Source organism: Jannaschia marina (assembly GCF_013404595.1).
Lineage (GTDB): Bacteria > Pseudomonadota > Alphaproteobacteria > Rhodobacterales > Rhodobacteraceae > Jannaschia > Jannaschia marina.
This window is the reverse complement of sequence record NZ_JABVAX010000006.1, coordinates 108,200-162,182: the sequence shown is the minus strand read 5'-3', so window position 1 is coordinate 162,182 and position 53,983 is coordinate 108,200. Positions and strand designations below refer to the sequence as shown.

The window sequence follows — 53,983 nt, the reverse complement described above, 5'->3', positions numbered from 1 at the left end:
CTATCGCGACATCGGCCCGCTCGCCGCGAAACCGGCACAGGCGGTCGGCGCGGCGGTCGTCGACGGCCACGCGCCCGAGGGTACGCCCAAGTCGCTCCTCAGCCACCCGCAGGCGCTTCTGACGGCCTTCTTCCACCGCGACACGCGCGACACGCTCCTCGATGCGGGCAAGCTGACGATCACGCTGATGTTCATCATCGCCAACGCGCTGATCCTCAAGCACGTCCTCACCGACGAGCAGATCCCCCAGTCGATCGCGAATGCGATGCTCTCGGCGGGTCTCGGGCCGATCACCTTCCTGATCGTGGTGAACGTGATCCTGCTGATCGGTGGGCAGTTCATGGAGCCCTCGGGCCTTCTGGTGATCGTCGCGCCGCTGGTCTTCCCGATCGCGATCGAACTCGGGATCGACCCGATCCACCTCGGGATCATCATGGTCGTGAACATGGAGATCGGTATGATCACGCCGCCTGTGGGTCTCAACCTCTTCGTGACCTCGGGCGTGGCCGGAATGTCGATGATGGCGGTCGTCCGCGCGGCCCTGCCGTTCCTCGCGGTGCTCTTCGTCTTCCTCATCATGGTGACCTACATCCCGGCGATCTCGCTCTGGTTGCCGACATCGGTGATGGGGCCGGAACTGGTCATCAAATAGAGAAAGGGCGGGCCTTTGGGCCCGCCCTTGGTCTTTCGTTCCTTGCGTTCAGGAGGCGGCCAGCGCCGCGACGATGGGCACGAAATCCGCTGCCTTGAGCGAGGCCCCGCCCACGAGGCCGCCGTCGACGTTCTCCAGCGCGAAGATCTCCGCAGCGTTGCCGGCCTTCACCGAGCCGCCGTAGAGGAGCGACATCTCCGGTCCGAGGCGCGCGCGCAGCGCGTCGTGGACCTCGGCGACCTGCGCCGGCGTGGCGACCTTGCCCGTGCCGATGGCCCAGACCGGCTCGTAAGCGATGACGGTGTTCGCGGCCGTCGCCCCGTCGGGCAGGGAGCCATCGAGCTGCGTGTTCAGGACGGCGAGCGTCTCTCCGGCCTCGCGTTCGGCCAGCGTCTCGCCGATGCAGAGGATCGCGACGAGCCCCGCGCGCCACGCGGCCTCGGTCTGGGCGCGCACGTCGGCATCGGTCTCGCCATGGTCGGTGCGGCGCTCGGAATGACCGGTGATGACGTAGGCCGCCCCGGCGTCCACCAGCATCTCGGCCGAGATGTCGCCGGTGTGCGCGCCCGCGGCGGTGGGGTGGCACGACTGGCCTCCGATACGAAGCGGCGTGCCCTGCGCGGCGGAGGCGAGGGGTGCGATGAGCGTGGCGGGAGGGCAGAGGACGGTCTCGACGTCATCCGCCGCGGCGGCGATTCCGGCGGCTTCGGACAAGGCCTCGAGCGTGCCGTTCATCTTCCAGTTTCCGGCGGCGATCTTCCTGGGCATGACTGTCCTCCTTCTGGTCGGGAAGGGGATAGCTTGCCTAGCCGGGCGTGCCCAGCGTTTCGTCGAACTTGATCGATTCACCGCAACCGCAGGCGTCGACGACGTTCGGGTTGCGGAACCGGAACCCCGACTCGAGGAGCGAGGTCTCGTAGTCGATCTCGGTGCCGAAGAGGAACATCTGCGCCATCGGTGCGATCAACACGCGCGCGCCGCCCTCGACCTCGACTACCTCATCGTTGGCCTCGGCCTCGGCCACGTAGTCCATCGTGTACTCCATGCCCGCGCAGCCACCCTTCTTGACGCCGATGCGCAGCCCGGCGGCCTCCTGTTTCTCCATGAGGCGCGCGATCTGCTTCGCGGCGGCGGGGGTCACGGTGACGGGCGGCTGTCCGGGGATGGCAAACATGATGCGCTCCTTTGTCTAAAGACCTAATGCCGCCCGGTCCATTGCTCAAGGGGCGGGCGGTGTGGAGAGGAACGTCGCCAGCGCGTCCAGCGCGGCGCGGATGCCCGGCTCGTGCCGCGCCTCGTGGTGCGCGACGAGCCATTCCTCGCGCGTGAGTTCGGCGATCGGGTCCGACAGGCGGCGCAGCGTAGGTCGGCGGAGGCCTATGAAGTCCGGCAAGACGATCCGCCCCATCCCGGCCTCGGCGAGGGCGAGGCGCAGCGCGGGTTCGTTCGCCGTGGTGACGATGGCGGCCCCGTGGGTGCGCGCGACCCATTGCTCCGAGGGCAGGGGGGCCGTTTCGAACGAGCCGCCGATCCAGGCCTCGATGTCCTCCGAGACGGCGTAGACGGAATGCGTCGTCTCTCCCGTCCGTCGCCCGGCGAGCCAGGGTTGTTCGGGGCGGGCATTGCGGATGCCGATGTCGATCTCGCGGCGGGCGAGGTCCATCATCCGGTGGCATTGGACGAATTCGGGGATCCAGTCCGCTTCGGGCGACCAGAAGGCCGAGAGGTTCTGCGCGAGCCGCATCGCCGTCCAGACCCCGGCCGAGATGCGGACGCGCACGCGGGTTGAGCCGCTCGCGCGCCAGCGGCCGATGTCGATGGCCGTTGCCTCCATCCGCTTGACTTGATCCATGAGGGCGCGGCCCTCGGCGGTGACGGCATATCCCGCGTTCCCGTGCAGGAAGAGCCGCTTGCCGATCTGCCGCTCGAAGGCCGTCATCCGGCGCGAAAGCGTGGCGCTGGAGGTGCCCGTCTCCTCGGCGGCACCGGCGAGCGTGCCGTGGCGCGCGACGGCGGCGAAGAGGGCGAGGTCGTTCCAGGGGATCGGGTCTTGCATGGGCGAAAGGCTAGTTGCGGACCCGACGGGCTGCAATCGCGGCGGCTGGTCGGCATCTTTGGATCAAACCAGCGAAAGGAGAGCGACATGGCAGATCTGTCCGAACAACCAATTGTGGCACTTACGAATTACGAGCGGGAGCAACGCTACTTTGCACGGATGCACGCCGAGTTGCAGCGGCGCAATCGCGCGAAATGGCGGCTTCGGCTCGCCCTGCTCATCGCCGGCCGTCGCTGAACGGCGAAGGGGCGCGGGGAAGACCGCGCCCCTCGTCTTGTCGACTGGCTCGGAGGATCAGAGGCCCATGCAGTTGGCGTAGTAGGTCACCGTCGCCGGCCAGTCCGAGAAGACGCCCACGACACCCACATCCTGCGCCAGCACATCGAGCAACTCGAAGGTCACCCCGTCGTTGTCGGTCACGTTCTCGATCGACTGATAGTACCAGCCGCCGCCCTCGTTCAGCGGACCCGAGCGTTCCAACGTCCAGGCCACGAGGTTGAGGCCCGCGGCCTTGGCCTCCTCGGTATAGACCGAGGGCACGATCTCGCCGTCCTCGACGGTGACCATCATCCAGAGCGGCGGGGCCAGGTAGTTGACGCCCATGTCGGCGAGTTCCTGCATCGTCGGCTTGAAGGTGGAGGCATCCATCGGGTCGATCAGGCCCTCGTCCTCGTCCTCCGCTTCGTAGCGGTCATCGAGGTAGACCGCCTGCGCGCCGAACTCTGGCTCGTTCTCGATCCAGTAGAGCACGTCCGACAGGTTGAACGATTGCGCCCAGACGTCCGACGCGGGGATTCCGGCGGCCTTGTACTCGTCGATGAGTTTCTGGGCGTAATCCTCCTGGCTGAAGCCCTCGTGCGGCATCTCGACCGAGGGAGCTTTCAGCTCGGGCGTGAATTTCGCGCCGAGGTCGCGGAAGAGCTCGATCGATTCCGCATGGGTCATCGTTGTCGCGCCCGCGCCATAGAGCGTCGTGCGGTAGTCCGCGACGCCGCCCTGGTAGTCTTCGGCCGTGGTGGCGGAGGCGTCGGAGGCGTCCATCTTCGGCAGGAGCGTCCGGAACTCCGCGAGCGTGATCTCGGAGGTGCGGCACTCCGCGCTCGCGTCCGCGTCGCCTTCGGCCGGTGTGAAGGGGGTGACGCAGGTGTCGGCGAGGTCCGAGACGAGGATGTTGGTCGTCGTATGCAGGTCGTTCTGCGCATGGCGGCAGACGAGCTCGTGATCCTTGGTGAAGGTCACGTCGCATTCGAGGATGCCGGCCCCCATGTGGGCGGCGGCGACGTTCGATTCGACCGTGTGCTCGGGAAACATGAGCGGCGCGCCGCGGTGGCCGATGGAAAAGTCGGTACGGCTCGGCGTCTGGGCAAGGCAGGATTGCAGCTTCGTCTTCAGCTCGCCGTCCTCCATCTGGCTGATGAGCCAGGCGGGGCGGGGCCCGTAGCTGAGGCCCGCCTCGGCGTCGGCGTGGCCGTCGGCCAGAACGGGGGTCGCGATCAGCAGCGCGGCGGCTGCGAGGGGAAGGCGGTGCGCCATCGAACATCTCTCCTGGAAGTCGTCGTGCGCGGGGATGTCACAGCCCGGGATGACAGATCGGTGACTGCGGCATGAACCCTGTGTGACGGCCGACCTCCCTGAGCCGCGCAAGGGGATTGCCTGCCACGACCAAGCAGGGGGCAAGGTCGTGGCAGGCGGCCGGAACGTATGGAACGCTCCGCCCCCATGCCGATAGGTGGTCGCCATGAGGGCGAAGGTGCCGCGATGGGACTACCTTCACAGTTGTTTTGCGTCAGCGGGGACGGTCGAACAATGCGACGTTGGGTAAAGGCACCTTTGCGGCGCGCAATGTCCGCGCCTACATGAACCCGAGTTCGAGGCGCGCTTCGTCGGACATCATCTCCATGCCCCAGGGCGGCTCGAACACGAGATCGACGTCCACGTCCTTCACCCCGGGCTGCGCGAGGACCGCGTCGGCGACCCAGCCGGGCATCTCGCCCGCCACGGGACAGCCGGGTGCCGTAAGCGTCATGATGACCTTCACCGAATTCTCGGCGTCGATGTCGATGGTGTAGATGAGCCCAAGGTCGAAGATGTTGACCGGGATCTCGGGGTCGAAGACCGAGCGGCAGGCGTCCACCACGGACTCGTGCAGCGGATGATCCGTGGTCGAGGGCGCGATGAGCGGCGTCCCTTCCATCGGCGGCTCGGCGTGGGTGGGGTGGTCGGCGGACATGCGATCCCTCTCGAATTACTCGAGCGAAAAGATAAGGATCGTCCGGCAAAGCGTAAAGGGGGGCACTTACGTCGCCGTCGCCAGGCGTCGATCCCCCTCGTTCGGGGGGTAGCCCGGCCCACACCGGTGCCTAGGCTGGCGATGTTTTCGAGTACCTAAGTCATTAGTGCCCTTCGACAGCGGGCGCGAGGTGCCGATTTCGATCGACGCTTCAGTGGAGGGCGCGAGTGAGTGACGCGCCCTCCGTGAAGAGGCTCCGGTTCAGAAGCGGTAGTTGAGGTTCAGGCCCACGGTGGTGGCCGTCACATCGGTGTCGTCGTCCACGTCGTCGAGGTCGCCGAAATCGTGATAGAGGGCCTCGGCTCCGATGGTGACGCTCTCGGTCAGGAAGCGTTCGTAGCCGATGCCGGCGTAGACGCCGTCGGTGTCACCCGCGGTATTCGTGCCGGCGCGGGCATAGCCGAGCGTGCCGTAGTAGAGCGAGGGGCCGGTGGTGATACCGTAGCGGCCGCCGAGACGGAGGACCTCTTCGAGCTCGATGTCGGAATCCTCGAGCTCGATCTCGCCGAAATCGTACTGCAGCACCCCGCCGAACACCTGCGAGCCGCGCTGCAGGTCGTAGCCCGCGCGAAGGCCGTAGAGCGCGCCGTTGTCGTCCAGTTCGGCACCCCCGTCGGTCTCGATGTCGGCGTAGCTCGCCTGACCGCCGATATAGGGCCCGGACCACTCGTAGAGCGGAGCCTGCTCGACCACCACCGGGGCGGGGACCGGCTCGATCGGCGCGGGTTCCGTGTTGCCGGCCAGCGCCGGCGTCGCGGCGAGGGGGAGGAGGGCGGCGAAAATCAATCTGCTCATGTTCAGTCTCCTGTTCTTGGGGAGGGCGGCACGCCTTCGACGCGTCGCATTCTCTCACCTAGGAGCCGAACGGGCCTGCGTCAGATCGCGTTCCTGTGACGCCCCCGGACAGGCCCGAAGCCGCCGATACCGCGATTCCGACGGCGCGGAATCGCCGCTGGATTGAAACATTGCAACAGCCGCCGTGTGCTCCGGAAACGAAAACGGGGCGCGCCGCGATGGCGCGCCCCGTCCATATCGTTTCCGGGTCTGTTCAGAAGCGGAAGTTCAGATTCACACCCACTGTCGCGGCTTCGGTATCGACGTCCGAAGCGTCATCGAAGTCCTCGAAATCGTGGTAGATCGTCTCGACGCCGAAGGTGACGCTTTCGGTGATGAAGGTCTCACTGCCGAAACCGATGAAATAGCCGTCGGTGTCGCCCAGGATGTTCGTGTCTGCGGTGGTATATCCGCCGAGACCGTAGAGGAGCGTGCGTCCCAAGTCGTAGCCGACGCGGCCACCGACGCGGAGGATGTTGTCGATCTCGACGCCAGAGGGGTCGAGTTCGATCTCACCGATATCGTACTGGAGAAGACCGCCGACGACGGTGCGCCCGAGGTCGAGGTCGTAGCCGGCGCGGAGGCCGACGAGAACGCCGTCGCCGTCGACCCCGAGAAGGCCGTCGGTCTGGGCGCGGGCATAGTTGATCTGGCCGCCGATGTAGGGGCCGGACCATTCATAGGTCGGCGCGACGATTACGGGCGCGACCGGGGTCGGCTCCGGCTCTACGGGCGTGATGTTGCCGGCAAGGGCGGGTGTGGCCGCGGTTGCGAGGATCAGTGCGAAGAGGGACGTGCGGTTCATGTTTCGACTCCTGCGCCGGTTCAACTCCGGCGCTTTGTGGACGGTTGTTTGAACATAACATGCATACGGTATTCCTGTTCCGTTGCGCCTCAAGATGGCTCATGGCAATGCTGCGTTCTTGCAACACCGCAACCACAGGCGGAAAGCCGCTCATCTGGTTCTGGGTGCGGGAGAGGAGTGGCAGGATCCATGACACGGAATGTGACCTTCACATGCAACGCGAGCGACGGGCGTGCACGCACAGGCGTGCTGAGCACGCCCCGTGGCGACATCCGAACGCCTGCCTTCATGCCGGTCGGAACGGCGGCGACGGTGAAGGGCATGATGCCGGACTCGGTGCGTGCGACGGGTGCCGACGTCCTTCTGGGCAATACCTATCATCTGATGCTGCGGCCGACGGCGGAACGGATCGACCGTCTCGGCGGACTGCACGGTTTCATGAACTGGGATGGCCCGATCCTGACCGACTCCGGGGGCTTCCAGGTGATGAGCCTCGGCGCGCTGCGCAAGCTCGACGAGGATGGCGTCACGTTCAAGTCGCATGTCGACGGGTCGAGGCATCGCCTGACGCCCGAGCGGTCGATGGAGATCCAGCGGCTTCTGGGCTCGGACATCGTCATGTGTTTCGACGAATGCCCCGCGCTGCCGGCCGACCGCGCGCGCATCGCGACGTCGATGGAGCTGTCGATGCGGTGGGCCGCGCGATCGAAGGCCGCTTTCGGGGATCGGCCCGGCCACGCGCTTTTCGGGATCCAGCAGGGCGGGCTCGAGGAAGACCTGCGCGCGCAATCGGCCGAGTCCCTGCGCGAGATCGGCTTCGACGGCTATGCGGTCGGCGGGCTCGCCGTGGGCGAGGGGCAGGAGGCGATGTTCGCCTGTCTCGACTACGCGCCCGCGCAGCTGCCCGAGGACAAGCCGCGCTATCTCATGGGCGTCGGCAAGCCCGACGACATCGTCGGTGCGGTGGCGCGGGGGATCGACATGATGGATTGCGTCCTGCCGTCGCGCTCGGGCCGCACGGGACAGGGCTGGACGCGTCGGGGGCAGGTCAACCTGCGCAACGCCCGGCACGCCGAGGATCCGCGACCGCTCGACGAGGACTGCACCTGCCCGGCCTGCCGCAACTATTCGCGCGCCTATCTCCACCACGTCATCCGCTCGAAGGAAATGATCGGGGGGATGCTCCTGACCTGGCACAACCTGCATTACTATCAGGATCTCATGGCCGGGATGCGCGAGGCGATCGCGGGCGGCACGTTCGCGGCGTTCGAGGCGGCCTTCCATGCGACGCGCGCGGAGGGGGATATCGAGCCGGTCTGAACGTCGTGCGAGCCGCGCGGCAGCGGCATGTCGCCCTGATCGACCCGGACGCGGCTCTCGACACGAAGCGGACATCTTTTTGCTCGATCGGTTCCGCTCCGCACACGACGGGGATGGATTGACCCGGGGATGCGCCCGCGTGCCCTTGCACCTCAATCTCCGAAGCCTCAAACTCCGCGGCAAGACGGGCTCGGCCCGCGCATTGAATACAGGCCCGTCCGACCCCAGATCGGGTGTCGATGACGGAAGGTCTCCACCGCTGCCGCTTTCGGGGCCGGGGGCCTTTGCGAAAGGACAGAGTATGACGACATCCATCCATCCGGTGCTGCCGCTGCGCGACATCGTGGTTTTCCCGCACATGATCGTTCCGCTTTTCGTCGGTCGGGAGAAATCCGTCCGTGCCCTCGAGGAGGTGATGCAGGACGACAAGCAGATCCTGCTGTCGAGCCAGATCGACCCCTCGGTCGACGAACCGGAGAGCGACGGCATCTACCGCGTGGGCGTGCTGGCCAACGTGCTCCAGCTCCTGAAGCTGCCCGACGGCACCGTGAAGGTGCTGGTCGAGGGCCGTTCGCGCGTGAAGATCGACCGCTTTCTGACCAACGACAGCTTCTTCGAGGCCGAAGCAACGCTCCTGACCGAGAGCCGCGGGGACGAAGAGACGATCAACGCGCTCCTGAAGTCGGTGGCCGATGAGTTCGAGCGGTATGCGAAGGTCAAGAAGAACATCCCCGAGGAGGCGCTCGGGGCCGTCCAGGAGGCGCAGGATCCGGCGAAGCTCGTCGATCTCGTCTCGGGGCATCTGGGTATCGAAGTCGAGCAGAAGCAGGAGCTTCTGGAACTGCTCACCGTGTCCGAGCGGCTCGAGAAGGTCTTCGGCATGATGCAGGGCGAGATGTCCGTCCTGCAGGTCGAAAAGCGCATCAAGTCCCGCGTGAAGTCCCAGATGGAGCGGACGCAGCGCGAGTACTACCTCAACGAGCAGATGAAGGCGATCCAGAAGGAGCTGGGCGATGGGGAGGACGGCCAGAACGAGGTCGCCGAACTGGAAGCGCGCATAGCCGACACGAAGCTTTCGAACGAGGCGCGCGAGAAGGCCGACGCCGAGATCAAGAAGCTCAAGAACATGTCGCCGATGTCGGCCGAGGCCACCGTCGTGCGCAACTACCTCGACTGGATGCTGTCGATCCCCTGGGGCACGAAATCCCGGGTCAAGAAAGACATCGTCAAGGCGCAGGCCGTTCTCGACCGTGATCACTACGGTCTCGAGAAGGTGAAGGAACGCATCGTCGAATACCTCGCTGTGCAGGCGCGGTCGGCCAAGCTGAAAGGCCCGATCCTCTGCCTCGTCGGTCCTCCGGGCGTGGGCAAGACCAGCTTGGGCAAATCGGTCGCCAAGGCCACGGGACGCGAGTTCATCCGCATCTCGCTCGGCGGCGTGCGCGACGAGAGCGAGATCCGCGGCCACCGCCGGACCTACATCGGCTCCATGCCGGGCAAGATCATCCAGGCGCTGAAGAAGGCCAAGACGACGAACCCGCTCATCCTGCTCGACGAGATCGACAAGATGGGTCAGGACTTCCGCGGTGACCCGGCCTCGGCCATGCTCGAAGTACTCGACCCGGAGCAGAACGGCACCTTCGTCGACCATTACCTCGAGGTGGAATACGACCTCTCGAACGTGATGTTCCTGACGACGTCGAACTCCTACAACATGCCGGGCCCGCTTCTGGACCGGATGGAGATCATCCCGCTCGCCGGCTACACCGAAGAGGAAAAGGTCGAGATCGCGAAGCGGCACCTCCTGCCCAAGCAGATCAAGAATCATGGCCTGCGCAAGGGCGAGTTCGAGGTGACCGACGATGCGCTGACCGCGATGGTTCGCGTCTACACCCGGGAGGCGGGCGTTCGGAACCTCGAGCGCGAGATCGCGAAACTGGCGCGGAAGGCTGTGACCAAGATCGTCGGCAAGAAGGAGGACGCGATCACCGTGAGCGCGGACAACCTCGACGACTTCCTGGGCGTCAAGAAATTCCGCTTCGGCCTCGCCGAGGAAGCTGACCAGGTCGGCGTCGTCACGGGCCTCGCCTATACCTCCGTCGGCGGCGACCTTCTGCATATCGAGGCGCTCAAGCTGCCGGGCAAAGGTCGGATGAAGACCACCGGCAAGCTGGGCGACGTGATGAAGGAGTCGATCGATGCGGCCTCCAGTTACGTGCGCTCCATCGCGCCCGAGATCGGGGTGAAGCCGCCGAAATTCGACACGATGGACATCCACGTCCACGTGCCCGACGGCGCGACACCGAAGGACGGGCCGAGCGCGGGCCTCGCGATGGTGACCTCCATCGTCTCCTCGCTGACCCAGATCCCGGTGCGGCGCGACATCGCCATGACCGGCGAGGTGAGCCTGCGCGGCAATGCCATGCCCATCGGCGGCCTGAAGGAGAAGCTCCTCGCGGCCCTGCGTGGCGGCATCAAAACGGTGCTGATCCCGCAGGAGAACGAGAAGGATCTGGCCGAACTGCCCGACAGTGTGAAGGACGGGCTGGAGATTGTCCCGGTCAAGCACGTGTCCGAAGTGTTGAAACTCGCGCTCGTCGATACGCCGGAGCCCATCGAATGGGACGAGGCCGCGGAAGAGGCGGCCGCGATCAGCGCGCGGGCGACCCGGGAAGAGAGCGGCGCGGTCGCGCACTGACCCGCGCAGGCCGAAGCTCGGAAAAGTGGAGAAGGGCCCCGCGGGGCCCTTTTTCGTGGCCGGTGCCGCGCGAGATCCGCTCAGCGCGTGACGGTGTTGAGCACGAAGGCCAGGAACAGGAGCGGAACCAGGATGCTGTCGCCGGCGGAGGAACTGGTGTCCTCGACGATGACGACGGGGTCCGCGGGCGCGGGGGCTGGGTTGCCGGCGAAGGCGGGAAGGGCGGTGATCGCAAGGGCGATCGCAGTGAACGCAGCTTTGAGCATTTTGGTAACCTCGACAGATACGACTGAGAGCGCACGGCCGATTCGGACGTACGCGATCCTCCGATTGCAGCAAATCTTAACGTTTTCGCGCAAGTGCATCCCGTGCGTGTGCGCTTTTGCAAGGATACCGCCTTGCTTGTGCCGCGCTGCGGTTTTGCCCGTCGATGAATGCCTCGGTCGGGGCCGCCGAGCGATCGTCCGGCCGACATCCGCAGCCGCGCCTTCTGCCCTTGAACCCGGTTTCGGCATTGTCTAAAGACCGCTCACGGCAAGGGTGATTAGCTCAGTGGTAGAGCGCTTCGTTCACATCGAAGATGTCAGGGGTTCAAATCCCTTATCACCCACCACCGTCCCCCGTTCGGCACCCGTGACATGAGGCCCCCGGTCTACGTCCTTCGTCATGGCGAGACGGTCTGGAACCGGGCACGCCGGCTTCAGGGCGCACTCGATTCGCCACTGACCGCGCGCGGACAGGTGCAGGCGGCGCGACAGGGGGCGATCCTGCGCCGGGCCGAAGTGACCGCACCCGTTCTCTGCAGTCCGCAGCCCCGGGCCCGGCGAACTGCGGCCCTGGCCGGTCTCTCCCCCGTGCTGCGTGACGAGCTGCGCGAGATCACCATGGGCGATTGGGACGGACGCGAGATCGACGCGATCGCGCCACCCGGAGGGATGCTCTGGAAGTTCGAAGGGCCGGGCGGCGAGTCCCGGCAAGACGCGGAGGTCCGGGTCGCGCGGCTGATCGACGCGCTCGACGGCCCGGCGGTGCTGGTGACCCACGGGGTCGTCTCGCTTCTGATCCGCGCGCATCTGCTCGGGCTGACCCTGCAGGACATCGACGGGCTCGAGGACCCGCAAGGCGTCGTTCACCGGGTCGAGAAGGGGCGAGAAACCCTGTTGCGCTGACTTGATGCGCCGGACGCGCTTCGCTATTGCAGCCGTCGCGGGTGGTTAGCTCAGTTGGTAGAGCGTCTCGTTTACACCGAGGATGTCGGGGGTTCGAGCCCCTCACCACCCACCAGTTACTGCAAATCATTTTGCATAGTTGCAAAGGATCGCGCGGTCTGCGATCTTCACACTGTATGTGTGCGGGGTGCGGACATGCCGACAACCAATCTTTCAAATCTTGCCGATGCCTGCCAGGAAACGGCGGATACACGTGTCCTCTGGCAGCTGACTCGCGCCTATCTCTTCGAGCGCGATGTTCGGCGATTCAGCTATCATGTGGTCGACGTGATCCACGGGCCGGCGACCGTCTTCGTGCGCGCCGAGGGGTTCCCCGAGGACTGGGTGCGCCACTACATCGAAGCGTCCCTCTTCGAGGTCGATCCGATCCCGGCGCTGAGCGCGCGGCGGGTGCAACCCTTCTTCTGGAAGGATGTCGGTCTTCTCAAGGATCTGACGGTGCAGGAGAAATCATACATGGCCGAGCTTGAGACCGCGGATTTCGGTGATGGGCTGGCAATGCAGGTCTACGGGCCGAACATGCGCAACGCCTACGTCGGGCTTGGCTTCGACGGCCGCCGCCCCGACCTCTCGGACGCGCAGATCTTCGAGCTCAAGTCGGCGGTGCAGCTTGCGCATCTGCGCTTCTGCGAGATCACCGCACACGAGACCGCCGCAGACCGCGATCTTTCGCCGCGGGAGGAGGAGATCCTCGGCTGGATCGCGCGCGGCAAGTCGAACGGCGTGATCGCGGACATCCTCGGCGTGTCCCGGCACACGGTCGATACCAATGTGCGGCGCATCTTCGACAAGCTTTCGGTCGCGGACCGGACGAGTGCCGTGCTTCGGGGGCTCGGCTACGGCATGATCCGCATGACGCGGCACGGCAGGGCCGAACCGACCTGAGCGCGATGCCGACGGGCGACGGGCCGGCGCGCGGGGGGCGCTTCCCTCAGCTGCGAAGCGCCGGGAGGCCGATCCCCGTCGCCTCGAACCCGCCGTCGACAGAGAGCCGCTGACCGGTGACGAAGCTGGCCTTCTCTGAGCAGAGCCAGACGATCGCCTCGGCGATCTCCGTTTCGGTGCCATAGCGGTTGAGCGGGATCGCGTCGTGGTAGGCGGCGATGATTTCTTCGCTGTGCACGGCCATGGCAAGCTTTGTCCGCACGGGCCCGGGACAGACGCAATTGGCGCGGATGCCGTATTCACCCAGTTCGACCGCCTGCTGCTGGGTCAGGTGGGCGACACCCGCCTTCGAGGTGCCGTAGGCGACCCGCAGGGTCGAGGCGCGCAGGGCCGAGATCGACGCGATGTTGACGATCGCCCCCCGGGTCTCCTTCAGTGCGGGCACGAAGGCCTGCGACATGAGGAACACGCCGTCGAGGTTCGTCCGCATGACCGCACGCCAGCGGTCGAAATCCGTCTCCTCGATCGGGCCGAAATCGGCGAGCCCCGCGTTGTTGACGAGCGCATCGACCCGCCGGAAGCCGGCATCGACCTCCGCCGCGAGGGCTGCCACCGCCTCCGGGTTGCCCACGTCGCAGGGAAGCGCGGCGACGCCGTCGAGGTCTGCTGCCACGCGCGTCAGCTCCTCCGCATCGTTGTCGACCATGGCGACATGCCAGCCGTCCGCCAGGAAGAGCCGCGTCGTCGCCAGCCCGATGCCCCGCGCCGCGCCCGTCACGATCGCCGTCTTCGCCATGTCTGCCGCTCCGTTCCGATGGTCCGCTCCGAAGGCACGCTAGGGGAGGGATCACGGCTGCGAAACCTATGCGTTTGCGCGCAGAGGTCGTTCCCTGATGTGTAATTTGTGCGTTTCGCGGACATGCTATCTCTTCCGTAAGCAGAGATGGAGAGCGACATGAGCTGGAACCCGATCCTCGATACGCACGTGCCCATCGGCGATGCCGTGGATTCGATCGAAACCGTGATCGTGCCCCGGGCGCGCGACCTCGGCGGGTTCGAGGTGCGCCGCGCGCTGCCCGCGCCCAAGCGGCAGATGGTCGGCCCCTTCATCTTCTTCGATCAGATGGGCCCGGCCGAGTTCCTGACCGGGCAGGGGATCGACGTGCGGCCGCATCCGCACATCGGGCTCGCCACCGTCACCTACCTGATGGAGGGGCGCATCCATCACCGCGACAGCCTCGGCACCGATCAGTGGATCGAACCGGGGGCCGTCAACTGGATGGTTGCGGGCAACGGCATCACCCATTCCGAGCGGATGGACGGCGACTATCGGCAGACCGACAAGTCGCTCTTCGGCATCCAGACCTGGGTCGCCCTCCCGGAGGATCAGGAAGAGCGCACGGCCGATTTCATCCACGCGCCGAAGGCCGATCTTCCGCTTCTCGAGGCGGAGGGAAAGCAGGTGCGCCTCATCCTCGGCGACGCCTGGGGCGAGGCCGCGCCCGTCGAGACGGCAAGCCGTATGTTCTATGTCGACGCCCGCCTCGAACCCGGTGCCAAGATCCCGCTGCCGGACGATCACGAGGATCGGGGCGTCTATGTCCTCGCGGGCGAGGTTTCCGTCGGCGGGCAGCGGTTTGAAGCGGGGCGGATGATGGTCTTCCGCCCGGGTGACCGGCTGTCGCTCGAAGCGGGTGCTGAGGGCGCGCGCGTCCTTCTCCTCGGGGGCGACACGCTTGGCGGGCCGCGGCACATCTGGTGGAACTTCGTCGCCTCCTCGAAGGAGAAGATCGAGGCCGCGAAGGAAGCCTGGCGCGCCGGCGACTGGGCGCATGGCCGCTTCAAGCTGCCGCCGGGCGATGACGCGGAGCATATTCCGCTGCCGGGCTGACGGCGGCGCTCCGCCTGTCATCGAACCGTGGCATGGCCGTCACATCCCTGTGCGCCGCATGTCACGAAGCCTGCCCAGGCTGGCTGCGTTCTCTTCAGTCGGAGCCTTCGCCATGACCTATTCGATGACCCGCCGCGCCGCCCTTCGGGGGGCCGTCGCCACCACCTCCTTGCTCGCCATGCCGGGCCTCGTCCGCGCCGCCGGCCGGCCCGCGATCACCCACGGCGTCCAGTCCGGCGACGTCGCCCACGACGGGGCCGTGGTCTGGTCGCGTGCCGACCGCGAGTCACGGATGATGCTCGAATGGGCCACCACCGAGGATTTCCGCGACGCGCGCCGTGTGCAGCCTCTCGACCTCGGAACGCCGACCGACCTTTCGGGGAAGATGGTGCTGACCGGCCTGCCGTCGGACCAGGACATCTTCTATCGCGTCACCATGCTCGATCTGACCGACCTCAATGCCGACTCAGAGCCCGTGGCGGGCCATTTTCGGACCGCACCACGCAGCGCCCGAGACATTCGCTTCGTCTGGTCCGGCGACACCGCGGGGCAGGGATGGGGCATCGACCGAGACCGCGGCGGGATGCGGACCTATGCGACGATGCAGCGCCATGCGCCCGATTTCATGATCCACTCCGGCGATACCGTCTATGCCGACGGACCGCTCGAGCCGGAAGTGACGCTGACCGACGGCACGCTCTGGAAGAACGTCATGACCGAGGAGAAGGTCAAGGTCGCCGAAACGCTGGCCGAGTTCCGCGGGCAGTTCCTCTACAACATGCTCGACGACAACGTCCGGGCCTTCAACGCCGAGGTGCCGATCCTGGCGCAATGGGACGACCACGAGGTCACGAACAACTGGTACCCGGGCGAGAGCCTCGCTGCCGACGACCGATATGCCGTGAAGTCGGTCGACCTGCTGGCCGCTCGGGCCGCGCGGGCCTTCCACGAGATGACGCCGACGCGACAATCGCTCGTCGAGCCGAACCGGGTCTACCGCAAGGTCGCCTACGGCCCGCTTCTCGACGTCTTCTTTCTCGACCTGCGCAGCTATCGCGGCCCGAACACGGCCAATACCGAGGACGACGGTGCCCCGTTCCTCGGCGACGAACAGATCGCGTGGCTGAAGCGCGAGCTGACGAATTCGCAGGCCCTCTGGAAGGTCATCGCCTCCGACATGCCGATCGGCATGATGGTGCGCGACGGCGAGGCGGCGATGGAGAACGGGGCGAACGGCGACGGCCCCGCGCTCGGGCGCGAGCAGGACATCGCCCAGGTGCTCTCCTTCATCAAGCATGGCCGAATCGCCAACACCGTCTGGTTGACGGCCGACGTCCACTATACGGCCGCGCATCACTACTCCCCCGACCGGGCCACCTTTCAGGATTTCGAGCCTTTCTGGGAGTTCGTCTCCGGCCCGCTGCACGCCGGGACGTTCGGGCCCTCGGACTACGACAACACCTTCGGGCCAAAGGTCGAATTCGCCAAGCATCCGAGCGAGGCGCAGGGCCTGAACCTGCCGCCTTCCATGGGGCTCCAGTTCTTCGGTCTCGTCGACATCGCTGCCGACACGGGCGTCATGACGGTCCGCCTGATGGACGTGGGCGACAGCGAGCTCTGGTCCGTGGAGCTGGAGCCGACGCGCGCGTGAGGCGGTCCCGCAATCCCGGCCGCGGCCGTCCGCGGCCGGGGTTGCTCCCCGTCGATCGGGCTAGTCCGCCCCATCTTCGATCCGGCACCAGAAAATGCGCAAAGGCTGCTTGACGGGGGCAGGGCCGCGCCATAAACCGCCCCCACGTCGGGCGACCGGCGGGCAAGCGCTGCGGTTGTAGCTCAGTTGGTTAGAGTACCGGCCTGTCACGCCGGGGGTCGCGGGTTCGAGCCCCGTCAACCGCGCCACGCCCGCCCCGGACCCCCGACAGATGCGCGGTTGTAGCTCAGTTGGTTAGAGTACCGGCCTGTCACGCCGGGGGTCGCGGGTTCGAGCCCCGTCAACCGCGCCACTTTTTTTCCGGATCGAGTAGACGTGTCTCTCAGTCGCGACCGCGCGATGTGAACCGGGGCAGGAGTGCGCTGAAGTCGCGGCCCTGACCGTCCTCTTCCTCGACGAACTGCGTGTATTGCCGCAGTGCCTCGGTTCCGAGTGGCGTCGGGCTGTCGACGGCCTCTGCGGCCTGAAGTGCAAGACCGAGGTCCTTCTGCATCAGCTCCGCCGCGAAGCCGGGCTGGTAGTCGTTGTCCGAGGGGGCTTCCGGTCCGACGCCGGGCGCGGGGCAATAGGTGGTGAGCGACCAGGACTGTCCCGAAGACGTCGAGGCGACATCGTACATCGCCTGCCGGTCGAGGCCCAGCTTGTCGGCCAGCGCGAAGGCTTCGCAGGTCACGGCCATGGTCGCGCCGAGGATCATGTTGTTGCAGATCTTCGCCGCCTGGCCGTTGCCCGAAGGGCCACAGTGGACGGTTCGCCCACCCATGATTTCAAGTAGCTCCATGGCGATCTTCAGGTCATCGTCGGTGCCGCCGACCATGAAGGTGAGCGTGCCCGCCGCCGCGCCGCCGATCCCGCCCGACACCGGCGCGTCGAGCGCGCCGCAGCCGCGCGAGGCCGCCATCTCCGCCACTGCGCGGGCGCTGTCGACGTCGACCGTGGAGCAATCGAGCAGCACGCTCCCTGCCTCCATCACCGGCACGACCTCCTGCGCAACGCCCCGCAGGATCTGGCCGTTCGGCAGCATCGTGATCACGACTTGCGCGCCCGCGGCGGCCTCTGCGGCGCTCCCGGCCAGGGTCACGCCTTCGGGCGCGGGGGCGGCCATATCGTAGCCGGTGACGTCGTGGCCCGCGGCGGCGAGGTTCGCGGCCATGGGGGACCCCATGTTGCCAAGTCCGATGAATGCTATCTTCATTTCTGGGCCTCCAGGGAAAGCGGGTAGGGGCGCAGCATGGCAGACACATCTGCCAGCGGCACGGCGTCGGGGCCGGGATGCGCCCAGTTCGGGTCGCGGTCCTTGTCGATGATCTGGGCGCGGATGCCCTCGATGAAATCACCCTGCTCGCTGGCGCGGGCGGTGAAGCGGTACTCCAGTCCGAGCGCCTGTTCTATCGTCGGGTCGTCGCCGAGCCGGTGCAGGATCTCGACCGTGCAGGCCATCGAGAGCGGCGCGTTGCGGGCAAAGGCGGCGCGGGCTTGTTCCGCCACAGCGCCCTCGGCCCCCTGCAGCGCGCGATGGATGTCCGCCAGCGTCTCCCCGGCGAAGAGCCGGTCTATCTCGGGTTGCTGCGCGGCGAGCGGGGCTTCGGGCGCGGGCATGGCCGCGGCATCGACCGCACCGACGTCGCCAGTGTCGCACAGCGTGGCCTTCAGCTCTGCCCAACCGCCGGGCAAATAGTAGTCGGCGAAGCCCGCGTGGATCGCATCGCCCGGACCCATCCGCGCGCCTGTGGTGCCGAGGTACTCCCCAAGTCGACCCGGCGCACGCGCCAGCAGGAGCGAGCCGCCCACGTCGGGAATGAGGCCGATGCCGCATTCGGGCATGGCGATCCGACTCGTGTCGTCGGTGATCCGGTGGCTCGCGTGACAACCGATGCCGACGCCGCCGCCCATCGTGAAGCCGTGGAGGAAGGTGACGACGGGTTTCGGGAAGTGGAAGAGAAGGGCGTTCATCCGGTACTCGTCGGCCCAGAAGCGCCGCCCGTACTCCCAGCGTTGCTCGATGCCAGCCTCGTGCATTGCCGCGATGTCACCCCCGGCGCAGAACGCGCGGCCCGGCGCGCCGTCGATCAGAACCAGATGAACGTCGTCGTCCAAGGCCCAATCCCGCAATGCTTTTTCGATTTCGAGACACATCTCCCAACCGAGCGCGTTCAAGACTTCCGGTCGGTTCAGCGTGATACGCCCGGCGCGGCCCTCGGTCCGGATCAGGATGTCGGTCATTCTCTTCCTCTGGCCTCGAATACGCCGGGGAGCGCGAGGGGCTGGCCCCTCGCTCCCTCATGCCCGCAGCAGGTCGCGGGCGACGATCATGCGCATGATTTCGTTCGTGCCTTCCAGGATCTGATGGACCCGCAGGTCCCGCACCAGCTTCTCGATCCCGTAGTCGGCGAGGTAGCCGTAGCCGCCGTGGAGCTGCAGACATTGATCGACGATCCGGCTGCCGGTCTCGGTCACCATCTTCTTGGCCATGGCGCAGAACTTGGTGGCGTCCGGCGCGCCGTGGTCCAGCTTCCAGGCCGCCTGCCGCAGGAAGGTGCGCGCGGCCTGCAGCTCGATCTCCATGTCGGCGAGGCGGAACTGGAGCGCCTGGAACTCGGCGATCGGCTGTCCGAAGGCGCGGCGTTCGCGCATGTAGTCGAGCGTCGAGTCGAGCGCCTGCTGCGCGGCCCCGAGGGAGCAGGCGGCGATGTTCAGGCGCCCGCCGTCGAGACCCATCATCGCATAGCGAAACCCTTGGCCCTCTTCGCCCAGAAGGTCGTCCGCATCGACGGGGCAGTCGTCGAGCTGCACCTGTCGCGTCGGTTGCGACCGCCAGCCCATCTTGTCCTCGAGGCCGCCGAAGCTGAGGCCCTCGGCTCCGTCCTCGACGATCAGGGCACTGACACCCTTCGGCCCGGCGTCCCCGGTGCGGGCCATGACGATGTAGGCGTCGGAGTAGCCCCCACCCGAAATGAAGGCCTTGGTCCCCGAAAGCCGCCAGCCTTCGTTCGTGCGCTCGGCCCGCGTCTTGAGCGCGGCGGCGTCGGAGCCGCTGCCGGGCTCGGTCAAGCAGTAGGAGAAGACCTTCTCCATGGTCACCGCCTCGGGCAGGTGCCGCGCCTTGAGCGCGTCGGAGCCGAAGCTGTCGATCATCTTGGCGCACATGTTGTGGATCGACAGGAAGGCCGCGACCGAAGGACAGGCCATCGAGAGCGCCTCGAATACGAGCGTCGCGTCGAGCCGGCTGAGGTTCGCGCCACCCTGGTCCTCCGACACGTAGAGCGCGCCGAAGCCGAGTTCGGCAAGCTTGGGCCAGAGATCCTTCGGGATCGTGCCTTGCAGCTCCCATTCGCGGGCGTTTGGCGCGATCTCGGCCATGCCGACGTCGCGGGCCGTGTCGAAGATGGCTTCCGACTCCTCGGATAGTGCGAAGTCCATATCCGGCCCTCCCCGCCGTTAATCGAACGCGCGTTCAATTGTTGCAGGCGCATCCCTTGGTGGCAAGGTCAAAGACCGATCGCCTGCGTCAGAGGCCCTCGGTGAACGCCTCGGCCAGATGGAGGGCGACGGCACGCAGGGCCTCGGTCTCGTCGGCACCGGCGGTCCGGGCTGCGGCGTGAACGCGTCGTTGCCGATCGGCCGAGGTGCCGTCCGCCGCCAGATCCCGTGCGCGGGCAATCTCCGGGGCCGAGCCAAGGGCCGCGGCATCAGGCGCGAGGCGCGTGCAGAGCGTGTCGACCGCCTCGGCAAGGGGCACGATCCGCTTCTGCGCGAGGTCGATAAGCCCGGCCGTTCCACCGTGGCGCTGCGCGCGCCAGCGGTTCTCGGCCAGCAGAAACAGATCCGCATCGGGCAGGGCCGTGCCCCGGTCCCGCCAGAGCGCGCGCATCAGCGCCTGCGTCAGCGCGGCCAGTGTCAGCGTATCCTCGAGCCGAGGGCAGACGTCGCAGATGCGGGTTTCGAGGGTCGGAAAGCTGTGGGACGGGCGCAGATCCCACCAGATCTTGGTGGCATCCTCGATGACCTCGAGATCGACGAGTAGCGCCACGCGGCGCTCCCATTCCTCCCAGCTTTCGAGGCGCGGCGGCAGGCCGGTGCGCGGCATGTTGTCGAAGACACCGAGCCTGTAGGACGCGAGCCCCGTGTCCTGCCCCGACCAGAAGGGAGAGGAGGTCGAGAGTGCCAGCAGGATCGGCAGATACGGCGCGGCCCGGTTCATCAGGTCGATGCGCGTCTCGCGGTCGGGCAGACCGACGTGGACGTGCATCCCGCAGATCAGCATCCGGTGCGCCACGTCGCGCAGATCGCGAGCAAGATCGCGGTAGCGCGCCTTGTCGGTCGTCGCCTGATCGCGCCAGTCCGAGAACGGGTGGCAAGAGGCGGCGATCGGGCGCAGGCCATGTTCGCCGGCGAGGTCGGCGATGGTGCGCCGCAAGTGCGCGAGGTCGGAGCGCGCGGCGGTAATATCGTCGCAAACCCCGGTGCCGACCTCGATCTGGCAGTCGAGGAACTCGGGGCTCACCTGATCGCCGAGCGCGTCGCGGCAGGCCCGCATGAGCGCCTCGGGCACGCGGGCCAGGGCTCCCGTCGTCGCATCGGTGAGAAGATATTCCTCCTCGATGCCGATCGTGAAGTCGGGTTCGTCCTGCGCTGTCATCGTGTCCCCGCAACCGCTCTCCGTCCGGAAACGGTAGCGGAGCGGCGACCCGGTTCAAGCCGGGCCGGCCCGGCGCGCGGATCAGATGAGGCGGACCTGCGTGCCGATCGGGGTGATGTTGTAGAGCTCTTCGATCTTCTCGTTGTAGAGCCCGATGCAACCCGAAGAGGAGCGCCGCCCGATCTTGCGCGTGTCATGCGTGCCGTGGATCAGGTAGGCGGGCCAGCTGAGATACATTGCGTGAGTGCCGAGCGGATTGCCGGGCTCGCCCGAATCCATGAACTCCGGCAGGCTCGGATCGCGGGCGCGCATGCTGGCTGTCGGCGTCCAGGTCGGGCCGACGCGCTTGCGCACGATTTCGGTGTAGCCGCGGCGTGTCAGCTCCTCGGTCATCGGAACGGAGGTCGGGTAGAGGCGATAGTCCGTCCCGGTCGAGTTCCAATAGTGCAGGGCACGCGAGGTCGTGTCGCAGATGATCGTCGCCACGCCGAGGGTCTCGAAATGGTCGCGCCAGTCGATGCGCGCGAAGCTCGAGGTATTGCGGCGGGTCTCGCTCGGACCGGTCACGCCGCCGAACTGTTCGGCGGTGTACTCCTGCGCCCGAAGCACGGTCGGTGTGGCGAGGGCGGCGGCACCCCCGAGAATGAGGCTGCGGCGGGTCTGATCGCGCATGGCTCGTCTCCGTCTGAAAATCTGCACGAGCAATTAGCAACCCGGGCGGGTCCGGAAAAGGGTCCGGGCCATCACATTCCCGCAAGTGCGACATGGCGTCCGCGAGAACCCGCCGATGCGGAGGTTTGGCTTTTTTCCGCGCAGAGGTCGTGTAATGGCCCCGGTCGCGCCAGATTTTGCTGTCATGCCGCAGCAAATTCCCCTCTCCGGAGTGCGCCATGAGCCCCGTCGCGGCAACCGTCACCTGTCTGAAACGCCCCTTCCGCTTCCGCGGACGGGCGAGCCGGAGCGAATTCTGGTGGTTCACGCTGACCTACTTTGCCCTCGGCACGCTCGCTTCGATCTGGGCGATGATGCCCTTCGTCGAGACGATGGTCGCCGCCCAGACAAATGCGCTGGCGGGCGGCGAACCGATGAGCGAGCCGGAGTTACTGCGTCTGATGGGCGGCTTCACCGCGCGTGCCTGGATCGTCACGCTCCTCCTCGTCTGGCCGATGGTTTCGCAGATCGCGGTGACGATCCGACGGTTGCACGACATCGACCGGTCGGGGTGGTGGTGGTGGATCCAGCTCGTGCCGTTCGTGGGCTATATCATCCTGCTCATCCTACTCGTGATGCGGGGCGATGACGGCGACAACCGCTTTGGTCCACCCAAGGGCGGCGCGCGCCGCAAGCGCGCATCGCCACAGGCCGTCCGCTACACATTGCCCGGCGAAGCGCCGAACCCGCTCGACGCCGTCAGCGGGGCCGAGGCGCTGCGCGCATTGCGCCAGGAGCGGATGGAAAAGAACGCGATGGGCTAGGGGAGTCGCTACTCTCTGGAAAGAGCCTTCGGTGAAGGCTCTTTCAGAAGTCTTCGCTGAAGACTTCTCTCTCGCGATGTCGACGTTTCAACGAAACGTCGGGGAAGAGCTTTCACCGAAAGCTCTTCACTCCATGACCGGGATCGAGAACTCGCCGCCTTCCTTGATGCCCGAAGGCCAGCGCGCGGTGACGGTCTTCGTCCGCGTATAGAAGCGGAAGGCGTCGGGACCGTGCTGGTTCAGGTCTCCGAACATCGATTTCTTCCAGCCACCGAAGGTGTGATAGGCGAGCGGCACCGGGATTGGCACGTTCACACCGACCATCCCCACGTTCACGCGCTTGGCGAAATCGCGGGCGGTGTCGCCGTCGCGGGTGAAGATCGCCGTGCCGTTGCCGTATTCGTGGTCCATGGCAAGGCCGAGCGCCTCCTCGTAGGTCTGCGCGCGCACGGTCGACAGGACCGGGCCGAAGATCTCCTTGCGGTAGATCTCCATGTCGGGCGTCACCCGGTCGAAGAGATGCGCGCCGACGAAAAAGCCGTCCTCGTAGCCCTGCACCTTGAGCCCGCGGCCATCGACCACGAGCTCCGCCCCCGCGTCGATCCCCGATTGCACGAGGCGCTCGATGTTGTCCTTCGCTGCCGCCGTCACGACGGGGCCGAAGTCGACGTCATCGCCCGAGGTATAGGGCCCGACCTTGAGCGCCTCGACGCGCGGAATGAGCTTCTCGATGAGCCGGTCCGCCGTCTCCTCGCCGACGGGCACCGCGACCGAGATGGCCATGCAGCGCTCGCCCGCCGCGCCGTAGCCCGCGCCGACGAGCGCGTCGGCGGCCTGGTCCATGTCGGCGTCGGGCATCACGATCATGTGGTTTTTTGCGCCGCCGAAGCACTGCGCTCGCTTGCCGTTCGCCGAGGCGCGCTCGTAGATGTAGGCGGCGATCGGCGTGGAGCCGACGAAGCCGATCGACTGGATCACCGGATGGTCGAGGATGGCGTCCACGACCTCCTTGTCGCCGTTGACGACCTGCAGGATGCCCTTCGGCAGGCCTGCTTCCTCCATCAGGGCCACGAGCATCATCGGCACCGAGGGATCACGCTCGGACGGCTTCAGGATGAAGGCGTTGCCGCAGGCGATGGCGGGCGCGAACATCCACATCGGGATCATGGCGGGGAAGTTGAAGGGCGTGATGCCGGCGGTGACGCCGAGGGCCTGACGCATCGAGTACATGTCGATGCCGGGGCCGGCGGAATCCGTGAACTCGCCCTTCAGGTGATGCGGCGCGCCGATGCAGAACTCGACCACCTCCAGCCCGCGCTGCACGTCGCCCTTGGCGTCCGGAAAGGTCTTGCCGTGCTCGCGCGAGAGCGCTTCGGCCAGCTTGTCCATGTCGCGGTTCAGAAGGTCGACGAACTTCATCAGCACGCGGGCGCGCCGCTGCGGGTTCGTCGCTTCCCAGGCGGGCTGCGCGGCGGCGGCAACCGCGACGGCGCGGTCGAGGTCCGAGGCAGTGCCGAGCGCGAGCTTGGCCTGCACCTCGCCGGTGGCGGGGTTGAACACGTCGGCGCTGCGGCCCGCGCCGTCGACTTCGGTGCCGTCGATCCAATGTCCGATGCTCTGCATGGGGTCCTCCGTTGGTTGTGGACAGGGTAGTCGCGGCGGTCTTGCGGTAAAAGGGGCAGGCGGGCAGGGTCGCCTTGCGTTTTTGTCGGTATGGGGTGGCAATGGACTGGGACGATCTACGCATTTTCCTCTGTGTCGCGCGCGCCGGATCGCTTGCCGAGGCGGCGAAATCGTTGCGCCTCGACCCCGCGACGCTCAGCCGCCGGATCGCGCGGCTCGAGGCCGGGGCCGGTGCCGCGCTCTTCCTCAAGTCGCCGCGAGGCTATGCGCTGACCGGGGCCGGGCATCGCCTTCTGCCCCATGCGGAGGGAATGGAGGGCGGCGCGCGCGCCGGGGTCGCCGCGCTCGCCGGGGACGACAGGCTTCGGGGGCGCGTGCGGATCGGTGCCCCGGACGGGATCGCCAACCATGTCCTGCCGGCGGTCCTCACGCGGATGCGGGCCTCACATCCGGACCTCGGCCTCGACCTCGTGGCGCTGCCGCGTGTCTTCGACCTCGGGCGGCGCGAGGCCGATCTCGCCATCACGGTGAGCGCCCCGAAGGCCGGGCGTCTCCGGGTGCGGCGGCTCTGCGACTATCGCCTGAGCCTCGCCGCGCACCGCGACTACCTTGCGCGGCACGGCGAGATCGTCACGCGCGCAGCTCTGCGCGGGCACGCCATCGTGGGCTACATCCCCGACATGATCTTCGACGCGGATCTTGACTATCTGGGCGAGGTGGGGGCGGAAGCGCCCGGTCTCGCCTCCAACTCGGCTGCGGTTCAGCTCGGGTTGATCCGGGCAGGGGCCGGCGTCGGCGTCGTCCATGATTTCATGCTGGCCCATGCCCCGGAGCTGCGGCGCGTCCTGCCCGGCGAGGTCCGTCTCTCTCGCGCATTCCATCTCAGCCGGCACGCGGATGCGGGCGGATCCCTCGTGACGCGGACCGCCGACTTGCTGGCCGAGGGCGTTCGGGCCGAGATCGCGCGGCTCGAGGCGGCAACGGAATCGTAACCCCTTGGCGGCTAGGTCTCGGGCCATGCGCGTCGCCATGGTCTTCGTCCTCCTGTTTTCGGGGTGCTCCCTCTTCCGGCCTCCGGAACCTGTGGTCTTGCCCTTCGTGCCCGGCTGCGCCGACTATGTCGCGCTGGCGCGGGCGGTGGTCGACGGCCGCCGCGCGGGCCAGTCGCGACAGGAGCAGAGGCTGCAGGTCGATGAGGCCGCGCCCCATGCCGCGGTCCATCGCGCCACGGTCGAAAGCGTCTACGACTGGCCGCGCCCCACAACGGCGCGCGATTGGCGCGCCCTGCGCGAGACGACGGCCGCGGCCGCCGAGGTGCGCTGCGTCAATCGCCCGGCACGGACCTTGCGCGGCGGGTGGCCGCCGTAAGGAGCGCTCAGATGCCGGCAGCGCCGTCGAGCACCGCACGTGCCGCGCGGAGGAGCAGGGCAGCCCCCGGTGCGATCAAGCCGTCGTCGAAGTCGTAGTCCGGATTGTGCAGGGCCGGTCCGGGGCCCGCGCCGAGCAGGAGCAGCGCGGCGGGGCAATCATGCCCGAAGCGTCCGAAGTCTTCCGATGCCCGCAGCGGCGAGCCCCGGATTGCTTCTAGGCCGACCGCACTGGCCGCAGCCCGCAAGGCATGCGCGGCGTCCGGGTCATTGACGCCGGCGAGGAAGCGATCGTGTTCGGTCAGTTCGAATTCCAGGCTTTCGGCGTTCGCCGTCGCTTGGGCAAGGGCGTAGATGTCGGTCTCCAAGATGGCGAGCGTCGCGTCGGAGCAGGTCCGACAGGTGACGAAAACCTCGCCCCGTCCCGGCGCGATGCCGAAGGCCGGTTCCCCGAGCCGCGCATGGGTCAGGGTCACGAGGCGGAAGTCTTCCTCGGGAAACGCCCCGCGCGACAGCGCCGGTAGCGCGGTCATCAGCCGCGCCATCGCCGCGGCGGGGGATCGCCCGTCCTGCGGTGCGCAGGCATGGGCCTCGACCCCGGTGAAGGCGAGACGCAGGCCGACCGAAGGCGCACTCGAGAGGCCGTCGGGCACGTGGGCGACGCCGCGGGCGATGTCGGGTTCGTTGTGGAGCGCGAAGGCCCAGTCCGGGGCGAGATCGGCGAAAGCGGCATCCTCGCAGACGGCGATCGCACCGCGGCCGTCCTCTTCCGACGGCTGGAACATGAGCACGACGCGCCCCGCGGCGGGCCGCGCCCGGGCGAGCATCCGCCCGACGCCGAGCATCGTGGCCATGTGGCCGTCGTGTCCGCAGAGATGCGCGATGCCCGCGCGCCCGCTGCGCCAGGGGGGCGTCCCCGTCTCCTCGATCGGCAAGGCGTCTAGTTCACAACGCAATAGCACGGTCGGACCGGGCGTGGTGCCCTCGAAGACGCCGGCGACCCCATGCCCGCCAAGCCCTGTCACGAGGTGGTCAACCCCGAGCGCGGCAAGCTCCGTGGCGATCCGGGCGGCCGTTTCGACCTCGTCTCCCGAAACCTCGGGCCGCGCGTGTAACGCGCGGCGGAGCGCGGTCAGGTCGGCGATGTCGGCGTCGGTCAGCTCCTCCATGGATCTCTCCTGCCGCAAACCCGCCAGAGTGTCACGCCCCGCCGGATTTCCTTGACAGAAGGCCCGGCCCGGCCCGACCGTGGGAAGACGGCATCGATCAACGGAGGTCCACATGTTCGTCACCCAGATCCTGAAATCGAAACAGACGCAGGGCGTCCTGACCATCGACCCGGCGGCCACGGTCACCGACGCGGTGTCAGAGCTCGCCGCACGACGGATCGGTGCGCTCGTGGTCAGCGGCGACGGGCGGCGGGCCGAGGGCATACTGTCGGAGCGCGACATCGTGCGCGAGCTCGGCCGCGACGGCGCGGCCATCCTGTCGAAGACGGTGGGCGACCTGATGACGCGCGATCTCAAGACCTGTGCCCCGGGCGAGGACGCGCAGGCGATCCTGCAGGCCATGACGGAGGGACGCTTCCGGCACATGCCGGTCGTGGAGGACGGGCTGCTCGTCGGCCTGATCTCGCTCGGGGATGTCGTGAAGGCGCGGTTGAGCGAGGTGTCGATGGAGAAGGATGCCCTCGCGGCGATGATCTCCGGGCAGGTCTAGACGCGCCGATGGCCGGCGAACTGCCGGACCTTTTCGCCGAAACCGAAGCCCGGCGGCGGCTCGAAGAACGCTGGCTCGCTCTCACGAACCGCGAGTTGCCCGCAGCCGCGCGGCCGGGCTGGCCCGTCCGGCTCAACCACTGCTTTCAACGGATCCTCCTCGATCATGCGACGGGCGGTGTCTGGTACGACGCTATCGCCGGGCGTCCGGCCTACCTGCACGCGTCCGATGCGGTTCTGCGACGGGCGATCGAGACCGGCGAGGCGGTCCTGGCCGGTACGGCCGACCTCGACACGCTCAATGCCCGCAGTCTTGCCTGGCGCGGCAAGCGCCGCCGCGCTTGAACCCCGAGGCGGGCCGTGTCAGGCCTGTCGCACTTGACTTGCGGGAGTTCTGCGATGCGCACCGGCCTCTATCCCGGCACCTTCGACCCGATCACAAAGGGCCACATCGACATCATCAAGCGCGCCTGCACGCTCGTCGATCGACTGGTGATCGGCGTTGCGATCAACCGCGACAAGGGACCGCTCTTCGACCTCGAGGAACGGGTCGGGATGGTAGAGGCGGAATGCGCCTTCTGGTCGGATCGCACGGGCACGGAGATCGTCGCGCATCCGTTCGAAAACCTGCTCATCGACTGCGCGCGCGACGTCGGCGCACAGATGATCGTGCGCGGCCTGCGCGCGGTGGCGGATTTCGAGTACGAATATCAGATGGTCGGGATGAACCGTTTGCTCGACGACCAGATCGAGACGGTGTTCCTGATGGCCGAGGCACAGCACCAGGCGATCGCCTCGAAGCTCGTGAAGGAGATCGCGCGGCTCGGCGGCGACGTCTCCTCTTTCGTGACGCCGCCGGTGGACGCGGCGTTGCGGGCGCGCTTCTCGGGCTGACGTCGGAGCCGACGGCGCGCGTCGTATCGTGAGTATTTCCGGCAGGAAGAAGCCGGGACCATTCAAGTCGAATTCAATCTTCCTGCTTCAGGTTTCGCTGCCGCGACGGGCGCGCTATTCGGCCCCGCGCGCCAGAGCGGCGACACCTGTGCGGGCCATCTCGACGAGGCCGATGGGCCGCATGAGATCGGCGAAGGCCTCGATCTTGCCGACGTCTCCCGTGATCTCGAAGACGAAGCTGTCGAGCGTGCTGTCGACGACGTTGGCGCGGAAGATCTCGGCGAGCCGCAGCGCCTCGATCCGCTTGTCGCCGGTTCCGGCGACCTTGAAGAGCGCCAGCTCGCGCTCCACCGGCTTGCCCTCGACGGTCAGGTCATGGACGTCTCGCACGGAGACGATCCGGCCGAGCTGTGCCTTGATCTGCTCGATCACCTGCGGCGTCCCGGTGGTGACGACCGTGATGCGAGAGGTGTGCCCCTCGTGGTCGACTTCCGCCACGGTCAGGCTCTCGATGTTGTAGCCGCGCCCCGAAAAGAGCCCGATCACCCGCGCGAGAACCCCGGCTTCATTGTCGACGAGCACGGCGAGCGTGTGGCGCTCCTGCACGTCCGAGAAATTCGGGCGCAGGTTGTAGGCGGAATGGCTGGTCGAGCCCTTTTTCAGTTTCAGCGCGGACATCGTCTCTCCCCGGGTGGTGCTCGTCTCTTCTGCCGTGTTTCGCCGGAGATGGAAAGCATCGGCGGTGTGCCGCGTCGTCAAGCACGGGGCGACGGATTTCCGCCGGTTTTTGGGCGGCGGCCCGCCGGTGCTTCGGCGCGGGGCATCGCAAATCCGCGCGCGGCGCGCAGGGGACTGGCCGGTGCAGCACGCGCGGGCGAGAGCTTCGCGGAGGGGTGCGGAGAGACCGGGCCCGCAGCCGAGGAGAGACCGATGACACGACAAAGCATGATCAGCGCGGCCCTGATCCTGGCCACCACGGCCATCGCCGCGACGGCCCAGACGAGCTGGGACGTGAACACCGACGGCGCGCTGGATCCGGAGGAATTCGTGAACGGGTTCGGCAACCTCGGCACGTTCTCGCGCTTCGACGTCGACGCCGATGCCACGCTGAACGAGACGGAATGGGGCAACGGCCTTGGCGAGGTCGGCGAATACGTGAACATGGATCTCAACGGCGACGGCGGCGTCGACGAGGCGGAGTACAACGCGCTCCTCTTCAACCGCTACGACGGCGACGGCTCGGGCACGATCGAGGGCGAGGAAATCGCGCAGGTCGAGACCGACCTCGCCGAGGACGGACTGCTGGATCGGTGATGCGAACCGGGCGCGGGCGGAAGGCTGCCTGCGCCGAGCCTCGGCTCAGTATCAGCGGCTGGTCGCGAGGGGCGTGCCACCGCAGAAGACGACCGCCGCGCCGATGGCCCGCTCTACCTATCTTTCCAGCGACAGTACCCGTGCGCGCACCGCGGACGTCGGCAGCAGAAGCGCGACCGTGCCGAACGAGAGGACGTTGGCGGCGGCGATGACGGGGATGAAGAGGTCCCCGTCGCAACCAATCGGAAGACGTCGCGTGGGACCGTCAGTCGGCTTTGTAGATCGTTCGGATGCGGTTGGGAGGAATCCTCGCCATTCTCGCCAGTGCCTCGGCGTCATGTCGTTCCTTGGACAGCCGAAACGGGATCCGCCCCGAGGCAAGGTTGAAGGGATCTCCGGCCAGAATCTGCGTCACACCTGCCAAATAGAACCGGTTCGGCTGACAATCGAATCGGCCGCCCCGCTGGCGCGTCACGGGATTGTAGGATCGGACGGGATATTGCCAGCAGATGTCGTGGCTCCGGCTCCTAACATCGTATTCGATCTTCCAGTTCGACGGAACACCCGAGAAATTGCCGGGATACCACAGGTGCGCCTTGCCGTCGGTCCCGTGGTATTCGATCTGCGTTCCGTGAAAGCTGTTGTAGGTGATGAAGGTCCGGTCGGCGTGGATGCTGCGCGCGGCCTCAGGTCCTTCGGCGGCCGGGTCTGCCTGCAACTGTCGGGCAAGCTCCGACGTGGCCCCGACGCAGGCGGTCAGAAGAACCGCCAGAGCGAGGCCGAGCACCGGTGCGGGGAAGATGCGGTTCATCAGACCAGTACCGATCCCTTGGCGTCGATCACGCCCTGCGTTTCCGCGTCGCCGAGCAGCATGTCGTTGTGCGCCTTGCCCGAGGGGATCATCGGGAAGCAGTTCTCGTGCTTCTCGACCAGACAGTCGAAGACGACCGGACCGTCGTAGGCCAGCATCTCCTTGATCGCCTCGTCCAGGTCGTCCGGGTCGGAACACTGGATGCCCTTCGCCCCGAACGCCTCGGCGAGCTTCACGAAATCGGGCAGGGCCTCCGACCAGGAGTGCGAGTAGCGCTCGCCGTGCAGAAGCTCCTGCCACTGCCGGACCATGCCAAGGCGCTCGTTGTTGAGGATGAACTGCTTCACGGGCAGGCGATACTGCGCGGCAGTGCCCATCTCCTGCATGTTCATCAGCCAGGACGCCTCGCCCGCGACGTTGATGACGAGCGCCTCCGGGTGCGCGACCTGCACGCCGATCGAGGCTGGAAAGCCGTAGCCCATGGTGCCGAGGCCGCCCGATGTCATCCAGCGGTTCGGGGCCTCGAACCCCAAGTACTGCGCGGCCCACATCTGGTGCTGTCCGACTTCGGTGCAGATGTAGCGATCATGGTCCTTCGTCAGCGCCTCGAGCCTTGCGAGGGCGTGCTGCGGTTTGATCGTCGGCCCGGACTGCGTGAACTTCAGGCAGTCGATCTTGCGCCATTCCTCGATCTGGCCCCACCACTTCTGGACGGCACCCGCATTCGTCTTGCGGCCGCGGGCCTTCCAGAGGCGCAGCGCGTCCTCGAGCACATGGCCCACATCGCCCAGGATCGGAACGTCGGCCTTGACGACCTTGTTGATGGACGAGGGGTCGATGTCGATATGCACCTTGGTCGACCGCGGCGAGAAGGCACTGATGACCCCCGTGATCCGGTCGTCGAACCGTGCGCCGACGTTGATCATCAGGTCGCAGCCGTGCATCGCCATGTTCGCCTCGTAGAGACCGTGCATCCCGAGCATCCCAAGCCACTTCGCGCCCGAGGCGGGGTAGGCCCCGAGACCCATCAGCGTCGAGGTGATCGGAAAGCCCGTCGCGTCCACCAATTCGCGCAGGAGCTGGCTGGCCGCGGGGCCCGAGTTGATGACGCCGCCGCCGGTGTAGAAGATCGGACGCTCCGCCCGCTCCATCAGGTCGACCAGCTGCTCGATCGCCTCCGCATCGCCCTTCAGCTTGGGTTGGTAGTGCGAGGTCTCGACCTGCTTGGGGCCGGTGTAGTGGCCGTTGGCGAACTGGATGTCCTTCGGGATGTCGACCAAGACCGGGCCCGGACGGCCCGAGGTGGCGACGTGGAACGCCTCGTGCAGGACCTTGGGCAGGCGGTCCGTCTCCTTCACCAGCCAGTTGTGCTTGGTGCAGGGGCGGGTGATGCCGACGGTATCGGCCTCTTGAAAGGCGTCGGAGCCGATCATGAAGGTCGGGACCTGACCCGACAGCACGACGATCGGGATCGAATCCATCAGCGCGTCCGTCAGGCCGGTCACCGCGTTCGTGGCCCCGGGGCCGGAAGTGACGAGCGCGACACCCGGCTTGCCGGTGGAGCGTGCGTAGCCTTCGGCGGCGTGGACAGCCGCCTGTTCGTGGCGGACGAGGATGTGCTTGATCTCGGCCTGCTGGAAGATCTCGTCGTAGATCGGCAGCACGGCGCCGCCGGGGTATCCGAAGATCGTGTCGACCCCCTGATCGCGCAGGGCTTTGACCACCATCTGCGCCCCGGTCATCTGCTTGCTCATCTCATCCATCCTTCGTTTGGCCCGCTTCACGAAAAACCCCCGGAGGGGTCAGCTCCGGGGGCACATGGTTACCGTTATGGTTGCTGAAGTTCAGCCCATGCACCCTGTTCCGACGATTACGAGAAGCGTGTTCATATCCGTGTCCTTTGTGAGAGTATGAATACCGTCTGGAACGACAGGGTCAACAGTCCAGCAGGAGAAAATTGCCGCACCAAGTCGTTTTGTTTGCATTTATTGCGCCTGATGGGCGACGGATTGTCGGAGCCGGGCCGTGGAAGAGGGGTCTTGTCCCCATACGGAGCGCTCCGATGAAACCCGAATTGAAAGCCCTCGCATTTTCCGTCCTGCTCGTGTCGACGCCGGGGTCAGCCCATGAAAACGATGTCACCTGGGATCTGCGCGGAGACATGATCTGCGCGGAATCGAACGGGGTGCCCGATCACGCCATGGGACGATTCCCGAACCGCGCTAACCCGAATACCTTCCGTCTCCAGCGCCTGACGTTCTGCTTCCCCGAAACGCCGCAGATGGCCGGGACGGTGACGACCGGGCTGATGACCGTCGGCGTGTCGCTGACCGGTGTGCCCTTCCGACCCTACACGGCCGGATACTACGATCCCGACGGGCGGCGTCAGCTTGGTCCCGATCCCTCCAGCGGCTGGCGTCAGCAGGCGATGCACGATCCGCGCAGCCTCGGCATGGATGCGGAGAACGGCCATGTCGACCGCGCGGGGCTCTACCACTACCATGGGGTCTCGCCGTCCCTCGAGGCGCAGGCCGAAGGCGGTCTTCTGGGCTATGCGCCCGACGGTTTCGAGATCCGCTACAGCCCCGCGACGGCGACCTCCTCCTACGTGCTCAAGGCGGGATCGCGGCCGACTCCGCCGCATGGGGCCCACGACGGCAGTTACGAGGAAGACTTCGAGTACAGCGCCGGGAGCGGCACGCTCGACGAATGCAACGGGATGCTCGTCGACGGGACGTATACCTACTTCGCGACCGACGCCTATCCGTACCTGCCGCGCTGCTTCAAGGGCGTGGTCAATCCCGACTTCATGACCCGTGGCTGAGGTGGCCTCCCTGCCGGCCTGTCACAGCAAGCCTGGCAGGAACAGCACGATCCCCGGAAAGGCCACGAGGACGGCGACCGTGATGACGTCGGCCACGAAGAAAGGGGAGGCCCCGCGGAAGACGTCCGACACCGAGATGTCCATCTTCGCATCCTGCGCCACGCCCGCCACCACGAAGCAGTTGAGCCCGATGGGCGGCGTGATGAGACAGAGCTCCGCCATCTTGACCACGATGATACCGAACCAGATCGCGGCCTCCTCGTTCGTCATGCCAAGCGAGCCCGGCTCGCCACCGACGCCACCATTGAGGGCCATGACGGCCGGGAAGGTGACGGGCAGCGTCAGGATCAGCATCCCGATCGCGTCCATGAACATGCCGAGGACGACATAGGCCAGCAGGATCGCGAGAAGGATCAGGTAGGGGGGATAGTCGAGGCCCGCGATGAAGGTGGCGAAGGCGTCGGGCAGCTTGGCGAAGCCCAGGTAGCGCACGTAGATCAGAACGCCCCAGATCATCGCGAAGATCATCACCGTGAGCTTTGCCGCCTCCATCAGTGCGCCCTTGAGCTGCCCGAAGCGCATCCCCTGCCAGACGGCCATGGCGAGGACGACGCCCGCGCCGAGGGCCCCGGCCTCGGTGGGCGTGGCCCAGCCGAAGTAGATCGAATACACGATGATGAAGACGACGAGCAGGATCGGCATCGCGCCGGGCAGGGCGCGGAAGCGGTCGCCCCAGGAATAGCCGCCCACCGCCGGCCCGAGACTCGGGCGTATCTTGGCCAACCCGATGACGAGGCCGCCGTAGATGAGCGCCGACACCATGCCGGGCAGGAACCCCGCGAGGAGCAGCTTGCCCACGGATTGCTCCACGATGATCGCGTAGATCACGAGGATGGCCGAGGGCGGGATGAGCGAGGCCAGCGTGCCGCCCGCCGCGACGACCCCCGCCGCGAAGCGCTTGTCGTAGCCTTCGCGCAGCATCTCGGGGATGGCGATGCGAGCGAAGACGGCCGAGGTGGCGACCGAGGCCCCCGAGACGGCGGCGAAGCCTGCCGTGGCGAAGACCGTCGCCACGCCGAGCCCGCCCGGCACCCAGCCGACCCAGCGTTTCGCCGCCTCGAAGAGATAGCGCGTGAGCCCCGCGTAATAGGCGAGATAGCCGATCAGGATGAAGGTCGGGATGAGCGAGAGCGCGTATTGCGTCGCCTTCGAATGCGGGATCTGCCCGACCGTCTTCATTGCCGTGACGAGGCCCCGGTCGAAGCCCTGCTTCTGCATGAAGAAGAGGCAGAGGCCGAGGAATCCGATGAAGGCCGCCGCGAACGCCACGCGCACGCCGATCACGACGAGCACGAGGAGAAGGCCCGAGAGCCAGAGCGACATCGTGAAGACGTCGACGCCCTCGAGCAGGGCCTTCATGTCGATCAGAGCATCCATGGATCAGTCCGCCACCGTCGCCGCTTCCTTGTTCGCCTGCTCCGCCGGGTCCTCGATCAGCGGTACGGCGACGGGCCGTTCCGCTCCCGTGCGAATGGCCCGTCCGTAGGCCCAGAGTTGCAATGCCAGCCGCAACCAGAGGAGCGTGAAGGCCACCGGGACGGCCAGCTTCGCGGGCCAGAGCGGCAACGCGATGTCGATGCTCGAGTCGGTCGAGAAGTTGGGGGCGTTCCAGTCGAAGCTGCGGTCGAAGTGGAACCAGGCCCCGTAGATCAGCGCGGTCGTGACCAGCAGCATGAAGAGCACGGACAGAAATTCGAAAAGCCACAGAAGCCGCCCACGCAGCTTGCCCACGAGCAGGTCCATGCGGATATGCCCGCCCTCGCGCTGCACATAGGCGAGACCGAGGAAGGCGAAGATCGCCATGAACTGCTCGGTCCAGTCGATGTAGCCGGGCACAGGCGCGTTCAGGAATTTGCGCAGGAGTACGTTGGCGATGGCAAGCAGGACCAGCGCGAAGATCGTTATGCCCGATGCGAGGTTCAAGAGCGCCTCGACGCGCAGCAGCAGGCGGTCGGCCCGCGACAGCCGCGTGTCGTCTGTCAGGACCGAGGAGGGCGTCGACATGGTGTGTCCCCTGTCAGGCGAAAGGGGCCCGCGCGCCGCCATCGACGCGCAGGCCCCCGATGTCAGCGGATCAGTTCGACGGCGCGTTGTCCGAGACCGCCTGAACCGTTAGATCGTAAAGCTCCTGCCCGGGCAGGCCGTTCGACGTGGCCTCCTCGATCCAGGCCTCGTGGATGGGGCCCGCGTTCTCGCGCATCTTGGCGATCTCTTCCGGAGCCACCGTGACCTTCTCCACGCCCTTCTCCGAGAGCGTGGTTTCCCAACCCTCCAGAAGCTCGGCGTAGTTGGTCAGGTAGTGGTCGATCGAGGCCTCCACCGCGGCATCGAGGATCGCGCGGTGCTCGTCCGAGAGGGCCTCGTAGGCGTCGGTGTTCACCACCACAGGGCAGTTCACCGTGCCGGGGTTCAGGTTCTCGGTCCACCAGTCGGCGATGTCGATCGTCCCGAAGCTGAGGTGGGCATGTTGCGCGAAGGCGACCGAGTCGACGACGCCCGATTCCATCGAGTTGTAGGCCTCCGTCGCGGTCACCGAGGTCGGAACCGCGCCCACGCTCTCGAAGACCGAGCCGATGCCGCCGGTCGCGCGCACCCGCATCCCGTCGAACTCCTCCACGGTGTCGCGCGGCTCGCCGGTGCCGACGATGTTGTACTGCGGCATGGGGCTCGTCATCAGGATGCGCGCGTTCCACTGCGCCATCTCCTCGGCCACGGCGGGGTGGCCGTAGACGGCGTTGGCGACCGCGACCTCCTGCTCGAGCGTCTCGACCCCGAGGAAGGGCAGCTCCAGCACGGTGATCGCGCGGTTCTTGTCGCGGTGGTAGCCCGCGCAGAACTGCGCCATCTCGAAGGCCCCGATGGAGATGCCGTCGAGGTTTTCGCGGTTGTTCGACAGGCCGCCGTAGCTGATCGCCATGGTGAACTCGCCGCTCGACTCCTCCGCGACGATCTCGGCCATCTTCTCGATGTGCTCGGTAAAGGCGCGGCGCTTGCCCCAGACCGAGACGTTCCATTCGGTGGCCATCGCCTCGGCGGCGAAGGCAAGGGTGATCGCGGCGACGGATGCCGTCGTCAGAATTTTCATGTCGTATCCTCCCTGTGCGCGGGGTGGCTCCCCGCGTCGCCGAAAGCCTAGCAGTCGCGATGCACCGTTCAACAGCGGAATTGGGCTGAGGCGGTCTTTTATCTTTGTCAGATGGTTGGGAGGTGTTGTTAACAGATCTTGCTTCTCTTGTGCGAAAATCCGCACAAGCCGGACCGGTCTTGCTCGGATCAATCACCCGTGGCAGGCCGGAGCTATGAACAACTTGAAGAACGGTCTTGCCCGGGGCGAGGTGACCCGTGGCCTCTGGCAGAACCTGCCGGGGCCGGCTGTCGCCGAACTCGCCGCGGCGGCCGGCTTCGACTGGCTTTGCATCGACGGCGAACACGGGGCCTGGGACGTGGCCGACATCCGCGCGCGCCTCATCGCGGCCCCCGAGGCCGTCGTGCGGGTGCCCGCGAATGAGGATTGGCTCCTGAAGCAGGCGCTCGACCTCGGCGCGCGCACGGTCCTCGTGCCGATGGTGGACGATGCCGCCGCCGCCGCGCGCGCCGTGGCCGGCTGTCGCTACCCGCCCCAGGGCAGGCGTGGCATGGGGGCGTTCGTCGCGCGCGCGGCGATGTATTCGCTCGATCCGGGCTACGTCAATCGGGCCAACGCGGAGATCTCGGTCTGGGTGCAGGCCGAAAGCCGCGCCGCGCTCGCCGATCTGGAGGCGATCTGTGCCGTGCCGGGAGTCGACTGCGTCTTCCTCGGCCCCGCCGATCTTGCCGCTGACATGGGAACCGACGCCTCCGACCCCGCCGTCCACGCGGCGCTCGAAGATGCGATCGCGCGCATCGCGGCCACCGGCACGCCGCCAGGCATCTTCGCCGCCGACCCCGAACGCTGGATTGCGGCGGGCGCGCGCGTCGTCTGCATGGGCTCCGACGCGATGGTCCTGGCGCAGGGGCTGCGGGCGCTCGCGTGATCCTGCAGGCACGGGGCATCCGGGCGGAATGGGAGCCGGCCGTCGGTCATTTGCCCGTGTTGGAGATTGCCGGCGTCCAGGTGCTCTGGTCCGCCCCTTGGCGCGACGACCCATCGGTGCAGGCGGATGCCACGCTGCACCCGGTCGACCGCCTGCTCGGCGGAACATTCACCTGCGCGCCCTTCGGCCGCGACGATGTCGATTGCGGCCCGCCGCACGGCCTTGCGGCCAACGCCCCGTGGCACAGGCTGCGCGCGGCACCCGGGGCGCTTGTGGCGTGCCGTCGCCTGTCGCGCGGGGCGATCACGGCCCGGATTGTCCTGCGCGACGATCATCCCGTCCTCTACCAGACCCACCTCCTCGACCTCGATGCGCCGTCGACCTTCGCGCATCATCCGATCCTCGCCGCGCATGGTGGCGGCACGGTCCGCAGCGGGGCCGATCACCTGCTGACGTTTGCCGCCGAGGCTCCGTTCCTGCCGCAGGACACGCACCTTTCGCCACTGGTCGACGTCCCGACGACAGCGCACGAGGACTTCGCGACGCTCGTCGGTGGCCCGGCGCTCGGTTGGACGGCGGTGGAGCGGCATGCCGAGGGCGACACGATACTGACCCTGCGCAAGACGCGGCAATTGCCAGTGACGAACCTCTGGTTCTCGAACGGGGCCCGCGGCAGCATGTGGGCCCTGGCGCGCGGGCTGATCTGCGTGGAGGATGCGATCTGCGCCGGGGCGGAGGGCTTCGCCGCGGCGCTTGGCCGGAGCCGGGTCGGGGCGGCCGGTGTGCCGACCGTGCTGCGCCGGGGGCGGCACGTCATTCCCCACGCGCTCCTGCGGCTCGACGGGTGCCATACGGTCGAGGGCGTCACGCTTGCGCCGGGGTGCCTCGGGGTGCAGACGGCACGGGGGCTGCTGAAAGTGCCCTTCGACGAAAGCCACTTCGCATGACCGCCATCACGATGATCCTGATCGACGCCGATGCCTCCCCGGTGAAGAGGGAGATCATCGAGGTCGCCCTGCGCCGCAAGCTGCAGGCGATCTTCGTGGCGGCGACCTATCTGCGCCTGCCGGAGCATCCGCTCCTCAAGAGCTTCGCGGCCGGCGATGCCTTCGATGCCGCCGACGATGCCATAGCCGCCGTCGCCCGCGCCGGCACCGTGACTGTCACCGCCGACGTCCTCCTGGCGGAGCGGGTGGTGAAGGCGGGGGGTGTGGCGCTCGACCCGCGCGGGCGGGAGTTCACCGAGGCAAGCATCGGCGAGACGGTGGCGACGCGTGACCTGATGCACGAGCTCCGGCCCGGCCTCGAAGGCATGACGGGCGGGCAGGGCGGCGGCCCGGCTCCCTTAGGGCCGAAGGACCGCGCGGCCTTCATGAACGCGCTCGATCGGATCCTGTCGCGGCGCTAGCGGTTGCCGCCGCCCGTGAACCGGCCCGCCTCGCGCGCCGCCATCTGCAGCGCGCGGGACTTGTTGACCGTCTCCTGCCATTCCGCTTCCGGGTCGCTGTCGTAGACGACGCCGCCGCCGGCCTGCACGTAGAGCTTGCCGTCCTTCACGACGCCGGTGCGCAGGGCGATGCACATGTCCATGTCGCCGCCCGCGCTGAAATAGCCGACGCCACCGCCGTAGACACCGCGCTTCTCCGGCTCCAACTCGTCGATGATCTCCATCGCACGAACCTTGGGCGCACCAGAGACGGTGCCCGCCGGCAGGCCCGAGAGCAGCGCCGAGAGCGCGTCGTGCTCCTCCGAGAGCGCGCCGACGACGTTCGAGACGATGTGCATCACGTGGCTGTAGCGCTCGATGACGAACTTCTCGGTCGGCCGCACCGTCCCGATCCTAGAGACCTTGCCGGTATCGTTGCGCCCGAGATCGAGGAGCATCAGGTGCTCGGCCAGTTCCTTCTCGTCCGAGAGCAGATCGGCCTCGAGTGCGGCATCCTCCTCGGGCGTGGCCCCGCGCGGCCGGGTGCCGGCGATGGGGCGGATCGTGACCTCCTCACCGAAGACCCGGACGAGGATCTCGGGGCTCGCGCCGACGATCTGGAAGCCGTCCATGTCGAAGTGGAACATGAAGGGCGAGGGGTTCGTGCGCCGGAGCGCGCGGTAGAGCGCGAAGGGGGCAAGCGGGAAGTCGTAGGTCCAGCGCTGCGAGGGCACGACCTGAAAGATGTCGCCCGCGCGGATGTAGGCCTGCGCGGCTTCCACGGCTGCCTCGTAGTCGTCCTTGGTAAAGTTCGATACCGGTTCGGGCAGTTCGAAGGGCTCGGCCATGTCCTGCGTGCGGGGAACGGCGCGGTCGAGCGCGGTGAGGGCGTCCTGCAACCGCTCCGCCGCCTGCGCATAGGCGGCGCGCGCGGTCGTGGCCCCGGCCCTCCAGCTCGGCGCGACGAGCGTGACCTCGCCCTTCACACCGTCGAGCACGGCGACGACCGAGGGCCGCATCAGCACAGCATCGGGCAGGCCGAGCGGGTCGGGGTTCACGTCCGGCAGATGCTCCACAAGCCGGATCATGTCGTAGCCGAGGTAGCCGAAGAGCCCGGCGCTCGCGGCCGGAAGGTCAGGGGGCAGGTCGATGCGGCTCTCGTCGAGCAGGGCGCGGATCGCATCGAGCGGGGCACCCGCGTCCTCCCATGCGGCCGGATCGTAGCGCGCGGCACGGTTCACGCGGCTGCCGGTGCCGTGGCACTGCCAGATGAGATCGGGCTTCATGCCCACGATGGAGTAGCGCCCCCGCACCTCGCCCCCGGTGACGGACTCGAGCACGAAGGAATGCGGCTGTGCCTCGGCGAGCTTGAGCATCAGCGAGACCGGCGTGTCGAGATCGGCCGGCAGCCGCGCCCAGAGCACCTGGTTCTCGCCGCGCGTGAAGCCCGCCTCGAAGGTCGCGAAATCGGGGGCGATCATCCCCCGTGTCCGCCCATCGGCGCACCGCCGCCCAGTTGCGACTGGACCTGCTGCACGACCTCCTGATTGACGGTGAAGCCCGCCGCGTCGCGGATTGCGGCCCCGTAGCCCGAGAAGACGTCGGCGGCGATGCCCTGGCCGGCCTGCGTCTCGACCGCCGTGCGGATGTCCTCGGCCTCGCCGGCCTTCAGGTCGGGGACGTTGACGCCGTCGATCGTGGCGATGAAGGCGCGCCGGTCGTCTCCGCGCACCACGATGGTCTCGCCCTCAGTGGCCTCGAAGATACGCGCGACGAGTTCGGGCGGCGTGCCTTCGAGCGTCGCGTCGCGCGCGAGGCCCTCGATCGCCTCCGCCGGTGCGGAGAGCGCGGCCGTGTCGCTCTCGGCGACCGCCTCGGCGCGGGCGACGAGGGCGCGGGCGCGGGCGTCGCTGCGCCACGCGGCCTCGACCTCGGCCTGCACGTCTTCGAAGGGCGGCACCTGCGCCGCGATCACCTCGTCGAGGCGCAGCGCGAAGAGCCCGCCGTCCGACAGCTCCTCGAGTTCGGGGAAATCGCCGACGGCCGCCACTTCGGCGACGTTACGGAACGCGTCGTAGGCCGCGATGTCGGCCCCCTGCGACGCATCGGCGGCATCCCAGCGGAGGGTGCCCAGCTCCATCTCGCTGCCTTCGGCCAACTCCTCGAGCGTGGCTCCGCTGGCCAGAAGGTCGTCGAGTTCCTCGCGGGTCGCTTCGATGCGGCGGCGGGCGCTGTCGAGCCCGACCTCGGCGGCAAGATCGTCGCGAACCTCTTCGAAAGGCACTTCACTGGCCGCGAGCAGGGCATTCACGCGGTAAAGCGCGGGACCGAGCGCCGTGGGCACCGGCCCGGCGATGCCCGGCTCCTCCAGCGCGAAGACGGCCTCGGCCACCGCGTCGCTCAGGCCGTCGCGCGCGAGTTCGCCCTGATCGACGTCTTCGAGCGTCAATCCGCGCTCCTCGACCAGCGCGTCGAAGGTGGTCTCGCCGGCCTCGATGGCCGCGCGCGCCGCCTCCGCCGCCGCCTCGTCGCTGAAGGCGAGACGCTCGGCCAGCACGCGCTCGGGCTGGATGTAGTCGGCGGCGCGCTCGTCGTAGGCCTGCCGCAACTGGTCCTCATCGTTTTCGATGTCGTCGAGGATCATGTCGGGCGTGACCCAGGCATAGGTGATCGCGCGCAGCTCCGGCACCTCGAAGGCGTCCGGGTTTTCGTCGTAGAAGGTGCGCAGGTCATCCTCGGTCGGGGCCACTTCGCCGGCCTGGAGGTCGGCCTCGGTCACCGTGGCGAGGGTGACGTCGCGGGTCTCGGCCACGTAGCGCGTGAGCGTGTCGACGTAGGTGGCCGGGGCCGCGGTGCCGCCGACGATGGCGGCCTGGAGGATCTCGCGCGCGATCTCGTCGCGCACCTGCGCTTCGTAGGCCTGTTCGGTCAGGCCCGCGCGGTCGAGCGCGAAGGCATAGCCCTCCCGGTCGAATCCACCGGCGAGGCCGCCGAAGGCCGGGTTCTCGCGGATCCGGCGCGCCACCTGCGCGTCGCCCACCGACAGCCCGAGCCGCTCGGCCTCCTCGGCCAAAGCCGCTCCGGCCAGGAGCCGCTCCATCACGGCGCGGTCGAGGCCGAAAACCTGCATCTGCTGCATCGTCAGGCGGGTGCCGAATTGCTGCCCGACGCGAGACTGCTCCGCCTGCAGCGCGTCGGCGTATTGCTGCACGGTGATGTCGCGGTCGCCCACGCTCGCCACGCTCGAGAGCGAACTGCCGAAGCCGGTCGCACCGAAGCCGCCCATGGCCAGGATCAGAAGGCCCAGGATCGCCCAGACGACGACGTTCGATTTCTTCTTCTTGCGGCGCTCTTCCTCAGCCATTCGACGGCCCCCCGAAAATGTCGCGCTTTGATAGGGCGGGGGCCGGGCAGGGGCAAGCGGATCAGAGCCCGGTGCGTGTCACATCGTCGAGCCGGTCGAAGAGGGTGGCGATGCCGTCCGCATCGGCGTTGGCGAAGGCGATCCGCAGGCTGCCCTCGGCGCGACCCGTGCCGCCCTCGGTTCGCAGCGGCCCGAACATCGTGCCCGGAAGAACCAGAAGCGACGCGCGCTGCACGAGGGCCTTGGCGACGGCGTCGGAACGCGCCTCGAACGGATGGCCGACATAGGCGAAATAGGCCCCGCATCCCATGAGCGTCCATTCGGAGCGGGCGGTGAAACCGTCGGCGATGGTGGCGCGGCGGCGCAGGATCTCCTCGCGTTCCCCGGCCAGCCAGTCGCCGAGGTTCTCCATCCCCCAGAGCGCGGCCTTCTGCCCGAGGCCCGTGGGACAGATCGCCACGGTATCGAGCCATTTCTCGACTTCGGCCAGCCGGGCGGTGGAGGCCACGATGGCCCCGACGCGGTGCCCGGTCAGGCGATAGGCCTTGGAGAAGGAATAGAGCTGGATCAGCGTGTCGTCCCAGTCCGGATCGGTGAAGAGGTCGTGCGGCGCGCCGGGCTCGGCGTGGAAGTCGCGATAGGTCTCGTCGACGATCAGCGCGAGGCCCCGCGCGCGGCAGAGATCGCGGAAAGCGGCGAGGAGCGCCGGCGGATATTCGACGCCCCCGGGGTTGTTCGGGCTGATGAGGACAATGGCGCGCGTGCGCGCGTCGATCAGCGCGGCAGCCGCCTCGGGGTCGGGCAGCAGGCTCGCGTCGGTGTCGAGCGTGCGCGCCACGATACCCTGCATGTCGAGCCACATCTTGTGGTTGAAATAGTAGGGCAGTGGCAGGATCACGTTGTCCCCCTCGACGGCGAGGGTCGAGACGGCCGCGGCGAAGGCCTGGTTGCAGCCCGAGGTGATGGCGACCTGTGCCGGCGTGACTGCGCCACCGTAGAGCCGCTCGGTTTCGGAAGCGACTCGCTCCCGCAACTCGGGCAGGCCGAGAACCGCGCCGTACATATGCGCCGATGGATCCTGAAGGACGATCTCGGCCATGGCCCTGCGCAGGGCCTCTGGCGGCGGGTCCGCAGGGGCAGCCTGGCTAAGGTTCAGAAGCGGGCGGTCGGCGGGAAAGATGGCCCCCTCGATCCATCGGCGCGCTTCCATCACCGGGGGCGGAAAGGTCGCGACGAGATGCGGGTTCAGGACGGGCATGGCGCACTCCGGCGGGGGGCAGACCGGGCAGGGGTAGCGTCCCGCGCGCCGCGCCGCAATCTGCACCGACTTGGCCCGGATGTGCAAAACGGCCCGAAGCGGGCCGCCAGCGAGGTTTCCGACTGGGCCGCGTGCGGGCTCAGAACGGGATTTCGTCGTCCATGTCCGACGGGCCGCCATAGCCGCCCTGGCTGCCGCCGCCCTGCTGGTTGCCGCCACCGCCGTAGGAGGAGCCGCCGCGGTCTTCGTAGCCACCGCCGCCTCCGCCATAGTTGCCGCCCCCGCCACCTTCGCCGCGGGCATCGAGCATCGTCAGCTCCGAACGGTAGGGGCGCAGGACGACTTCCGTGGAGTAGCGATCCTGTCCCGACTGGTCCTGCCATTTCCGGGTTTCGAGCTGACCTTCCAGATACACCTTGGAGCCCTTGCGCAGATATTGCTCGGCCACGCGGACGAGCGGTTCCGAGAAGATGGCGACCGAATGCCACTCGGTTCGCTCCTTGCGCTCGCCGCTCGCCTTGTCGCGCCAGGTTTCGGAGGTCGCGATCCGCAGGTTGCACACCTTGCCCCCGTTCGAGAAGCTGCGAACCTCGGGGTCACGCCCGAGATTGCCGATGAGGATCACCTTGTTCACGCTGCCGGCCATGCCGCTCTCCCGTCCTGCGAATCTGGTTCGCCTTTTGAGCATCCCTTTGGTTAACAGTCCATGACTCGGCGGGCCGCCGAGGGTTTCTTTCGGGAGACCGCTGCGGTAGGGTCCGCGCACGGCGCGACGGTCGACCAACGGTCCGCACGCCGACGTTGGGACAGTTGAGGGGTCTGCCGTGATCCGTTTTGCCACGCCCGCGGCCGTCGTGACGGCCTTGATCGCGGGTGCCGCCGCCGAGGCGCAGACCTTCTCCAGCCGGTCGCGCAGCGATCTCTTCTCCAATCAGACCGCGCTCATGGACCGGCGGCTGTCGTCGCAATACGCGCATTCCTCCCGTCTGGCCCCGACCAGCCCGGAGACCACCCGCACCCTCGGGCGCGAGATAATCCCGCGCTACAACGGCAGCCAGCGGTCGGCCTGGATCGACACCGCTCGTGCCGCTGCCCGCCGCAACGGCGTGCCCGAAGACCTGTTCCTGCGGCTGGTGCGGCAGGAATCGGGGTGGAACCCGCGCGCGCGATCGAACAAGGGGGCGCTCGGCCTCGCGCAGCTCATGCCCGGAACGGCCCGCATTCTGGGCGTCGACCCGCTCGACCCGGCGCAGAACCTCGAGGGCGGGGCGCGCTATCTCGCCATGCAGTACCGAAAGTTCGGCAGCTGGCGTCTGGCGCTCGCCGCCTACAACGCCGGGCCCGGCGCGGTGGAGCGTCACAACGGCATCCCGCCCTACCGCGAGACCCGCAACTACGTGCGCGTGATCCTCGGTCGCGGCTGACCCGTACGGTCAGGGCGTCAGGCCCGTCCCCTGCAACACCCCGTGTTCGAGCGCATAGCGCGTGAGCCCGGCCGTCGTCGCGATGCCGAGCTTGCGCTTGAGGTTCTTGCGATGGGTCTCGACGGTGCGCACCGAGATATCGAGCTCGCCCGCCACCTGCTTGTTCGAGCGTCCCTGCGCCAGCAGCAGCAGGATCGTCTGCTCCCGCGAGGTGAGCGGCTCGGAGCCGTCCATCGTCGGCTCCAGCGCCGTCTCGGCCCCGGGGCAGAGGTAGCGCTCGCCCGCCATCACCGTCCGGATCGCGCGGTGGATCTCGTCGGTCGGCTGATCCTTCAGGCAATAGCCGTTCGCCCCGTGGCGGAGCGCCGTCGCCACGTATTCCGGCGCGTCGTGCATCGAGAGGATCAGGATCGCCACATCGGCGTTGCGCTCGCGCAGCACCTCCGTCGCGGCGAGGCCGTTCATCTCGGGCATGTTCAGATCGAGCAGGATGACATCGGGTTTCAGTGCCTCGATCCGGTCGATGGCCGCGCGTCCGTTCGAGACGGTGCCGACGACGGTGAGGTCGTCGTAGGTCTCGAGCAACGCCCGGATGCCGTCCGCGACCATCGGGTGGTCGTCGACGATCATCACGCGGACGGAGCGACGTGTCTCGGGCACATTCATGGAGGGGGCAATAGGAGAGGGGCGGCTTCTGGACAAGCCTTTGCGCAATTTGCGCGTGTCGGTGTGGCCGCATTTTCAGCCGGCTTGCGGCGCGGTCCCTCATGCGATGTCGCCTGGCCTCGGCGTGACAGGCGGGCCGTCGGTATCCGTCGTTGCGGTGTGCGGTGCAGGGCCGACGGACCACGGGGCCAAGCCATCGCCCGACGCCTTCGGGCAAGATCGACGAGCCGCGACCGCGGCCTCAATGCCGCCGTTCCGGATCGCGCCGAGATCCAGCCGAGATGGCGACCGGAAGCTTCGCGGCGAGGGTGCCGATCGACCCGACAATGGTACCGACGAAAATACGGATGCTTCCGTCGCAGGTTCACGGCGGCGCTTCGGCTCGGCCAAGTGGTCGGAAGCCGATTGCGCCGATCCGCGCCGGTCCCGTCAGCGGGCGACCCCATGCGGTCGCTGCCGCAGCGCCAATCGTTTCGAAGGCGGTTCGCGGGATTGCGGTCGAAACGAATCCGGCACGAGAGGCGCACCTGTGCCGCACGCGCGGCCGTTCACCCGCCGAGGCCGGCACCGGCGAGCGCGAGAAGCGGCAGCAGGCCGAGGAGCCAGGCGATCGCGTCCGGCATGTCGTCGTCGAAGTCGTCGCTGTCCGTGTCCTCCGCCTCGGGCTCGTCGCGGTCGGGGCTCGGCATGATCGGGTCGAGCATCGGCGGAATGTCTTCGGGCGGGACCGGCGGCGCGTCGGGTGTCGTGTCGAGGCCTTCCATCACCTCGCGGAACCCGGGCGTCGGCTTGAACCCTGCGATGCGGATCTCGAGGATCTCGCCCGGGTCGAGCGCGACCGCGACGTGGCCGTCGTCGTAGAAGGTGCCGGGATGAAGCGTCTCGACCTCGGCACGCGCGTCGGTCGCGCCCGGGGCGTCACCATCTCGGACGCCGAGAAGCTGGCCGCTCACTGTCCCGCCACCCCTCACCATCTGCCCGAGATCGAGGGAGAGCGTTTCGGTCCGCTCCGAGGTGGAGGCGAGGTAGAAGACGAGTTCGCCCTTGCCGTAGAAGCCGTGAAGGTCGGCCGTGCGGCCCTGAAACTCGGTGACGTCGTCGTCGCGCACCTCGAAGTCGAGCATCTGCTTGCCCGGCAGCGCGTCCGACATCATCGCGAAGAGGGCACCGCTCGGGCTCACTTCGCCCTCGAGGCCGTCGGGTTGCAGCGCGTTGCGCGTGTTCTGCAGGAGCGGCCAGACATGGGCCTGATCGACGCCGGCGGCCACCATGGTCTCGAAGGTGTCGAGCACCTCATGGGCTTGGCGCAGGCCATAGTCGCCGTCGCTGTCGAAGCGGGGTTCGGCGGCGGACTGGTTCCACTCGGTCACATGAATGTCGAGATGCGGCGCGTCGTCGATCCAGACCTTCTGGATTGTGTCGAGGCCGAATTCGCGCTGGCCGGGTTGAACCGGATCCTTCGAATAGAGATGCGTGACCACCCCGTCGACCGCGTCGAGCTCGCCGGCGTCGAATTCTCGTTGCAGCAGCTCGTCGTTGATGCGCCGCCAGTTGAGCGCGCCCTGCGGGAAGACGACCTCCTCGCCGAATTCGGTGCCGTATCGGGCGTTCAGGTCGGCGAGAACCGCTTCGGCGTCCTTACCCGCGTAGCCGGCGGCAAGGTCGGAGAACCCGAAATTCGTACCCGATTGCACCAGGATGTCGATCTCCGACGGCTCGCCGGTCTCCGCGCCGAGGCGGTCGAGCTCATCGTCGATGACCTCCGTCATGCGAGACGACAGGCGACCGTATTCCACCGCCGTCATCTCGCCCGAGCCCCAATATTCGTTGCCGATCTCGAAGGCGTCGATACGGGCATCGCCATGGACGCCGGTGGCCACGTCACGCACGAAGCCGCGCAGGGCCTCCGCATCGAAGTCGGGGAAACGATCGCCGTTCCCATCCGTGCGGGCGGACAGGAAATCGCGGGTCGGCAGGACGATCGTCACCGATTGATCGGCGGCCTCGGCGTAGGCGAGGAAATCGTTCAGGGGCACGAAGTCGACGACACTGCCGTCGTCTTCCTCGACGCGCGGGGCGTTCGGGTCGGTGATGTCGAAGAGCCGTTCGGTCAGCGAACCGCCGGGATAGCGCAGACCACTGACGCCGAGGCGGTCGACGGCGGCCTCTATATTGCCGTCGCGGCCGAGGACGTATCGGTCGGCCAGAAAGTTGCCGCCGAAGAGATCGGTGGCGATGACATCGTCCTCGAGGACGGGAAGGGGGACGGCACGCATCTCGGACCTCCGGGCAGGCGGGGGTCGGGATAGCGGCCAATGATTAAGGATCCGTCCGATCGAAGGGGTTTCAATCAGATTTATCCATCGGATTTCAATGGAACTTTATGGAAATGCCCGGCTTTCGGCCGGAAGTCCCCCGGCCGGTGCGCCCTCGCTCTCGGGGGCGAGCAGGTGACTGAGCGGCACGCTGGCCTCGACGATGGTCCCCCGGCCGTCCACGCCGCGCGCGAGGCGCAACGTCCCGTCGAGCTGCTCGATCCGCTCGGCCATGTTGCGCAGGCCCATGCCGGTCGTGCCCGCGCCTTCGGGCAGGCCACGTCCGTCGTCCTCGATCCGGAGCGTCGCCCCATGTCGGTGCCCGAAGACGCGCACCGAGACGCGGCCCGCGCCGGCGTGGCGCTCGACGTTCGTCAGCGCCTCCTGCGCGATGCGGTAGAGCGCCGTCTTGGCCTCGATGTCGAGGCGGTTGCGGAAGACGACGGTGCGAAACTCGACCGGAAGGCCCGTGCGCACCTCGAAGGCCTCGCAGAGCGACTTCAACGCGGGCCCGAGCCCCAGATCGTCGAGCACGCCGGGCCGCAGGTCGTGGCTGATCCGGCGCACCTCGCCGAGCGCGCCCTGAAGCCCGGCGATGGCCCCGTCCACGGCCTGCTCGGCGGCGGGCTCGCCCTTGGCGGTCAGGCGGCGGGCGAGCTCCAGCTTGTAGCGGATGCCGACGAGCAGCTGGCTGATCGAATCGTGCAGCTCCCGCGCGACGCGGCCGCGTTCCTCCTCCTGGGTGTCGAGGACGCGCTGGGTCAGTTGCTTGAGCTTCGCGTCCGCCAGCCGCCGCTCCCGCACGGTGATGAGGAAGCCGCTGGCGAAGACGAGCAGGAGCGCGCCGAGGGTGATCGCACCGATGGAGCGGAACTGCTCGGCCACGCGGGCCCGGACCTCGGCGCGGGCGGCCGCCCCCTGTGCCAGCACGTCGTCGAGCCAGACACCCGTGCCGATGGCCCACTGCCAGTCCTGCAGGCCGATCACGTAGGTCAGAAGCGTTGCCTCCTCGCCGGTGGAGGGTTTGCGCCATTCGTAGCTGTGATAGCCCGATCCCTGCCGCGCGAGTTCGATCAGACGGTCGGTGACGGGTATGCCGTCGGCGTCGGTCATGCCCGTCCAGTCGCGGCCGATGAGCCAGGTTTGCCGCGGCGCGACGAGGTTGTTGCCGTTGTAGTCGTAGACGAAGAAGAAGCCGTCGGGTCCGTAGACCATCGCCGAGAGGATCTGCGTGACGCGCAGCTTGGCCGCTTGGTCGTCGGGGGCCGCGTTGCCGTAGATCGTGATGAAGGACGTCCGCGCCAGTTGCAGATAGTTCTGCAATTCGCGGCGCTTGGCCTCGATCATCGCCTGCTCGAGCGCGGCGATCTCGCGCGTGGCGCTGCGCTCGGATTGCACGGTCACGAGCACGGCGATCGCGCTCACCGCGAGGATGAGCGGCAGCGTGGCCAAGAGGAACAGCGACTGGCCGTAGGAGGGACGGGGCAGGGACATCGACGCCCAGCGTATCCGCTGCATCGTCCCGCGCCTAGGCCATGCTCGACCCGTTCCGCATCGTCAGCGGCTGCACGGTACCAAGGCCGGATCCCGCCGGTTTTGAGCGATCCGGACGACAAGTGGTTGACGTAGCGTCAGATCCCCGGAGTCCTCTTTTGCAAAGGGAGGTCCGATCCATGCCATGCTTGCCCGTCCGATCCGTCGCCGTCGCGACCCTGCTGGCCCTGCCCGTCGCGGCCCAGGAGACGGCAGAGCCCCGGGTCGAGACACGGGACGCGGCCGAGGGCCTCGAACTCGTCCTCAACGAGATCAACACCGAGGGCTACCCCGATGTCGCCCTCTTCGCCACGGTCCTGCGCGACGGGGCTCCGGTAGCCGGGCTCGGACCGGACGACTTCCGCGTCAGCGAGGACGAGGTAGAGCAGGAGCCGCTCACGGTCGAGGCGCAGCTGCCGCCGCTTTCGGTGGTGGTGACCGTGGACGTCTCGGGCTCGATGTCGAAACGCATGGAGGCGACGCGGGCGGCGGCGGCCAGCTTCGTCACCGAACTCGCCCCCGAGGATGCGGTGCAGGTCGTCAGTTTCCAGCGGGAAATCTCGACGCTGACTCCGATGGCGACGACGAAGGACGCCGCGATCGGCGCGATCGAGGGGCTCGTGGCGCGGGGCGATACGGCGCTCTACGACGGTCTACTGACATCGGTCGACCTGGTGGCGGACCGGGCGGGGCGCAAGGCGATCGTGCTCTTGTCGGACGGTGTCGACGACGACGGGACCGGACAGCCGCTGAGCACGGCGACGGTCGGGCAGGCGCTCGCGCGGGCGTCGGAAGTCAACGTGCCCGTCTTCGTGATCGGGCTCGGCACCGAGATGGACGAGGCGACCTTGCGCAGCATCGCGGACGCGACCGGCGGCCAATACCTGCCGGCCCCGGATCCGGCGCAGTTGTCGGCGGTCTACGACAGCATCGGCGATCAGCTCTCGGGACAATATGCGATCCGCTACACCTCGTCGCTGCTGGCCGACGGTACCGCGCGGCGGGTGGACCTCGAGACGTTGGGCTTGCGCGCCTCCAAGAGCTACACCGCGCCGGGCGAGGCCCCCACCCCCGCTGCTCCGGTTTCGAACGCAAGTACCGGCTGTGCGGCCAAGGGCGCGATTGCGGCCGAGGTGCCCGAACTGGAGAAGACCGCGGAGCGATACGAGCAGGATCTCATCAGCTCCGCCAACCGCAGGGCCGCGCACGACGCGGCGCTCGAGCGGATCAAGGCCACGTTCGCGGCCGAGCCGCCGCAGACGCTCGACTGCATCGAGGCGGCGCTTGTCGCGGCCCGGGACCTGCGGGATCGAGAGCTTTTCAATTCCGTCCGCCACGGCGAGCTGCGGGCGATCCTCACCGAGGATTTGCGGAGTGCCTGCAGCACCGGCGGTCGGGACCTCCAGGTTCTGGAGGAGTGCATCACCCTCTTCGAACGCGCGCAGTCGACGCTGCTCATCAACTCGGTGATCCAGAACGACCTCCTGCAATCGACCGCGGCCCCCTTCGTCGAGGCGCTGCGCGCGCTCGACGATACCGATGCGGCGCTCCAGCGCATCTCGGAGCTTTCGGAGATGGGCGCGTTCAACTCGGTCATGCGCCGGCAACTGGAGAGCGAGGTGCTGGCCGCCGAGTAGCGGTTCAGGGTCGCAGGTCGCGCACCCCGTCGACGACGAGCTTGGCACCGAAGGTGCCGAACGCCAGACCGAAGAGTGCCTCGACGGCGCGGGTGAACCGGCGGTAGAGCGACCCGACCGCCCGCGTCGAGAAGAGAAGCGCGTAGCTGCCGTATATCAGGAACCCCGACGTCGCGCCGACCGGCCCGAAGAGGGCGACCTCGGCGGTCGAGAGCCCCGCACCGAATAGGACGACCGCGACCGACGCCCACATCAGCGCGGCTTTCGGATTGGTCAGGACCACGATGAGCCCGCGCCCCCAATTGCGCCGCGCCGAGGACGCGCCACCGTCCGTGCGGATCGCCGGGGTTCCGCCGCGCAGCGCCGCGCGCAGCCCCTTCTGCGACAGATAGAGCAGATAGGCCCCGCCGATGAGTTTGAGCGCAACGAGCGTGGCGGGGAAGGCGGTGAAGAGCGCGCCGAGCCCGAAGGCAACGGCGACGGCCCAGACGAGCATTCCGCTCGCCACGCCCGCCGTGACCCAGAGACCCGCCGCGCGCCCGCGGCCGAGCGCGGCCGACGCCACGGCGACGAGATTCGGACCCGGCGAGGCCTGGGCGGCGGCGACGCCGACGAGAACGATGAGATAGGCTTCGAGCATTCGACCTTCCTTTCCGCGAGGGGCATCGGGCCCATGCTTTCCGATCGGACCGCGGCGGTCCAGCCTTTCGGCGCATCTACGGGTTTTCCGGTATTTGACTCCCGAGACCCAATCCCTATCGTCGCGCCACGCCTCGTCAGGGGGGCCGTTGCCGCGCCGGGAGGGCGGGCGACACAGAACATGTAGGGGAGGGTTCCGATGGACCGTCGTTCATTTCTCAAGAATTCCACGATCGGGGCCGGCGCTGCCGGTGCCGCCGCGCTCGCCGCGCCGGCTTACGCCCAGGGCAACCGCACGCTGACGCTTGTGACGACCTGGGGCCGCGGCCTCGCCGGCGTCCACGACAGCGCACAGCGCGCCGCCGATACCATCACAGCGATGTCCGATGGCTCGCTCACAATCGACCTGAAGGCCGCGGGCGAACTTGTCGGGGCCTTCGAGGTCTTCGACGCCGTGACGTCCGGCCAGGCCGACATGTACCACGGGGCGGACTACTACTTCGTCGGTCAGCATCCGGGCTATGCCTACTTCACCGCCGTGCCTTTCGGCATGACCGCGCAGGAGCTGGTGAACTGGTACTACCACGCCGGCGGCATGGAGCTGCACGACGAGCTGGGCCAGATCTTCGGCCTGAAGTCCTTCCTCGCCGGCAACACCGGCGCGCAGGCGGGCGGCTGGTTCCGCAACGCCGTGAACGGTCCCGAGGATTTCCAGGGCCTCAAGTTCCGTATGCCGGGCCTCGGTGGCCAGGCGCTCGGCAAGATGGGTGCCTCGGTGCAGAACCTGCCCGGCGCGGAAGTCTACCAGGCGCTCGCCTCCGGCGCGATCGACGGCACCGAGTGGATCGGGCCCTGGGCCGACGAGAAGGCCGGCTTCCAGGAAATCACCAAGACCTACTACACCGCGGGCTTCCACGAGCCGGGTGCCGGTCTGTCGCTCGCCACGAACCGCGACGTCTTCGACAGCCTGAGCCCCGCGCATCAGAAAATCATCGAGATCGCCGCCGGTGAGTGCCACCAGTGGAACCTCGCCCAGTTCCTCGCCAACAACGGTACCGCGCTGCAGCGTCTGCAGTCGGGTGGCGTCCAGCTGGCCGAGTTCCCCGACAGCGTCTGGGACGCGATGGGCACCGCCGCCATGGCCGTGACCGAGGAGAACATGGGCGACGAGCTCTTCGCGAAGATCCACAACTCGGCGATGGAGTCGATGCGCGCCTCCTCCAACTGGATCACCCGTTCGGAAGGCGCCTACCGCGCCCAACGCGACCGCGTGATGGGCTGATTTGCCAAACCCTGCCCCCGGATGGGGGCAGGACGGAGGCTCCGGTGGAGTCTCCGGGCAAATCACACGGGCGGAGCCCCGGGCGTATGACGCCCGACGCCACCCACCCAGAACACAAGGACAAGACCCTTCCGGCCCGGTGCCGGGCGGGTCCACCGCGGCAGGGGTGCCGCGAACCCGGGGGACGACATGGAAGACGATGCCGACGCCACGCCGCTCTGGCCCTACGAGAACGGTCTTCAGGCCTTTCTCGAAAGACTGCAGGGCAACGCGCCGCTGCCCGAGGGCGCGGAGCCCGTCGAGCCGGGTGCCTTCGACACGGTTCTGGGCGCGCTCGGCTACCTGGTCGGCAACGTCCTCGAAGCCTTCTACAACCTCGTCTACGCGCTGACGCATCCGGGTCTCTGGCTCGACTGGACGAACAGCGAAGCCGTCATGCGCTTCATCTACTACGGCGCGAGCGAGGAGCTCTTCTTCGTCCTCTTCACCCTGCTTGCGGTCCTGACGATCGCCGTGGGCCTCTCGAACCGGTTCGGCTGGGGCCTCGTGCGCGGGTCGGAATTCGTGCTGAACTGGACGGGCCGCATCGCCGCCTGGGCGGGCTTCCTGATGGTGATCCAGCAGGTGCTCATCGTCTTCCTTCAGCGCATCTTCCGCGTCTCCGAGATCAGCATCGGCCCCTTCGGCACGACCTTCACGCGCGACCTGTCGTGGTACTCGGAGGAGCTGAAGCTCTACAACGCGATCATCGTCTGCCTCTGCGTCGCCTGGACGTTCATACAGGGCGGCCATGTGCGCGTGGACCTCGTCTATTCCGCGGTCCGGCACCGCACCAAGCGGATCATCGACATGTTCGGCGCACTGGTCTTCATGATGCCGGCGCTCATCCTGATCTGGCTATACTCCTGGTTCTTCCTCTGGCGCAGTCTCATCACGCCCGCAACCTCGGCGTCGGATCCGCTCGACCGGATGTTGCTCAAGGCGCGGGCGATGCGCTGGAACGTGGAGACCATCGGCTTCAGCCCCAACGGCTTCGACGCCTACTTCCTCTTCAAGATCCTGATCCTGCTCTTCGTGGCGACCGCCTTCGCGCAGGCCTGCGTGTTCTTCTGGCGCAGCTGGCTCGAGGCGCGGGAGGGCGAATTGAGCGCGGGCCGCTACCTCGATCGCGACCGGCTCGGCGATGCCGATGCCGAGCGCGTGGCGGAGATCCACTGATGCGCGCGCTTCTTCTTCTGCTCACCCTCGCGCTCCCCGGCCTCGCGGCAGCCGAGAGCGTGTCGCTCTACACCTCGGATCCGGCCGAATGCGGCACCTACGCGGAAGGGAC

General features: G+C 67.6%; 54 protein-coding genes and 4 tRNA genes (2 of these 58 cut by a window edge). 28 read left to right on the top strand and 30 right to left on the bottom strand.

Translation table 11 applies throughout. The annotated features are described in order from the left end of the window. Positions 1-652, top strand: partial view of a TRAP transporter large permease gene (locus HSX43_RS12355; RefSeq protein WP_179380443.1) — the final stretch only. Its footprint begins 785 nt before the window's first position; the window shows 652 of its 1,437 coding nt (coding positions 786-1,437); the start codon falls outside the window, past its left edge; the stop codon is at positions 650-652. 48 nt (positions 653-700) lie between these two features. Here the strand turns inward: HSX43_RS12355 and tpiA are convergent, their stop codons facing one another. The 3 genes from tpiA to HSX43_RS12340 are packed head-to-tail and all read right to left on the bottom strand — an operon-like array spanning position 701 to position 2,708. Beyond that, positions 701-1,420 carry a triose-phosphate isomerase gene (gene tpiA, locus HSX43_RS12350; protein ID WP_179380442.1) on the bottom strand — a complete coding sequence of 240 codons (720 nt, stop codon included), beginning with the start codon at positions 1,418-1,420 and terminating at the stop codon, positions 701-703. A gap of 37 nt (positions 1,421-1,457) precedes the next feature. Next, entirely contained in the window at positions 1,458-1,826 is a 369-nt protein-coding gene (locus HSX43_RS12345; RefSeq protein ID WP_179380441.1) for a HesB/IscA family protein, read from the bottom strand. Between the two features lie 45 nt (positions 1,827-1,871). Beyond that, positions 1,872-2,708: a LysR family transcriptional regulator gene (locus tag HSX43_RS12340; protein WP_179380440.1), complete on the bottom strand. Its 837-nt coding sequence runs from the start codon at positions 2,706-2,708 to the stop codon at positions 1,872-1,874. Positions 2,709-2,795: 87 nt separating this feature from the next. Here HSX43_RS12340 and HSX43_RS12335 point away from each other — a divergent pair, with 87 nt between their 5' ends. Beyond that, positions 2,796-2,945 carry a hypothetical protein gene (locus HSX43_RS12335; protein WP_179380439.1) on the top strand — a complete coding sequence of 50 codons (150 nt, stop codon included), beginning with the start codon at positions 2,796-2,798 and terminating at the stop codon, positions 2,943-2,945. A 57-nt stretch (positions 2,946-3,002) separates the two neighbouring features. On the opposite strand, the gene HSX43_RS12330 is transcribed toward HSX43_RS12335, so the two are convergent. The 4 genes from HSX43_RS12330 to HSX43_RS12315 form a co-directional block, all read right to left on the bottom strand. Beyond that, complete coding sequence (locus HSX43_RS12330) at positions 3,003-4,241, bottom strand: glycerophosphodiester phosphodiesterase family protein (protein ID WP_179380438.1); 1,239 nt, start codon at positions 4,239-4,241, stop codon at positions 3,003-3,005. Between the two features lie 319 nt (positions 4,242-4,560). Further along, the gene (locus HSX43_RS12325; RefSeq protein WP_179380437.1) at positions 4,561-4,938 is read right to left on the bottom strand and encodes an SUF system Fe-S cluster assembly protein; all 378 of its coding nucleotides are present in this window, start codon (positions 4,936-4,938) and stop codon (positions 4,561-4,563) included. 261 nt (positions 4,939-5,199) lie between these two features. Continuing rightward, positions 5,200-5,793 (bottom strand): outer membrane protein, encoded by a 594-nt coding sequence (locus HSX43_RS12320; protein WP_179380436.1) that lies wholly within the window; start codon positions 5,791-5,793, stop codon positions 5,200-5,202. Between the two features lie 253 nt (positions 5,794-6,046). Continuing rightward, positions 6,047-6,637, bottom strand: a complete 591-nt coding sequence (locus tag HSX43_RS12315) for an outer membrane protein (RefSeq protein WP_179380435.1) — start codon at positions 6,635-6,637, stop codon at positions 6,047-6,049. 189 nt (positions 6,638-6,826) lie between these two features. Between HSX43_RS12315 and tgt the strand changes: the two genes are divergently transcribed. Continuing rightward, on the top strand, positions 6,827-7,957 hold the full coding sequence (gene tgt, locus HSX43_RS12310) for a tRNA guanosine(34) transglycosylase Tgt (protein WP_179380434.1): 1,131 nt from the start codon (positions 6,827-6,829) through the stop codon (positions 7,955-7,957). Between the two features lie 301 nt (positions 7,958-8,258). After that, complete coding sequence (gene lon / locus HSX43_RS12305; RefSeq protein WP_179380433.1) at positions 8,259-10,655, top strand: endopeptidase La; 2,397 nt, start codon at positions 8,259-8,261, stop codon at positions 10,653-10,655. Between the two features lie 80 nt (positions 10,656-10,735). On the opposite strand, the gene HSX43_RS12300 is transcribed toward lon, so the two are convergent. Beyond that, positions 10,736-10,921, bottom strand: coding sequence for a hypothetical protein (locus tag HSX43_RS12300; RefSeq protein WP_179380432.1), 186 nt, complete (start codon positions 10,919-10,921; stop codon positions 10,736-10,738). Positions 10,922-11,193: 272 nt separating this feature from the next. Between HSX43_RS12300 and HSX43_RS12295 the strand changes: the two genes are divergently transcribed. The 4 genes from HSX43_RS12295 to HSX43_RS12280 all read left to right on the top strand — a co-directional run bounded on the left by HSX43_RS12295 (position 11,194) and on the right by HSX43_RS12280 (position 12,769). Then, positions 11,194-11,268: transfer RNA gene (locus tag HSX43_RS12295), tRNA-Val, on the top strand. A 25-nt stretch (positions 11,269-11,293) separates the two neighbouring features. After that, complete coding sequence (locus tag HSX43_RS12290) at positions 11,294-11,824, top strand: histidine phosphatase family protein (RefSeq protein ID WP_179380431.1); 531 nt, start codon at positions 11,294-11,296, stop codon at positions 11,822-11,824. A 39-nt stretch (positions 11,825-11,863) separates the two neighbouring features. Further along, a tRNA-Val gene (locus HSX43_RS12285) sits at positions 11,864-11,939 on the top strand. Positions 11,940-12,019: 80 nt separating this feature from the next. Next, on the top strand, positions 12,020-12,769 hold the full coding sequence (locus HSX43_RS12280; RefSeq protein WP_179380430.1) for a helix-turn-helix transcriptional regulator: 750 nt from the start codon (positions 12,020-12,022) through the stop codon (positions 12,767-12,769). Positions 12,770-12,815: 46 nt separating this feature from the next. Here the strand turns inward: HSX43_RS12280 and HSX43_RS12275 are convergent, their stop codons facing one another. Beyond that, positions 12,816-13,565, bottom strand: a complete 750-nt coding sequence (locus HSX43_RS12275; RefSeq protein WP_179380429.1) for an SDR family NAD(P)-dependent oxidoreductase — start codon at positions 13,563-13,565, stop codon at positions 12,816-12,818. A gap of 159 nt (positions 13,566-13,724) precedes the next feature. Here HSX43_RS12275 and HSX43_RS12270 point away from each other — a divergent pair, with 159 nt between their 5' ends. From HSX43_RS12270 to HSX43_RS12255, 4 genes are all read left to right on the top strand, one after another. After that, positions 13,725-14,660, top strand: coding sequence for a pirin family protein (locus tag HSX43_RS12270; RefSeq protein WP_179380428.1), 936 nt, complete (start codon positions 13,725-13,727; stop codon positions 14,658-14,660). Positions 14,661-14,772: 112 nt separating this feature from the next. Continuing rightward, a complete protein-coding gene (locus HSX43_RS12265; protein WP_179380427.1) occupies positions 14,773-16,311 on the top strand; it encodes an alkaline phosphatase D family protein in 1,539 nt (512 codons plus the stop codon). A gap of 171 nt (positions 16,312-16,482) precedes the next feature. Continuing rightward, positions 16,483-16,559, top strand: a tRNA-Asp gene (locus HSX43_RS12260). A 27-nt stretch (positions 16,560-16,586) separates the two neighbouring features. Further along, positions 16,587-16,663 (top strand) — tRNA-Asp (locus HSX43_RS12255). A gap of 30 nt (positions 16,664-16,693) precedes the next feature. Here the strand turns inward: HSX43_RS12255 and mmsB are convergent. From mmsB to HSX43_RS12230, 5 genes are all read right to left on the bottom strand, one after another. Continuing rightward, positions 16,694-17,566 carry a 3-hydroxyisobutyrate dehydrogenase gene (gene mmsB, locus HSX43_RS12250; RefSeq protein ID WP_179380426.1) on the bottom strand — a complete coding sequence of 291 codons (873 nt, stop codon included), beginning with the start codon at positions 17,564-17,566 and terminating at the stop codon, positions 16,694-16,696. After that, on the bottom strand, positions 17,563-18,594 hold the full coding sequence (locus tag HSX43_RS12245; protein ID WP_179380425.1) for an enoyl-CoA hydratase/isomerase family protein: 1,032 nt from the start codon (positions 18,592-18,594) through the stop codon (positions 17,563-17,565). The genes mmsB and HSX43_RS12245 overlap by 4 nt, the downstream gene beginning before the upstream one ends. 57 nt (positions 18,595-18,651) lie before the next feature. Continuing rightward, entirely contained in the window at positions 18,652-19,791 is a 1,140-nt protein-coding gene (locus HSX43_RS12240; protein WP_179380424.1) for an acyl-CoA dehydrogenase family protein, read from the bottom strand. Between the two features lie 88 nt (positions 19,792-19,879). Further along, positions 19,880-21,010 carry a carboxylate-amine ligase gene (locus HSX43_RS12235; protein ID WP_179380423.1) on the bottom strand — a complete coding sequence of 377 codons (1,131 nt, stop codon included), beginning with the start codon at positions 21,008-21,010 and terminating at the stop codon, positions 19,880-19,882. Between the two features lie 81 nt (positions 21,011-21,091). Beyond that, entirely contained in the window at positions 21,092-21,682 is a 591-nt protein-coding gene (locus HSX43_RS12230; protein WP_179380422.1) for a L,D-transpeptidase, read from the bottom strand. 218 nt (positions 21,683-21,900) lie between these two features. Between HSX43_RS12230 and HSX43_RS12225 the strand changes: the two genes are divergently transcribed. Then, positions 21,901-22,485: a DUF805 domain-containing protein gene (locus tag HSX43_RS12225; RefSeq protein ID WP_179380421.1), complete on the top strand. Its 585-nt coding sequence runs from the start codon at positions 21,901-21,903 to the stop codon at positions 22,483-22,485. Positions 22,486-22,611: 126 nt separating this feature from the next. Here the strand turns inward: HSX43_RS12225 and HSX43_RS12220 are convergent, their stop codons facing one another. Next, positions 22,612-24,108 carry a CoA-acylating methylmalonate-semialdehyde dehydrogenase gene (locus HSX43_RS12220; RefSeq protein ID WP_179380420.1) on the bottom strand — a complete coding sequence of 499 codons (1,497 nt, stop codon included), beginning with the start codon at positions 24,106-24,108 and terminating at the stop codon, positions 22,612-22,614. Positions 24,109-24,209: 101 nt separating this feature from the next. Between HSX43_RS12220 and HSX43_RS12215 the strand changes: the two genes are divergently transcribed. Together HSX43_RS12215 and HSX43_RS12210 are read left to right on the top strand one after the other, a co-directional pair. Further along, positions 24,210-25,100, top strand: coding sequence for a LysR family transcriptional regulator (locus tag HSX43_RS12215; protein ID WP_179380419.1), 891 nt, complete (start codon positions 24,210-24,212; stop codon positions 25,098-25,100). Between the two features lie 25 nt (positions 25,101-25,125). Then, positions 25,126-25,476 carry a hypothetical protein gene (locus HSX43_RS12210; RefSeq protein ID WP_179380418.1) on the top strand — a complete coding sequence of 117 codons (351 nt, stop codon included), beginning with the start codon at positions 25,126-25,128 and terminating at the stop codon, positions 25,474-25,476. 7 nt (positions 25,477-25,483) lie between these two features. On the opposite strand, the gene HSX43_RS12205 is transcribed toward HSX43_RS12210, so the two are convergent. Next, positions 25,484-26,644: an amidohydrolase gene (locus HSX43_RS12205; RefSeq protein ID WP_179380417.1), complete on the bottom strand. Its 1,161-nt coding sequence runs from the start codon at positions 26,642-26,644 to the stop codon at positions 25,484-25,486. A gap of 112 nt (positions 26,645-26,756) precedes the next feature. Here HSX43_RS12205 and HSX43_RS12200 point away from each other — a divergent pair, with 112 nt between their 5' ends. The 3 genes from HSX43_RS12200 to coaD are packed head-to-tail and all read left to right on the top strand — an operon-like array spanning position 26,757 to position 28,087. After that, positions 26,757-27,194: a CBS domain-containing protein gene (locus HSX43_RS12200; protein WP_179380416.1), complete on the top strand. Its 438-nt coding sequence runs from the start codon at positions 26,757-26,759 to the stop codon at positions 27,192-27,194. 8 nt (positions 27,195-27,202) lie between these two features. Further along, entirely contained in the window at positions 27,203-27,538 is a 336-nt protein-coding gene (locus HSX43_RS12195; protein ID WP_179380415.1) for a GCN5-related N-acetyltransferase, read from the top strand. Positions 27,539-27,592: 54 nt separating this feature from the next. Further along, complete coding sequence (coaD, locus tag HSX43_RS12190; RefSeq protein ID WP_179380414.1) at positions 27,593-28,087, top strand: pantetheine-phosphate adenylyltransferase; 495 nt, start codon at positions 27,593-27,595, stop codon at positions 28,085-28,087. 114 nt (positions 28,088-28,201) lie between these two features. Here coaD and ilvN read toward each other — a convergent pair whose 3' ends face one another. After that, positions 28,202-28,765 (bottom strand): acetolactate synthase small subunit, encoded by a 564-nt coding sequence (ilvN, locus tag HSX43_RS12185; protein WP_179380413.1) that lies wholly within the window; start codon positions 28,763-28,765, stop codon positions 28,202-28,204. A 252-nt stretch (positions 28,766-29,017) separates the two neighbouring features. On the opposite strand from ilvN, the gene HSX43_RS12180 reads away from it, so the two are divergent. Beyond that, positions 29,018-29,401 carry an EF-hand domain-containing protein gene (locus HSX43_RS12180; RefSeq protein ID WP_179380412.1) on the top strand — a complete coding sequence of 128 codons (384 nt, stop codon included), beginning with the start codon at positions 29,018-29,020 and terminating at the stop codon, positions 29,399-29,401. Positions 29,402-29,666: 265 nt separating this feature from the next. Here HSX43_RS12180 and HSX43_RS12175 read toward each other — a convergent pair whose 3' ends face one another. Further along, positions 29,667-30,212 (bottom strand): hypothetical protein, encoded by a 546-nt coding sequence (locus tag HSX43_RS12175; protein WP_179380411.1) that lies wholly within the window; start codon positions 30,210-30,212, stop codon positions 29,667-29,669. After that, positions 30,212-31,966 (bottom strand): acetolactate synthase 3 large subunit, encoded by a 1,755-nt coding sequence (locus tag HSX43_RS12170; protein ID WP_179380410.1) that lies wholly within the window; start codon positions 31,964-31,966, stop codon positions 30,212-30,214. The genes HSX43_RS12175 and HSX43_RS12170 overlap by 1 nt, the downstream gene beginning before the upstream one ends. Before the next feature lie 308 nt (positions 31,967-32,274). Between HSX43_RS12170 and HSX43_RS12165 the strand changes: the two genes are divergently transcribed. Further along, entirely contained in the window at positions 32,275-33,036 is a 762-nt protein-coding gene (locus HSX43_RS12165) for a YHYH protein (RefSeq protein WP_179380409.1), read from the top strand. A 21-nt stretch (positions 33,037-33,057) separates the two neighbouring features. Here the strand turns inward: HSX43_RS12165 and HSX43_RS12160 are convergent, their stop codons facing one another. From HSX43_RS12160 to HSX43_RS12150, 3 genes are all read right to left on the bottom strand, one after another. After that, positions 33,058-34,473, bottom strand: a complete 1,416-nt coding sequence (locus tag HSX43_RS12160; RefSeq protein WP_179380408.1) for a TRAP transporter large permease — start codon at positions 34,471-34,473, stop codon at positions 33,058-33,060. Positions 34,474-34,476: 3 nt separating this feature from the next. Further along, positions 34,477-35,100 (bottom strand): TRAP transporter small permease subunit, encoded by a 624-nt coding sequence (locus tag HSX43_RS12155; RefSeq protein WP_179380407.1) that lies wholly within the window; start codon positions 35,098-35,100, stop codon positions 34,477-34,479. Positions 35,101-35,170: 70 nt separating this feature from the next. Beyond that, positions 35,171-36,181: a C4-dicarboxylate TRAP transporter substrate-binding protein gene (locus tag HSX43_RS12150; RefSeq protein ID WP_179380406.1), complete on the bottom strand. Its 1,011-nt coding sequence runs from the start codon at positions 36,179-36,181 to the stop codon at positions 35,171-35,173. A 214-nt stretch (positions 36,182-36,395) separates the two neighbouring features. Between HSX43_RS12150 and HSX43_RS12145 the strand changes: the two genes are divergently transcribed. The 3 genes from HSX43_RS12145 to HSX43_RS12135 are packed head-to-tail and all read left to right on the top strand — an operon-like array spanning position 36,396 to position 38,517. Beyond that, positions 36,396-37,109: an HpcH/HpaI aldolase family protein gene (locus tag HSX43_RS12145; protein ID WP_179380405.1), complete on the top strand. Its 714-nt coding sequence runs from the start codon at positions 36,396-36,398 to the stop codon at positions 37,107-37,109. Beyond that, on the top strand, positions 37,106-38,056 hold the full coding sequence (locus tag HSX43_RS12140) for a hypothetical protein (RefSeq protein ID WP_179380404.1): 951 nt from the start codon (positions 37,106-37,108) through the stop codon (positions 38,054-38,056). The genes HSX43_RS12145 and HSX43_RS12140 overlap by 4 nt, the downstream gene beginning before the upstream one ends. Then, positions 38,053-38,517, top strand: a complete 465-nt coding sequence (locus HSX43_RS12135; protein WP_179380403.1) for a DUF188 domain-containing protein — start codon at positions 38,053-38,055, stop codon at positions 38,515-38,517. Before HSX43_RS12140 ends, HSX43_RS12135 begins: the two co-directional genes overlap by 4 nt. On the opposite strand, the gene trpE is transcribed toward HSX43_RS12135, so the two are convergent. The 4 genes from trpE to ssb form a co-directional block, all read right to left on the bottom strand. Continuing rightward, positions 38,514-40,016 (bottom strand): anthranilate synthase component I, encoded by a 1,503-nt coding sequence (trpE, locus tag HSX43_RS12130; protein ID WP_179380402.1) that lies wholly within the window; start codon positions 40,014-40,016, stop codon positions 38,514-38,516. The genes HSX43_RS12135 and trpE overlap by 4 nt on opposite strands. Further along, complete coding sequence (locus HSX43_RS12125) at positions 40,013-41,899, bottom strand: peptidylprolyl isomerase (protein ID WP_179380401.1); 1,887 nt, start codon at positions 41,897-41,899, stop codon at positions 40,013-40,015. Before HSX43_RS12125 ends, trpE begins: the two co-directional genes overlap by 4 nt. A gap of 61 nt (positions 41,900-41,960) precedes the next feature. Next, positions 41,961-43,157 carry an aminotransferase gene (locus HSX43_RS12120; protein ID WP_179380400.1) on the bottom strand — a complete coding sequence of 399 codons (1,197 nt, stop codon included), beginning with the start codon at positions 43,155-43,157 and terminating at the stop codon, positions 41,961-41,963. Positions 43,158-43,296: 139 nt separating this feature from the next. Continuing rightward, positions 43,297-43,803 (bottom strand): single-stranded DNA-binding protein, encoded by a 507-nt coding sequence (gene ssb, locus HSX43_RS12115; RefSeq protein ID WP_179380399.1) that lies wholly within the window; start codon positions 43,801-43,803, stop codon positions 43,297-43,299. 178 nt (positions 43,804-43,981) lie between these two features. On the opposite strand from ssb, the gene HSX43_RS12110 reads away from it, so the two are divergent. Beyond that, positions 43,982-44,581 (top strand): lytic transglycosylase domain-containing protein, encoded by a 600-nt coding sequence (locus tag HSX43_RS12110; RefSeq protein WP_179380398.1) that lies wholly within the window; start codon positions 43,982-43,984, stop codon positions 44,579-44,581. Between the two features lie 9 nt (positions 44,582-44,590). Here HSX43_RS12110 and HSX43_RS12105 read toward each other — a convergent pair whose 3' ends face one another. The 3 genes from HSX43_RS12105 to HSX43_RS12095 form a co-directional block, all read right to left on the bottom strand. Further along, a complete protein-coding gene (locus tag HSX43_RS12105; RefSeq protein WP_179380397.1) occupies positions 44,591-45,247 on the bottom strand; it encodes a response regulator transcription factor in 657 nt (218 codons plus the stop codon). A gap of 548 nt (positions 45,248-45,795) precedes the next feature. Beyond that, entirely contained in the window at positions 45,796-47,523 is a 1,728-nt protein-coding gene (locus HSX43_RS12100) for a type I secretion protein (RefSeq protein WP_179380396.1), read from the bottom strand. 105 nt (positions 47,524-47,628) lie between these two features. Then, positions 47,629-49,080, bottom strand: coding sequence for a cache domain-containing protein (locus tag HSX43_RS12095; RefSeq protein ID WP_179380395.1), 1,452 nt, complete (start codon positions 49,078-49,080; stop codon positions 47,629-47,631). Between the two features lie 164 nt (positions 49,081-49,244). Here HSX43_RS12095 and HSX43_RS12090 point away from each other — a divergent pair, with 164 nt between their 5' ends. Further along, a complete protein-coding gene (locus HSX43_RS12090) occupies positions 49,245-50,732 on the top strand; it encodes a vWA domain-containing protein (protein ID WP_179380394.1) in 1,488 nt (495 codons plus the stop codon). Between the two features lie 4 nt (positions 50,733-50,736). Here the strand turns inward: HSX43_RS12090 and HSX43_RS12085 are convergent, their stop codons facing one another. Then, positions 50,737-51,372 carry a LysE family translocator gene (locus HSX43_RS12085; protein WP_179380393.1) on the bottom strand — a complete coding sequence of 212 codons (636 nt, stop codon included), beginning with the start codon at positions 51,370-51,372 and terminating at the stop codon, positions 50,737-50,739. A 198-nt stretch (positions 51,373-51,570) separates the two neighbouring features. On the opposite strand from HSX43_RS12085, the gene HSX43_RS12080 reads away from it, so the two are divergent. The 3 genes from HSX43_RS12080 to HSX43_RS12070 all read left to right on the top strand — a co-directional run. Continuing rightward, positions 51,571-52,653 (top strand): TRAP transporter substrate-binding protein, encoded by a 1,083-nt coding sequence (locus HSX43_RS12080; RefSeq protein WP_179380392.1) that lies wholly within the window; start codon positions 51,571-51,573, stop codon positions 52,651-52,653. Between the two features lie 189 nt (positions 52,654-52,842). Then, the gene (locus HSX43_RS12075) at positions 52,843-53,871 is read left to right on the top strand and encodes a TRAP transporter small permease subunit (RefSeq protein WP_179380391.1); all 1,029 of its coding nucleotides are present in this window, start codon (positions 52,843-52,845) and stop codon (positions 53,869-53,871) included. Further along, positions 53,871-53,983 carry the 5' portion of a hypothetical protein gene (locus tag HSX43_RS12070; RefSeq protein WP_179380390.1) on the top strand. Its footprint extends 241 nt past the window's final position, so 113 of the gene's 354 nt are visible here — the first part of the coding sequence; the start codon lies at positions 53,871-53,873; the stop codon falls past the right edge of the window. Before HSX43_RS12075 ends, HSX43_RS12070 begins: the two co-directional genes overlap by 1 nt.

Excerpts from the sequence above, each read along its gene's own strand:
- tpiA (WP_179380442.1), bottom strand. The coding sequence starts at position 1,420 with ATGCCCAGGAAGATCGCCGCCGGAAACTGGAAGATGAACGGCACGCTC.
- HSX43_RS12345 (WP_179380441.1), bottom strand. The coding sequence starts at position 1,826 with ATGTTTGCCATCCCCGGACAGCCGCCCGTCACCGTGACCCCCGCCGCC.
- HSX43_RS12340 (WP_179380440.1), bottom strand. The coding sequence starts at position 2,708 with ATGCAAGACCCGATCCCCTGGAACGACCTCGCCCTCTTCGCCGCCGTC.
- HSX43_RS12335 (WP_179380439.1), top strand. The coding sequence starts at position 2,796 with ATGGCAGATCTGTCCGAACAACCAATTGTGGCACTTACGAATTACGAG.
- HSX43_RS12330 (WP_179380438.1), bottom strand. The coding sequence starts at position 4,241 with ATGGCGCACCGCCTTCCCCTCGCAGCCGCCGCGCTGCTGATCGCGACC.
- HSX43_RS12325 (WP_179380437.1), bottom strand. The coding sequence starts at position 4,938 with ATGTCCGCCGACCACCCCACCCACGCCGAGCCGCCGATGGAAGGGACG.
- HSX43_RS12320 (WP_179380436.1), bottom strand. The coding sequence starts at position 5,793 with ATGAGCAGATTGATTTTCGCCGCCCTCCTCCCCCTCGCCGCGACGCCG.
- HSX43_RS12315 (WP_179380435.1), bottom strand. The coding sequence starts at position 6,637 with ATGAACCGCACGTCCCTCTTCGCACTGATCCTCGCAACCGCGGCCACA.
- tgt (WP_179380434.1), top strand. The coding sequence starts at position 6,827 with ATGACACGGAATGTGACCTTCACATGCAACGCGAGCGACGGGCGTGCA.
- lon (WP_179380433.1), top strand. The coding sequence starts at position 8,259 with ATGACGACATCCATCCATCCGGTGCTGCCGCTGCGCGACATCGTGGTT.
- HSX43_RS12300 (WP_179380432.1), bottom strand. The coding sequence starts at position 10,921 with ATGCTCAAAGCTGCGTTCACTGCGATCGCCCTTGCGATCACCGCCCTT.
- HSX43_RS12290 (WP_179380431.1), top strand. The coding sequence starts at position 11,294 with ATGAGGCCCCCGGTCTACGTCCTTCGTCATGGCGAGACGGTCTGGAAC.
- HSX43_RS12280 (WP_179380430.1), top strand. The coding sequence starts at position 12,020 with ATGCCGACAACCAATCTTTCAAATCTTGCCGATGCCTGCCAGGAAACG.
- HSX43_RS12275 (WP_179380429.1), bottom strand. The coding sequence starts at position 13,565 with ATGGCGAAGACGGCGATCGTGACGGGCGCGGCGCGGGGCATCGGGCTG.
- HSX43_RS12270 (WP_179380428.1), top strand. The coding sequence starts at position 13,725 with ATGAGCTGGAACCCGATCCTCGATACGCACGTGCCCATCGGCGATGCC.
- HSX43_RS12265 (WP_179380427.1), top strand. The coding sequence starts at position 14,773 with ATGACCTATTCGATGACCCGCCGCGCCGCCCTTCGGGGGGCCGTCGCC.
- mmsB (WP_179380426.1), bottom strand. The coding sequence starts at position 17,566 with ATGAAGATAGCATTCATCGGACTTGGCAACATGGGGTCCCCCATGGCC.
- HSX43_RS12245 (WP_179380425.1), bottom strand. The coding sequence starts at position 18,594 with ATGACCGACATCCTGATCCGGACCGAGGGCCGCGCCGGGCGTATCACG.
- HSX43_RS12240 (WP_179380424.1), bottom strand. The coding sequence starts at position 19,791 with ATGGACTTCGCACTATCCGAGGAGTCGGAAGCCATCTTCGACACGGCC.
- HSX43_RS12235 (WP_179380423.1), bottom strand. The coding sequence starts at position 21,010 with ATGACAGCGCAGGACGAACCCGACTTCACGATCGGCATCGAGGAGGAA.
- HSX43_RS12230 (WP_179380422.1), bottom strand. The coding sequence starts at position 21,682 with ATGCGCGATCAGACCCGCCGCAGCCTCATTCTCGGGGGTGCCGCCGCC.
- HSX43_RS12225 (WP_179380421.1), top strand. The coding sequence starts at position 21,901 with ATGAGCCCCGTCGCGGCAACCGTCACCTGTCTGAAACGCCCCTTCCGC.
- HSX43_RS12220 (WP_179380420.1), bottom strand. The coding sequence starts at position 24,108 with ATGCAGAGCATCGGACATTGGATCGACGGCACCGAAGTCGACGGCGCG.
- HSX43_RS12215 (WP_179380419.1), top strand. The coding sequence starts at position 24,210 with ATGGACTGGGACGATCTACGCATTTTCCTCTGTGTCGCGCGCGCCGGA.
- HSX43_RS12210 (WP_179380418.1), top strand. The coding sequence starts at position 25,126 with ATGCGCGTCGCCATGGTCTTCGTCCTCCTGTTTTCGGGGTGCTCCCTC.
- HSX43_RS12205 (WP_179380417.1), bottom strand. The coding sequence starts at position 26,644 with ATGGAGGAGCTGACCGACGCCGACATCGCCGACCTGACCGCGCTCCGC.
- HSX43_RS12200 (WP_179380416.1), top strand. The coding sequence starts at position 26,757 with ATGTTCGTCACCCAGATCCTGAAATCGAAACAGACGCAGGGCGTCCTG.
- HSX43_RS12195 (WP_179380415.1), top strand. The coding sequence starts at position 27,203 with ATGGCCGGCGAACTGCCGGACCTTTTCGCCGAAACCGAAGCCCGGCGG.
- coaD (WP_179380414.1), top strand. The coding sequence starts at position 27,593 with ATGCGCACCGGCCTCTATCCCGGCACCTTCGACCCGATCACAAAGGGC.
- ilvN (WP_179380413.1), bottom strand. The coding sequence starts at position 28,765 with ATGTCCGCGCTGAAACTGAAAAAGGGCTCGACCAGCCATTCCGCCTAC.
- HSX43_RS12180 (WP_179380412.1), top strand. The coding sequence starts at position 29,018 with ATGACACGACAAAGCATGATCAGCGCGGCCCTGATCCTGGCCACCACG.
- HSX43_RS12175 (WP_179380411.1), bottom strand. The coding sequence starts at position 30,212 with ATGAACCGCATCTTCCCCGCACCGGTGCTCGGCCTCGCTCTGGCGGTT.
- HSX43_RS12170 (WP_179380410.1), bottom strand. The coding sequence starts at position 31,966 with ATGAGCAAGCAGATGACCGGGGCGCAGATGGTGGTCAAAGCCCTGCGC.
- HSX43_RS12165 (WP_179380409.1), top strand. The coding sequence starts at position 32,275 with ATGAAACCCGAATTGAAAGCCCTCGCATTTTCCGTCCTGCTCGTGTCG.
- HSX43_RS12160 (WP_179380408.1), bottom strand. The coding sequence starts at position 34,473 with ATGGATGCTCTGATCGACATGAAGGCCCTGCTCGAGGGCGTCGACGTC.
- HSX43_RS12155 (WP_179380407.1), bottom strand. The coding sequence starts at position 35,100 with ATGTCGACGCCCTCCTCGGTCCTGACAGACGACACGCGGCTGTCGCGG.
- HSX43_RS12150 (WP_179380406.1), bottom strand. The coding sequence starts at position 36,181 with ATGAAAATTCTGACGACGGCATCCGTCGCCGCGATCACCCTTGCCTTC.
- HSX43_RS12145 (WP_179380405.1), top strand. The coding sequence starts at position 36,396 with ATGAACAACTTGAAGAACGGTCTTGCCCGGGGCGAGGTGACCCGTGGC.
- HSX43_RS12135 (WP_179380403.1), top strand. The coding sequence starts at position 38,053 with ATGACCGCCATCACGATGATCCTGATCGACGCCGATGCCTCCCCGGTG.
- trpE (WP_179380402.1), bottom strand. The coding sequence starts at position 40,016 with ATGATCGCCCCCGATTTCGCGACCTTCGAGGCGGGCTTCACGCGCGGC.
- HSX43_RS12125 (WP_179380401.1), bottom strand. The coding sequence starts at position 41,899 with ATGGCTGAGGAAGAGCGCCGCAAGAAGAAGAAATCGAACGTCGTCGTC.
- HSX43_RS12120 (WP_179380400.1), bottom strand. The coding sequence starts at position 43,157 with ATGCCCGTCCTGAACCCGCATCTCGTCGCGACCTTTCCGCCCCCGGTG.
- ssb (WP_179380399.1), bottom strand. The coding sequence starts at position 43,803 with ATGGCCGGCAGCGTGAACAAGGTGATCCTCATCGGCAATCTCGGGCGT.
- HSX43_RS12105 (WP_179380397.1), bottom strand. The coding sequence starts at position 45,247 with ATGAATGTGCCCGAGACACGTCGCTCCGTCCGCGTGATGATCGTCGAC.
- HSX43_RS12100 (WP_179380396.1), bottom strand. The coding sequence starts at position 47,523 with ATGCGTGCCGTCCCCCTTCCCGTCCTCGAGGACGATGTCATCGCCACC.
- HSX43_RS12095 (WP_179380395.1), bottom strand. The coding sequence starts at position 49,080 with ATGCAGCGGATACGCTGGGCGTCGATGTCCCTGCCCCGTCCCTCCTAC.
- HSX43_RS12085 (WP_179380393.1), bottom strand. The coding sequence starts at position 51,372 with ATGCTCGAAGCCTATCTCATCGTTCTCGTCGGCGTCGCCGCCGCCCAG.
- HSX43_RS12080 (WP_179380392.1), top strand. The coding sequence starts at position 51,571 with ATGGACCGTCGTTCATTTCTCAAGAATTCCACGATCGGGGCCGGCGCT.
- HSX43_RS12075 (WP_179380391.1), top strand. The coding sequence starts at position 52,843 with ATGGAAGACGATGCCGACGCCACGCCGCTCTGGCCCTACGAGAACGGT.